We start from the raw sequence: 56888 nt of genomic DNA, 5'->3' as shown, positions 1-56888 counted from the left end.
CGTTGTACACCAAATACCCCATGTACCGATGATTCCACCTCTGCAGTCATTGCGGCAGGGCGAATGCGGATCGGGGATGGCTTGTCAAGGCATCCCCGGTACGCACCGGTCGTGCCTAAGGTGCGACTCACGATGGCACCACGAAACCCGGGCGGCCGGAGCAGCTCCGGTCGCGCACGACCCGAGAGTTCATTCCCCGGCGGGGAGAGCGTCGATCCGCTCCGTTCTGTCCTGAAGTTCGGAAACCGTCGGGTCATCCTCGATGTCGGGCCCGTACTCTTCGACGGGCTCGCTGACGAGTTGGCTGGACGGTCCGATCAGAACCTCGATCTTGTCGACCTCCCCGCTGGTGAGTCGCCCTGGCACATACACGGCGTCGGCAAGCCTCCGCGACGCGAGAGCGCGAGCGTAGTCGAGGAGCGCCGCGGCGATGCTGTCGCCGGTGTAGAAGACAGTTCCTGCATAGACGATTCGGCGCATGGGTACAGCCTTCATGCCCAGGCGCGCAGGATCGAGGCCTTGACATGAGCGAAACGTCCTGGCCGTCGCACGGTTACGTCTATGGCGTGGACGTTCCGCGGTTCCGCGACTCGAACGGCGACGGCATAGGCGACCTGCCTGGCGTGCTCGAGCGTCTCGACTACATCGCCGACCTCGGCGTCTCGTGGATCTGGCTCCTCCCCTTCTATCCGAGCGAGCGGCGGGACAACGGATACGACGTGGACGATCACGTCGGCGTCGACGAGCGCTTCGGCACGGTCGACGACTTCGAGGCCCTGGCGCGGGAGTGTCACCGCCGCGGCATCTCGGTGCTGGCCGACCTGGTCATCCATCACACGTCTGACCGGCATCGCTGGTTTCAGGAAGGCCGACAGGATCGCTCATCGCGCTACGGCAATTACTACGTGTGGGCGGATGAGCCGGTCGACGTGCCGAACGACGTGAACGTGTTCCCGGGCGAGGAGAACGACGTCTGGACCTATGACGCGTCGGCGCGCGGCTGGTACCACCACCAGTTCTACGAGTTCCAGCCGGACCTGAACCTCGCCAACCCCGAGGTGTTCGAGGAAATCGTTCGGATCGGCACGACGTGGCTGGAGCGCGGCGTGGACGGCTTCCGGCTGGACGCTGCCATCCCGGCTGTCACGAGAAAGCCCACCCTCGGCACCGAGGTCGATGACCGGGTGTTCTTCCGGCGACTGCGCACCCGCCTCGCGGAGACGCGGAGCGACGTGGTGCTGGTCGGCGAGGCCGACCTACCGCCGGACGCCATCGCTCCCCTCGTGCACGGCGGGCAGATGGATGCCGTGCTCGACTTCGCGCTCAACAACAACGTGTTCCTCGCGCTCACCCGCGAGAACCCGGACGCCATCTGCCTCGCCCTCGACAGCCTCGACACCGCCGTGCCCGTGCCGGCGCGAGTGAACTTCATGCGCAACGCGGACGAGCTCGACCTGCAACAGCTCACCGACGACGAACGCCGCGAGGTCTTCGCCTCGTTCGCGCCCGACCCGGAGATGCTGCTCTACGGCCGTGGTCTGCGGCGCGGCTGGACACCGATGATGGGCAATCCGCAGCGGTTCCGCATGACGCTCAGCCTGCTTGCAGCACTGCCCGGCGTACCGCTCCTCCTGCAGGGACAGGAACTCGGCATCGGCGACGACCTCTCGGTGGAGGGCCGTGGCGCCGGCAGACCGACCATGCAGTGGTCGGACGCCCCGGCCGGCGGGTTCAGCGACCGGCCGGATGCGCCGTTCGTGTTGCCCGCGCAGCGCTCCGGCCCATACGACTTCGCCCATGTCAACGTCGAGCAGCAGCAGGCGGACGACCGGTCGCACCTGGCGCTCGCGCGCACTCTGGCGAGACTGCGCACGGATGCCTGCCTCGGCATCCGTCAGGCCCGCCGCGTCCCCCTGCCGGGCGCGCCGCAGGTGCTGGCGCTGCGTACCTGGGACAAGGCCTCGCCCGGCGACACCATCACGCTGCACAACCTCGGGGCCATGCCGCAGCCGATCCGGCTCGACCTGCGAACGACCACGCTGCTGGGCGAAGAGTGGCACGGTGATGCACTCGGCGCGTACGGATTCGCCTGGTTGCAATGCCTGGAGGAGGGTGCCGATTCGACGGATGCTGTGCCCGGCGCATCGATGCCGGCCTGATCTCGTCCGCCAGGACGGGCGAGAGGGCGAGCATCTCATCGGTTCTCCACACGACGTGCTTCGATGACCATGTTCTGAAGCGAGGGCCCACCTTGCGGGCGTTGCAGACAGGTGATCACGACCAGCCGGTCGGGAGTGTTGTCCCAGATCGCGGATGCGTAGGCGATGTCGGGTTTGCGAATGGCGGTGGTCCCGGTCACCCGGTAGGCAACTCCGTCGACTTCGATGGTTGCTCCCAGGGCGATCCTCGCCGTCTGCCGTTGGACGTCGATGAGGTAGTTGCCCGGGCCGACGCCGCCGTTACGCAGCGAATGCATCACGACGAAGACGGTCCCCTTCGCAGCGTCTTGGAGCGAGACTCCTTCGTTCCGTATCCAGTAGGCGGAAGTGAACCCGGGTGGTTCGATAAGCCCGCCGACCGCGTTGAGGGCGCCGAGCGGAACGTTCAGACCCACGGACGGGGCTATGAAGCGCCCAGGGCGCTGATGTCAAGTCAAGGAGAGCCCCCGGGTTGCAGGAAAGCGTTTGCACCGACTATCACGCCGAATCTCACCCCTTTGCCACCCACTCGGGGGTCACATCGTTCGCCGAGCCAGCCACAGCGCATCCTCCCGGTTGTGCACCCCGAGCTTGCGATACAGCCCGCGGAGGTGGCTCTTCACCGTGTTCGGCGACACGTGCAGCTTTCGGGCGAGCTCGGGGATGGAGACATTGTCGGCGAGCCCCTCGAGTACCTCGCGCTCACGACGGGTGAGACGGGGTCGGGGATGCGGCGTGAATCTGACCGGGATACCCGCGATGGGCCTGTTCAGAAGGGGCGCGATTGCAGCGCGCAATGCCGGCGATGCCTGAGTCACGCTTGCTAGCGCGCCCGTGGCGTTCACGGCCGAGGCGGTGAGTTCGACGACCCGGTCATCCACCGTGCCCGATGCAGCGAGTTCTGCCTCGGCATACACGATGGCCTTTTCAGCTTGGTGGGCCGAAGGCATCCCGGCCGCAGACTCGTCGTCCTCGATCAGCGACAGAGCACCCGCAGGGTTCCCCTGCATCCATTCCTGCCGGGCGAGCGCCACTCGGGTGCCGGGCCAGCTCGATGAAAGGCCGGGCGTGTTCAGCACGCGATGAGCTCGTCGGAGGTCACCCATCGACTGCTGGAGCGTGGCGAGGTCCGCTCGGAGGACGGTGCCGGCCAGTGCTCGCGGATCGCTGCGCGCTCGTTCACTCGCCAGTGCATGCCCGATCTCCTGGATCGCCGTCAGCTGGGTCCCGCTCACCACCGCGTCGATGGCGCGCACATGGATGGGCACCCACCACCAGGTGCCCGAGGCCGACAGGGCGAGTCGGCTCAGCGCGATCTCCGCGTTCCCGGTCTGCGAGCCCACGAGCACGAGCGCGAGCGCAAGGATGCCCGCCTCCTGGTAATGGAACCGGATCGTTCCGGGCGTGTGCGGCTCGACGCTCAAACCGAGGAGCAGCTCACGCGCTTGGCGGTACTGCTCCGACAGTGCGTAGGCGAACGCCAGGTGCTCCCGCGCGTATCGTGCCCATGGATGCTCGAAGCGCACGGTCGCCCACCGCAGCGCCTCAGCATAGATCGCCGTCGCCTGCTCCAGTTCTCCGACCAGGAGCTTCGCCGTGCCGCAGCGCAGCAACACAGAGGGAAGGACATCCGGAAAACCCTCCATGTCGTCTGCCGAGTCGATGAGCCGCAGCGCCTCATCCGTCATGGCCGCGGCCTCCCTGTACCGCCCGGCGGCCAGAAGCGCGCGCATGCCTGGCTGCTGAAGACCGAGCAGATCGCGCACCGCTGGATGCTCCTGGGAGCCCACCCAGTCGCCGAACTCCTGCAGCACGGCACCATCGATCAGCATCACGGGGCGTCGTGCCGCCTCGGCGATCGCGCGAGACATCACGTTGCGCGGATGCCGCTGGTACCACTCCGCGGGCGCGGCTGCGAACACCTCCTCGAGCAGGTCCGGATGTTCGAACAGATAGAAGAAGAAGTCCTCGTCGAGAACGTGGTCCACCTCGTCCCAGTCGCCTGAGGTGACCGCCCCCGCCAACCGATACTCGTCCACCAATACCTCACCAAAGTCGTCGCCTTCTCCCCGCAGCGCACTGGATGCGCGTCAGCAAGACGCGTCAGAACGCCAGATGCCGAACGGGAAGCCCAACAGGTCTCGTCTTCTGCCCTCAGGCACGGGCATCCCACGGATGCCACGGCGCGGCGAAGACGAATCGGGTCGGCTCAGTCGGGAGGAGAGTCGGTATCGAACGTCGGGGTTGAGGCAAGCCGGTCGTCGGCGGCAGGCAGCACAGAGAGCACTGCGTGTTCGACGATGGGAACGTCATCGGGCGAGGTGCTGACGGCGGCTCCGCTCGAGGAGCCGCTCCCCGGGGCGGACTCCTGGCCAGGTGCGGAATCGTGGGATGGACCGTTCGGGCCTGGGCTGTGTTCCGAAGGCTCCGAAGGAGCAGCGGGAACCGATGACGATCTGGCCGGCGAGTTCGACTCTCCGGCGACACGGGAGACGTTCCGGGGCTCGGACGCCGTGCTCGGTACGAATTCCTGAGCCAACGGCGGAACGGATCCGGCAGCCAGTGAGGAGACAGAGGAGGAGCGGGAATCCGGGGTGGTAGCGGGGCCGGTGCCGGTGGCGCCGGTCGAGGTGCCTGGCGGCGTAGCGCCGTCGCCGTCACCGGGCGGTTGTGAACCGATGATGGTTCCTGTGATCGTCCCGACATCGCCGAGTGTGTCGTCGAGCAGCCCGGACACCGGTGCCGTGACGCTCGAGACGGATCCCAGCGTCGTGCTCAGCGTGGGACCCACGATGGGGAGATTCCCAGCGAGCTCGTCGACGGCGCCGGTCACCGGGTTCAGGATCGACGAGACGGAGACGGACTGCGTGACGGTCGTCACCGCCCCGGTCACCGGAGCAACGGCGTGCTGCACCGGGCTCGGGAGGGCTTGGGCGATCGGATCCACTATCGATGAGACCGTCGACGTGGCTGTTGTGGTGAGGCCGGAGACCGGAGCGGTGACCGTTCCGAGCAACGAGCCGACCGACCCGAGAAGTCCCGTGCCGGAATTCGAGCTCGACTGCGCATCCGACGATGTTCCGGATTCCTCTGCGGAGGCCGACATCGATCCGAACGCCAGCCCGAGGAGCATGAGACCGCCGGCGACTCCGAGCGCACTCAGCAGCAGACGCATGAGATGCCTCGGCACTGCCGCGGAGCGATCCATCGTTGTAGTCCCCCGGAGAACTGGGCGTTCCCGACACGCCCGCACCGACTCTAGCGGTGCGGCCCGCTCAGCGCGACGCCTCCTCCTCGACGTCATCGGCTAGCGCGTCCAACGCCTCAGGTCGCAGCTCGATGTGCTCGGCCCTCAGCCGCTCGTCGAGCACCTCGGCGGTATCACCTGGAACGCGCCCGTGCTCGATGTCTTCGATGACGTCCTGGGCGATCCGTTCCACGGCCGCCATTGTGTCGTTCTCCGCGCCGTTGTCAGCGACGTCGCGTGCGAAATCAGCCATGATCAGCCCTTTCCATAGGTCTCGTCCTCGACGGGAACAGTACCCGCCCGCCTGAACGCGAGCGGGAAGACCAGTAGCCACACGGCCATCGCCGCGGCGACCAGCACGCCTGCGATCACGCCGGCGAGAAGCGACGCCACCACATCGAACAGGAAGAACACCACGCCGGAGGTGAGCGCGGCGACGAGGATGAGCGCGAGCACGAGCATCCGATTGCCCTGCGTCACCAGCCACTCCTTGCGCTTGCGCCGGAACAGCGCGCGGTGCAGCGCGACCGGCAGCAGCCCTACGGCCGTCGTGGCCGCGGCGAGCACGATGAGGCAGAGGTAGATGACCTTCTGGTAGCCGCCGAGGTGCTGGAACCCGTACTGGAACGCGACTGTCAGAAGGAACCCGGAGAGGATCTGCGTGCCGGTCTGCGTCACACGCAACTCCTGCACGAGCTCCTGCCAGTTGCGGTCGGCGCGCTCGTCCCGCGTCTCGTCGCGTCCACCACGGCGGCCTTCGAAGGTCGCGGATTCCATGGGTCATCCTCCCGCGAGGGTGTACCAGATGCCGTAGGCGCCGCCGACGCACATCACGACGGTGGCGATCCATCCGATCGTCTGCGACAACCATCTGTTGCGGTATTTGCCCATGATGCGCCGATCGCGCCCGATCAGCATCATGATCACGAGAAATGGTCCGGCAGCGATGCCGTTGACCAGCGCCGAGAGCACCAGAAGCTGGATCGGGTTGCTCACGAAGATGGCGAGCACCGTGCCGGCGACGATGCCGACCGCGAGCAGAAGGTAGAAGATGGGCGCCTTCTTCGGGCTCTTGTCGAGGCCCCAATTCTTGTCGAGCAGGGCGGCGAGGCCTGCGGATCCGGATGCCGCGAGCACCGGCACCGCGAGGATGCCCGAGCCGATGAATCCGATGGCGAACAGGGCACCGGCCCAGGTACCGGCTATGGGCTCCAACGCCTTCGCCGCCGCGGCTGCGCTCGTCACCGTCTTGTGATGGGCGCCGAGCGTGGCCGCGGTGGCGGCGATGATCGCGAACATGATCAGCACGCTGAACACCATGCCGGTGAACACGTCGACGCGGCCGCTGCGCAGCCTTCGCTTGGCGCCCTTCTTCGTGCGGTCATCGAGCCTGGGCGCGCGGTCTCCTTCGAGCTTCTCGTCGCGCCCCTCTTCGATGCGCTGTGCTGTCTGCCAGAAGAACATGTAGGGACTGATCGTGGTGCCGAACACGGCCACCGCCAGTCCCAGGTACGCCGGCGTGAAGTGGAACTGCCCGCCGATCAACCCCACGAGAACATCGCCCCACTTCACGTGCGCGACGAAGAGCACGCCGACGTAGACCAGCAGTGCCAGGCATAGCCACTTGAAGATGCGGCCGATCCACTCGAACGACCCGGCTATCAGCGCGACGGCAATGCCCACGCCGGCGATCGCCGACCAGAGCGGGGCCGGTCCGGCATGGATCATCTCCATGCCTTGCCCGATCGCCATCAGGTCGGCGGAGAGGTTGAGGCAGTTCGCGACGATCAGCGCGACGACGAGGACGATCACCGCGACGCGCCAGCCCTTGTCGAACTTGCGCCGGATCAGCTTGCCGAAGCTGTCGCCGGTGGCCAGCGCGGTGCGGTCGCAGATCTCCTGCACGGCCATCATGAGCGGCAGCGTGACCGGCACCGTCCACAGCAGGCCGTTGCCGTACGTGGCCCCGGCCTGCGCGTACGTCGCTATGCCGGAGGGGTCGTCGTCGGCCGCGCCCGTGACGAGGCCGGGTCCGAGCACGCGAAGGAACCGGATGACCGGGTTCTTCTTCGCGTCGCCGCGGGCATCCTTCTCATCGTGATGCTGTTCGTCGTCCGCGGCGGGGTGCGCCTTCGAGTCCACATCCATCGCCGCACCCTTCGGCCATCGCATGTGCACGGTGGCGAGCAAAAGCATCCTTCGCGCCGGCTCTCGGCAACTAGGCCTTGCGCGGCACACCCGTCGTGAAGTAGCTCAGCGCGTCGTGAAGCACGCGAGCATCGCGTCGGCGACCTCGCCGGCAGTCAGGCGACTCGTGTCGATCACGTGAGCCCGCTGCGGGCGAAGGTCGATCGACTCGCTCTCTGCGACGGCCGCGGCGATCGAGTCATCCAGTGCTGGTCCGCTGAGTCCTCGGCGGTGGTTTCCCTGTAGCGGCGGGCCCTCACCACGTGCTCGCATCCCCATGCGTTCAGCCAATGCCGCGGGCGAGGCATGCAGCCAGAACGTCTTCGCGACGACATCCCGGCCCCAGCTGCGCTCCAGCAGGCGTATCGAGGCCGGGTCTCCGCTCAGCACGACCGTCTGCGCCCCTGCTCCGGCCAGGCAGGATGTCACGGCGACCGCGTTCCGCGCGCTCATCGAGACGTGACCACGGGATCCGCCGTCCCTTCCCAGGAACCCGAGCTGATGGATGTCGAGGTATGCGACCGCAGCGCCCCTCCCGGCAAGTCTCGAGAACGTCTGATAGCCGACGGTGGAGATCCCTGCTCCGCCGGGCCCCGCGATCGTGATGACGGTGTTCGGGGCGGTAGGGCTCGGTTCCGCGCCGAGGGGGACGGTCGCAGGCTCCAACCGCGTCAGATGCGCCAGGGCGGCCTCGGCGATCGAGGCGACGACATCCTCGGGCGGCCGACATGTGGTGTCGATCCGCACGTCGGCGAAATCGGGTCGCATCGCGTGGGCGTACGCGACGGCATCCTCCGTGAGCTCGAGAAGCCATCCCCGCTGGCGCACGCGCTCCCGGATGCTGTCCGCGTCGGCCTCCAGGCAGACGGCGAGCACTCGGTCGCGAGGAACACCGGGCAGGAGTGCCGAGAGATGCTCGGCGTCGTCCGCGAGCCCACCGACGACGAGCAACTCCGCGCCGTTGTCGCGGATCCCCGGTCGAGCGCGGGAAGGGAGGATGCGATGAGGCCGGTCTCCGAGGCACCGATACCGCTGGCGAGCCGGAGCTGGTCGGCATCGACGAACGCGGCTGTCACTCCCGCGTCGGCGAGCGCCGCGAGCAGGCGGTATCCGCTGGTCGACTTGCCGACACCCGAAGTCCCCAGGAGCCACACGACGGGGAGAGTGACCGGGCCGACGGCATCCGGCACCACGTTGTCCCCCTGTGCCGCCATGACGACGACTCTAGTGACTGCGAAGGACCGTCAGGATGACGACGTGGAGAGACCGGCCACGAGGTTCACCGTCGTGGCCAGGATGACCGAGCCGAACAGGTACGACAGGAGCATGTGCTTGAGCACGGCTGCGCGGATCTCGCGCGAGTGCAGGTTGGTATCGGAGACCTGGAAGGTCATGCCGACGGTGAACGCGAGATAGGCGAAGTCGACGTAGTGCGGCGGCTGCTTCATGTTGAAGTCGATGCCGCCGTCGGGCTCCGTGTAGTACAGCCGGGCGTAGCGCAGGGTGAACAGCGTATGGATGAGCAGCCACGACAGCCCGACGCTCAAGACTGCGAGCGCCGGTGCAAGCGCCTTCTCGACACCGTTGCCGGAGCTGGCAGCGATGAGGCTGACCCCGATGGCGCCGAGGCTGACCACGCTGGCGATGATCAGCAGCACGTCGATGGCCGGCCGCGTCGGATCCTCGCGCGTCGCGTGCGAACGCGTCTGCTCGTCGTTCAGCTTGCGCACGGCCAGCCACACCCACAGCACATAGGTGATGCAGGCGACGTCCCAGCCGATCACGGGTGCGTCCTCCTGTGCGCCGAGCAACGCCGCGACGCCCCCGGCGACCAGGCCGGCGACTGCCATCACGATGATGCGGTGGTGCGAGCGGTGCTCCAGCCACCGCTTCGAGAACGGCTCCTCATGCGACATGCGACCTCCCGGCATCCGTACCCCGGGTTCGCCTGCGCCGCTTGCGCGCGCCGAACTCGACCGGCAGCGAGAGCGCGAGTCCGGCGAGCACCAGGCCGATGACAGGCCAGAGCAGCGTCAGCGTGCCCGCGAGCACGCCGATGACGAACAGCACGAGGCCAAGGGCGTACAGGCAGGCGGATGCCCAGGTCAGGGCGTCCAGTGTTCGTCTCGATGGTCGTTCCACATGTGGCACCCTGCCCGAGGAGCGCTGAGAAAGGTAGCGCTTGCCGACGGCCGGAGAACATGGCAGGGGTGGCGGTCAAGCGGGCAGAGTGCCGGTGGGTTCGCTCCAGGTGCCGTGCTGCGCGAGCACCTCATACGCGATGCGTTCCAACGCGGAGGGACAGTGAAGCGGGCCCCGCTCGGCGACGTCTTCGGGTGTCGAGCGGAAGACGAACTTCGCCACGCTGCGCAGGGCTGAGTCCGTCGGTTCGGCGGGTGCGACCTCGAAACGCTCGGCGAAGGCGCGCAGATTGCTCTGCTCGGGCAGCGCACGCAGTTGCGGATCGAAGACCCAGCTGGTGCAGACGTAGGTGCCATCCGCCCCGAAGTACTCGCGGGCCAGCCGGAGAGAGTCGTCCACAGATGCCGGGGTGAGCGGTCCGGCCTCGGGAATGTGGATGCCACGACCCCGGGCATCGGCTTGCGTCTCGAACTGCAGACGTGCGAGCGTGACGACGCGCCCGAGGAACACGTCGATCAGCCAACCGTCGTCGACGAGATCGCCGTAGAGCTCGTCCTTGCGCTGGATGTCGGCGAGGGACGTCTCCGCGACCTCGCGCGGGAACCCCCGGGCGGCGAACGCGGCGACTGCATCGTCGTGCAGGTCGTCCATCGCCACCAGCAACGCGGTGCGCGACGTTGGCGGCAGGTGCGGGCGCTCTGCCGGTCCGGACACCGCAACGGATGTCAGCGCCGCCCGGAGCGCATCCTTCATCTCTTCCAGCCCACGGCGAGCGTCCAGAGCTCGGTCACCCGGTTCGGCCTCAGTGCTGCCCACGAGATGCGATCATCCCATGCGCTCGCCGAGGAACTCCGCGATGCGGTGCGCCAGCTCGTCGGGCGGTACCACGCGAAGGGGCCGCCGTGCGTTGCACGACGACCCCTTCGTTGCTAGGTGTTTAGCTCAAGCGGCGCCTGCGGATCAGCGCCAACGCGAGCCCGGCGATGAGCAGCCCGAGGCCACCGAGCGCCCAGCCCACGATGTCGCTACCGGTTCCGGCCAGGGCGGCAGCGCCCCGATCGACCTTGTGCGTCGTGGTGCAGTCCGGGTTCTGATCGGCTGCGGGAACACACGCCGCCGTCTTGTCCGGGCTGGTCACCACGTTCACGAGTGAGTCGTCACCGTCGCCGTTCACGGTCACCGAGTACGTGATCGTGGCGCTCTGGCCCACTGCGAGGTCGCCGGTCCAGGTGAGCGTGTTGCCGTTGCGGTTGACCGTGCCCGTGGTGGCCTTCTGGTTGCCGACCCAGCTCGCGTCGTCGAGAACCTTCGACAGGTCGTCGTTGACGTGTGCCGTCACCGGTGCATCACCGGTCTGGGTCACCACGACCGTGTAGTCGATGCGATCCCCGACCTTGACCGTCTTTCCGGATGCCGGATCCGAGGTCTTCGAGAACGTGTAGCCCCCGTACTTCTGCACGGTCGAGCATCCCGGCGTTCCGTCGGGCGCCGGCACGCAGGCTCCGTCCGGGTTCGGGCTCGTCACCGCATTGCGGATCGTGGTGTCCCCGCCCCCGACGACCTTCACGGAGTACGTGATGGTCACGTGCTGGCCGACCGCGAGGTCGCCGGTCCAGGTCAGCGTGTGACCCGCGAACGCCGCCGTGCCGGAGCTTGCGGCCTGATCGCCGACCCAGCTCGCGTCATCCAGCACGCCGCTCAGGTCGTCGTTCAGCACAGCCCCGGGCACGGGCGCCGCGCCGAACTGCGTCACGTCGACGGTGTACTTGATGGTGTCGCCGACCTTCACGGTTGCCGGGGATGCCGGGTTCGACATCTTCGAGAACGTGAACCCGCCTGCCTTATGGGTGGTGGCGCAGTCCGGGTTGCCGTCGGGCGCCGGCACACAGGTGCCGGCGTCCGAGTTGGTGGTCGCCGCGTTGTCCAGCGATCCGTTCCCGGCTGCGGTGACCTTCACCGAGTAGGTGATCGTGACGGTCTGGCCGACGGCGAGGTCGCCGTTCCAGGTCAGAGTGGTGCCGCTTCGTGTGACCTTGCCGCTGTCAGCGGTCTGATCGCCGTTCCACGTGGCGTCGTCGAGCACGCCGCTCAGATCATCGGTGATGGTCACGTTGTTCTGCGCGGCGGCACCGACCTGCTTCACCTGGATCGTGTACTTCACGGTCTGGCCCACGGTGACATCCGTGCCGGAAGCCGGGTCGGAGGTCTTGGAGTACGTGAATCCGCCCACCTCGTGGTTCGTGGTGCAGGCAGCGAAGTCGTCGCATCCCTGTGAGGTCACCACGTTCACCAGCGACCCGTCGCCCAGGCTCTGCGCGCCCTTCACGGTCACGGTGTAGGTGATGTGCGCCACGCTTCCGACCGGAACCGTGCCCGACCAGGTCAGGGTGTTGCCCGTCACGGTCGCCGATCCGATGTCTGAGCTGACGTCGCTGTTGTAGGTGGCGTCATCCAGAACCTTGGTCAGGTTGTCGCTGAGCGAGGCATCCGCAGGGGTGGTGCCCTCCTGTGTCACGTCGATCGTGTAGGTGATCTTGTCGCCGGGATGCACCTCGGTGCCCGATGCCGGGGACGACGACTTCGCCACGTGGTAGCCCACGACATTGATGCCCGCAGGGTCGCAGTTGATCGTGGGTGCGACCTGCGAGTCCGCAGGCACATCGGCCGAACCGCACGCCGTGTTCACGAACGAGCCGCCTCCGATGGATGCCGGATCGAGCGTCATCGTGTACTCGTGCGACTCCTGCGCTCCCGGCGCCAGCGAGTTGACGTGGAAGTCACCTGCCGTCGGATTCTTGTCGTCGGCGATGTTCACGTTCGTGAGCGTGCCCTGCCCGGTGTTGGTCACCGTGATGCGGTAGTGCACCGTGTCGCCGAAGTGGAAGGTGGGGTAGTCGACGGCGTCGTTAGCGTTGTGCCAATTACCGTTGGCATCCTGCACCTCCTTCACGATGGCCGCCGAGTAGTAGTCGGCCTCGGTCATGAACGCGGAGGTGCGCATGACCAGTCCGGTGTGGCCCGCTCGGCCCTGCGCGACGTTGACGAACTTGTCGCCGCCCTTCGCGCCGTCCGTGGTGATGTGCACGCCGAACTTCTGCGTGTCGCCCGGGTTCAGAGTTCCTCCGATGACACGGATCGCTGTCGCGTTCGGGGTAGGCGTGGTGGTCCAGCCGACCGTGTTGCCGGCGACGCTCCCCGCGGACCCGTTGGAGGCATCCGCCGGGTCGTCGGACAGCGAAGCCGGCTTTGTCGTCGTGTAGTAGACGGTCGCGCCGACCGGAGCGTTCACCGACGCGAGCGTGTAGCTGCCCGAGTACGAGGTGCCGCGGCCGTCGCCGTTGTACGGGAGGATGTCGATCGTGTCGGTGAACGGCTGCGCGATCGGGTCGTAGGAGCGCACCGTGACCGTCCACGAGCCGTTGCCCTTGCCGTCGCCCTTCAGGTTCGGGATGAACGGAGCATCCGCCGTCTTCACCGTGGTGGTGTAGCCGTCGGTCGCGACCGTCACCTGCGCCGCAGCACTCTTGGTGATGCCCCCGTACGTGGCGTCGACGTTGTTGGTGAGCGACGCTCCGGGCGTCACCGTATCGTCGGCGACCGCCTGATACGTGAGCGCGTGGTCGGCGTTCGTCGTGACGCCGTTGAGCGTCCAGCTCAGCACCTGCTGGCCGGAGCCATTCGTGGTGATCGTGGGTTGGGGCGACGCGGATCCGGCAACGTAGGTGACACCGGCCGGCAGCGTGTCGACGAGCTGGTAGCCGTCGACAGTGGCCGGAATGGCGCCCGCTCCGTTCGCCGAGTACGTCAGCGTGTAGGTGGCCGGGTCGCCGGGGGCGATGACGCTGCGGTCGACGGTCTTGGAGATGGCGGGAGTCGCCGTGACGATGTGGAGGATGTCACGGAACCCCGTCGTGCAGGGGTAGCGGGACCCAGCTGTCGGCGTGATGCATCCGGTGGCGTTCCACCAGTTGTTCAACGGGTTGTCGACGATGCCGGAGAAGAAGGACCACACATCCGTACCGGCCGGGACATTCGCGTCGATCTTCTGGTACACCACCGCCGTGATGTGCGGGGAGCTGGATACTGTGTCGAACTGGCCCTGCGTTCCAGTGATGCGCATCGCCTTCACCGTCGTAAGGTCGGTTGGCTGTGTGGTGGTCCAACCGGTCGAGGTGCCGCAGTCGAACGCATTGGGGTTGTAGCTCGCGCTTGCGGGGTCGAGGGTCGGGTCATTGCCCACGTAGTACTCGGTCGTCGTTCCGATACCGGCAGCCTCAGGCTGCGCCCAACTCCATCCGGCGTACGTCACATACTTCGTGTCGAGTGCCGTACACATGCCGACGAGGCGGTCGGCGGGTCGATCGGTATGCAACTGCATGCCACTGTCCATGTACTGCCCGACAGTCGTTCCAGCGGAGACCCTATACGTGTCATCCCAAGTCGTTCCGCCGCTCCCCGTGTAGCCACGGCCCCATCCGGACGAATACAGGCCGGGTGTCGTCCAGGCCTTCGACTCGCTGTTGTTCGACGGGTCGTCCTGTGCGATCTGGCCGCTGGTCGACGTGTATGTAGGGGCATCCGAATTCAGAACAGCAGAACCGGACGAGGCCGTGTTCACTCGCACCCAGATGGATCCCGACGTCAGCGCTACCTGATCGACGGGAAGGCGGTTGCCCGCCGAATCGAGCGTCGGAGGATTCGCGGGCGTGTAGTCGATGCCGGTGATCGTGAGCTGGAAGGCGGTCGCACCAGTTTGCGTGAACGAGCACGTGGTGGGAGCCGGCACCATTTGATCTGCCGGGTGGCTGCCACCAGACCATGGGTGCCCGTCTGCGGCGCCCGGACCAGTGAATGGCGTGCAGCCTCCGTCGATCGAGATCGCGCTGCCTTGAGGGGACGCGATGTTGAGCTTGTACGTGACGGACTGGGGGCCCGCTTCGCTGCCGAGATCCTTGCTGAGCGTCCACTCGTAGTCGACCAGGTACCCTCCGTTGCCGAAGGAGAAGCTCGGTGTGCCCACGCCCCACCGCATGTCCATGCCGAAGGCATTGGTGATGTCGATCGGGCTCAGGGCCGCGGTCTGGCCGCCGATCGCACCGGATGCCGTGATCTGGCTCCCCGTGGCACCCTCAGCCACGATCGGGGCTTGCAGCACCACCGCGGTGCCCTCGATCTGAGTGCCGAGGTTGCAGGTGAGGGTCGTGCCGTCGGCCGAGATGCTGGAGACGGGGGTCACGCCGCTGGTCTTGCACACGCTGGGAAGGGACCCGAAGTGTCCGTTCTGGGTCGTGATGGTCACCGTGACGTTGTCGACCGGATTGTTCGCCGGCGCGGGGGCGTCGTCGTTCACGTTCACCCGCCACACGCCCGTGACGACGTCACCCGACTTCACCGTAGTCGGGGTGCCGTTCTCCCACGACGCCGTGATCTGGTAGACGGGCGCCGCGACGGCGGGAGCCGCGCCGATCAGCGCAGTGCCGAGTGCCAGCGTGCCGGCGACGAGCGCCGCCATCCAGCGCCACGGCGTTCCCATCGTCAATCGCGTCTCGCGAACATGCTTGTTCTGCCGTGCAGACACAGGCGTTCCCCCTCGTGCTACCTGTAGATGACCCGCGACGCACCCGAATCGGCCGAGAGTCCCGGTCAGGTTATCGACGCCCCGTGCGCTCGCTGGACGAATTCACCCTGCTATCACCCCGCCTCGGCCACCGCGCCACCCGAAGGGGGCACAAGGGGGTGAGGTGAGGGGTGAGGTCAGTCGCTCTCCAGACCGGCGTTCCGGCGTCGGAGCCAGGCTGTGGCTGCCGCGAGCAGGCCGAGCACCAGGAGCCCCAGGCCGACGAGTCCAGCCACCCAGACGTCGCTACCGGTGGATGCCAGCCCCAACGCCGGAGCTGCCGGAACGACCTCGGTCACCTTGGCAGTCGATGGGTCGGAGCTGATCGGAGCACCGCCTGGAGTGGTGCCCGTCACGGTCGCCGTGTTGGACAACACGCCGCCAGCTGCCAGGTCTGCGGCGACTACCGTGTAGGTGGCTGTGCAGTCGATCTCCTGCCCCGGCGCGAGCGCGCTTCCGGACGGGCAGGTCACTGCCGACAGCGTGCCGTGCCCCGTGAAGGTGCCTTCGTTCACCTTCGGGTCGCCGATCGTCACGTTCCCGGTATTCGCGATCGCGAACGTGTAGGTGATCACCTGGCCGACGGTCATGGCCTGCTGGCTGCTGGCGGTCTTCACCAGTGCCAATGCCGGGTGCGGATTGGTCGGCAGCACCAGAGGCGGCGTCTCCGCCTTCGGCGGCGTGGCGCCGGCGGGCGGTGTCCCCGTCACGGTCGCGGCGTTGCTGATCGAGCCGGCGTCGATGTCCGCCTGCACCACGGTGTACGTGGCGGTGCAGGTCTCCACCTGGCCGGGCGCGAGCCTGATCGTTCCCGTCGGGCACACGACATTCGAGAGCGCGCCGTGCCCGGTGAAGCCGGTGTCTGCCACCTGCGGATCCGTGATGGTCACGTTCCCGGTGTTCGTCACCGTGAACGTGTACGTGATCTTCTCCCCCGCCGCGGCCGCCGTCACATCAGCGGTCTTCGCGATCGACAGTGCCGGAGACGCCGGAATGTGCACGGTCACCGTGTTCGACGACACCGGGTCAAGCGGGGTGCCGCTGGGCGGAGTGCCGGTGACCTCGGCCGTGTTGGTGAGGGTTCCCGCGTCGACGTCGGCCTGGGTCACGGTGTACGTGGCCGTACAGGTCTCCACCTGGCCAGGCACGAGCGTCGTCTCGGGACACGCGATCGCGGAGAGGTTGTTCCGGTCACCCGAGAAGGCGGCATCCTCGACACCCACGTTCTTCAACGTGACATTGCCGGTGTTCGTCACCACGAAGGAGTACGTGATCACTTGACCGGCGGTGTACGCCTGGCCATCCGACGGGTCCACCGACTTCACGACGATCAAGCCCGGCGCGGGCGCCGTGGTCGGCGTGCGAGTGGAAGACGACTTGGAGGTGACGTGCCCCGTCGAACCGGACGGTGTGCCGCTGACGGTGGCCGTGTTGTCGACCGACCCGCCCTTCACGTCGTCAGCAGTGACGACATACGACGCGTCGGCAGCACAGGTCATCGACGCGCCCGCCGCCAGCGTGGTCGAAGGACACGTCACGGCGCCGGCCTTGGCATCGCTGACGGCGACGCCGTCGATGGGAAGCCGGCCTGTGTTCGTGACGTCGAAGGTGTACGCGATGGTGTCGCCGGCGTCGACGAGGCCATCCCGGTTGACATCCACGGGCACGCCCGCGTGCTTCGCAAGCGACAGCGACGACGGAACAGCCGTATTGGTGATCGTGCAGTCGACCGCATCGCCGATGCCGACGGTGACCGTCGCACTGGGACCGCCTGCACCGGACCGGAGCGCCGGATCGGTCGCACCGTTGCGGGTACACGACCAGCTCTGTGTGTAATCGGAGAGGGTTCCCGCCGTGGCGGTTTCAGCGAACGTGAACGGCGAGCCGCCCGCCGCGATGATGACCGTCGTCGGTCCTGTCGTCGCGGTCGCGCCGCCGTTCGTGTCGGCGGATGCCAGTGTCGATCCATCCGAGCTGGCCACCGAGATCTGGAACGCGTCGGCCGAGGTGTAGTACGGGTTCACGACCGTCTTCGACAGCTGCACGCTCGACACCAGAACACCGAAGGCGACGCCCTCGAGCCCGCCGCCGACCATGGTCTGACTGAACGACGAAGGGGCGGTCGAAGCCAGGATCGCGGTGCCGGTCATCGAGTTCGCACTGGCGCCCGTGCACTTCACCGTCGTCGTGCCCACGCCGGTGAACCCGCCACCGCAGGCGTTCCCGAGGCCGTTGCCGCTGCTGTTCGCTGTCAACGACGTGATCGGGTTCGAGGAGGTCCACGTGATCGACTCACCCGGGTCGGTCGCCTCGGCATCCGCGCCGACCAGCGAATACCCGCGAACGGTCTTGCCGTTGCGGTCGGTGACCACGACGTTCGTCAGGGTCGCCGTCGTCGTGCCGCCGCTGGCCGTCTGATACAGGGCGGGCGCACCGGGGACCCCTGTGTAGTGGCCATTGTTCCCCAGGTACGAGCCGGCCCAGGTGGGCAGGGTCGTCGCCTTCACCGCTGTGCCGGTCACGGTCAGCGTGAACGACATCGTGTAGCCGCCGGGGATGCTCTCCGTCAGTGTCTGCCCCGTCGCCGCCCGGGCCGGGTTGTAGGCGGAAAGATCGATCCAGCACAGTGTGCTCGCGTACGTTCCGGTGCCTGCAGACGCGAAGCCGCACGACGTGGCGGCCTGCGCCGGCGGAGCGTTGACCGCATCGGCGGCAGCGAGGCCGGCGATGACCAGCGCGCTGCTGACCATCGCGACGAGAAGCCGCGAAGTCAGCCGTGCAGAGCGCAGACGAGTCCCAATCCGACGAAAACGCAACCGATCCCCCGAGTCCTCAGATCAACGCCGAGCTCACTCCGCTCAGCGAAGGTGCACACTGCCGGATGACACGCACCAGAGAGGATCCTCACATGGCCGAGGAACCCCTCCTCCCGGTCTCACCCCGACTTCACCCCGTCTACCCGCGGTTAGGGGGCGGTCCGAGGAGCGTTCAGTCGGGCTCTGCGAGCAGGCGGCGATCGAGCGCCACGGCGACGGCATCCTCCCGGTTCGTCACGCCGAGCTTGCGATAGATGCTGCGCAGCTGCGTCTTGACGGTATTGGTCGAGACGAACAGGGCCCCGGCGATTTCCGCCACGGAGCCGGTCGACGTCAGGTTGCTCAGCACGGCACGTTCGCGCTGCGTCAAGATCACCCCGCTCTGCAGATCGGGTAGGAGCGACCGCAGCGGCACTTCCGTCACGAGGTCGCCGAAGCCGGCCTCGGACAGCGCGGCGACGACCCGCTCGAAGTCCTGCACGGGAAGCAGGGCGACGGCCAGGCGCTGGTCTGTGGCCTTCAGCAGGGAACCGAGTCGGTGCACGACGCCGCGGCTCCGGGCGGTGGGCGAGAACCGGAGCAGCACCGCCGCCTCGAGCGCGGCGGCCTCCGCGGCGGTCCGGGACGTCATCCCTTCGCCGACCAGAGACCTCAGGGTCGTCAGGGCCGTGCCGGTGTTCCCCATCGCGAGATCGGCCCTCGCCCTGTCAACGGCGGCCTGGGGATCGTCGGACGAGACGCGGTCGATGAGCGCAGCGGCCGCCTCAGGGTTGCCCAGCGCGAGGTGCAGCAACGTACGGATGCGTGCGAGGGCCTGGCGGGCATCCGTCGAGCGTCCCTCGCGGCCGCGCATCGCGACGAGCGCCTCCAGTTCGGCGAGCGCCCTGGCCGGATCGCCCTCGACGAGACCAGCGATGGCCTCCACCTGGGCGATGGCGATCCAGTGCTCGATGGAGCGGCGGTCGTGCTGCATCGCCGCCAGATGCTCGCGCGCAGTCGGCGCGTCAAGACGCTCGAGTGCGATCACGGCCTCGGCGAGCCGGTAGAACGTTCCCGTGTACATATTGCGCTGCCGGTCGGTCCACGGACCCGTGCGGGCGTAGTCGATGTGCGCCTGCGCCTCCGGAAGGTCGCCGCGCAACGCATGGATGCCCGCGAGCATCGCCAGATTGCCGAAACCCGGTGAGGGCGCGCTGTCGGGAGTGGCGGCGAGGCCCTTGCTGAAAGCATCCATCGCATCGTCGACATCGCCGCCGTAGAAGAGCGACACACCGACCTGCGAGTACACGCGCGTGAGGCTGCGCATGTGCACGGCATCGGTCTCACTGAGGCTGTCGAGCAGCTGCACCGCAGCCCGCGAGGGACCGACTGAGCGACGCGGATGCCCGACCAGCCGGTACGCGACACCCTCCGTGGCACGGATGAGTGCACGGTCCACGGTGTCGAGATCGGGGCGGGCGGCGCGCGCCGCACGCACCGACCACTGGAAGTACCGCAGTGCCCGCACCCGGTGGAAGCCGATGACGTTGTAACAGATGCCGAGCATCATCGTGAGCAACGGCTCGGAGTGCAGTGCCTGCGCGGGAAGGCGTTCGAGCAGCAGCCTGGTGACCTCGCCGTGGTCGGCGGACAGCTCGAACCATCCGGCACGGACTACCGCTGCGGCTTCCCTGCTGTCGCCCTCGTCGACGGCACGCGACAGTGCAGCCACGAAACGGCGGCCGTCATCGTGGCCGGTGTCGCGCTCGTCGTTATCGTCTTGCGCCACGTCGCCGACTCCCCTTTGGTCGTGCTCCGCTCACACACGAACGGATGGCCCGCGCTGGTGTTGAGCGTTCGGGCCGTCTGAAGTGGTGGATTTTGCGCCCAGGTGGCCGGATGGATGACATCCTCGCCTCCTCGCGCGAGATCACGCTACCAGCGCAGCAGCGCCACCGGTTGCGGTTCCGGCCGCTCCGGCATCGGCTCCCCCTCCGACGGCTCGTCGACCTCCTGCACGAGCACGTTCCCGCCGCTGAGCACTGCCGCTCGCGTGAGCCCCTCGGCGATCGAGACCTGCTCGATGACGTTCGCACCGAGTCGCTCGTCCGCGTTGCGTGCGACCCAGGGCTCGGCATCCAATGCTTCGAGCGCGCCGTCGACGCCGAGCTCCCTTGCGTTCAAGACCAACGTGTCGACGCGCGCCTCCTGCAGCGCAGCGACGACAGCGTCGATGCCGCGAGCGCCGCTCGCACCGCTGTCCTCGGCGGCGCGCGCGAGGGCGTCGTCCACCTCGCGCCGCAGGTGTTCGTGCACAGCTGCCGCGATGGCGTCGTCGAGCGCCTCGTCGTCGGACCCGTCCGCTTTCGTGTGCGCATCCACGTCGACGAGAAGCGCACGAGTTGAGGCGCCGAGCTGCTCTTCGAGCAGCTGCCTGGCACGAACATCCCCCGCAATGACGACGAACCTCGGCCGATGCTCGAGAACGATCTGCTCGAGCGCATCGTCCACTTCCGACTGCGTCTGCTTCCAGATCTCCTCGGAGTGCATCTGGTACCGGCGATGAGACCAGCCGCCTGCCTGCACCTTGGGCAGGCTGTCGGTTCGGCCCTGCACCTCTGCCGCCTCATCCGTGCCGGCGCGACCCCACGTCTCTACCCACAGGTGAGCGCCCTCCCTGCCTGCCTCGACGACGACGTAGCGGATGTCCGCGGCCGCGTGCCTGAGGAGCGGCAGCACCGGAGGCACCCGCTGGTATCCGATCTGCTCGGGTCCGAGCCTCTCGCCGACGAACCGTTCAGCGAGTTCGACGGCGCCGTCGCGCACCAGCAGATAGAGGACCGACGGGCTCGGGATGCCGGCATCCGTCGCCACCGTCTCGTCAACCGCCTGCACATCGGGTTCGGGTGCCCCGCGTTTGCATAACTCGTCGAGCAGGGCGTGGCGCCTGCTGTGCTCGGCAGGCGTCGGCTCGTCGCCGTGTCCGTCGACGTACGCGAACGTGTAGCTGCCGTTGCCGGACAGGATTCGTACGAGATCGTTCTGGTCGATCATGTTCCTCCCTCGGAATCCCCTGAGGATGGGCGCCTCAGAGGATGGGCCGGCCCCCGGTGACCGCGACGCGCGCGCCCGAGATGTACGAGGCCTCGTCGCTGGCCAGGAGCACGTACACGGGTGCGAGCTCCGCGGGCTGAGCCGGACGTCCGAGCTGGGTGTTGCCGCCGAACTTCGCCACGTGCTCCGCAGGCATCGTGGACGGGATCAGCGGGGTCCAGACCGGCCCGGGCGCGACGCTGTTCGCACGGATGCCGCGCTCCCCCAGCAGCTGGGCCAGCGACGCGGTCATGTTCGCGATGGCCGCCTTCGTCGCCGCGTACGGCATGAGCGTGGGCGACGGGGCATCCGAGTTCACGGACGACGTTCCGATGATGGATGCGCCGGACGACATGTGCGGAAGCGCCGCCTTCACGAGGTGGAAGTAGGCGCTCAGGTTCGTGGCGATCGTCTTGTCCCACTCGTCGTCGGGGATGTCCTCGACCTTCGTGTACGTGCGCTGCATCGCCGCGTTCGAGACGACCACGTCGACCTTGCCGAACTCCTTCACCGCGGCATCCACGAGACGGCGGCACTCCGCCGGATCGGAGATGTCTCCCCGGAGTGCCACGCACCGCCTGCCCGCTTCAGTGATCCAGTGCTCGGTGTCGCGGGCATCCTCGTCTTCCTCGAGGTAGCCGAAGGCCACGTCGGCGCCTTCACGCGCGAACGCGATCGCGACCGCTTTGCCGATGCCGCTGTCGGCGCCGGTGATCACGGCGGCCTTGCCTTCCAAGCGCCCGCTGCCCCGGTACGACTGCTCGCCGTGGTCGGCCTTGGGCTGCAGCTCCTCCTCTGTGCCCGGCGGGTTCTGCTGCTGCTGCGGCTGGCTCATGCGTATCCGTCCTTCCCACTCTTCGGGTTCGCTCCTGCGATGATCGCCGGATGCCCGCGAGGTGCGGAGGGGTTGACAGGATCTGGGCCGCCTCGAGAATCGGATGCCTCAGCTTTCGTGCCCGGTGGGCGGTTGCGCCTCCTCTTCCGGCTCGAGCAGGAGGAAGAGGCCCGCGTACGGCTCGAGGCTCACGGAGAAGCTGTTGAGGTCGTCCACCCGCCCGATCTCGTCCCCGGTGTTCACGTCGAGCACGGCGCGGCGCGGGGTCAGCACGTCGGAGCGCACGGTGCCCTCGATGGCCTCACCGCTGAAGTTCAGCACGGTCACCTGCTCCCTGGCATCCGACCGAGCCGGATCGCCTTCGTCGAGCCGGTGAACCATCACGAGCATTCCCGGATGCGCGACATCCGGGATGTCGATCTGGCTTGCCACGTCGATTCCGTAGTCGGCTCGAAGCCGGAGGATGCGCTTCAGCCGTGAGGCGAACGAGTTCGGTTCGCCCAGCTGCTTCGCCAGAGAGCCGAACAGAGACCGGCCACGAGGCATGCCGGATGCCGACCGCGTCGCGTCGGGATCGGCATCCGTGAGATCGTGCGCGCCGCGGTGAACCCATCGGGTGTCTCCGCTGGCGATGAGGTCGTGCACCGCCTCCGGCGGCAGCGGCAGCACCCCGAGCAGGTCCCACGCCGAGAGCGCGAAGACGCCGGGCTGCCACGCGTTGAACATGGCGAGAAGCAGCTGCGCACGGCGGATGTTCTCGACGTCGTCTTCGCCGATGTCATCCAGAGTGCGGAATCCCTGCACCGCGGCGATGACGGATGCCGTCGTGCAGGCGATGCCGTTGGTGGTGAACACGAGGTTGTACGGGGCCGCCGGACCGGTGAGCCTCTCCAGCAGGTCGGTGCGGATCGTGTCGGCCAGCTCAGCGCCGGTGAGCTCCGCCCCGCGGAACTCATACACGTCGGCGGGATGCCGCGCCGCCCAGTGCACGAGTTCGTACGTGAGCTCGTCGTGGTTCTGCATGGCGTGCACGAGGCCGGCGGGGTCGACGCCCGCGGCGAGCGCCGTGCGCAGCGTGAGCCGCAGGAACTCCGTGTCGCCGGTCGCGAACGCGTGATGGTACGCGGGCCGGTTGACGAAGTCGTACGAAAGATCCGCGCCGACTCGTCCGGTGTCACGGATGTCTTCGATGCCGAGGTTCAGCTCCTGGAACGTGAACCCTCCGACCTTGCGCACCATGCTCGCGATCAGGTGGTTCGCCGCCTCGGAAAGCGGATGCCCCTCCGACCAGCCCGGCTGCCCCTCGACGCTCTTCTCGACGCCCAGAAACCCGTTGGCATCCAGCCGCAGCCCGCTCGAGCCGAGGTCGCCGAGCGAGTGCAGCGCGTCGCCGATGACGAGGCGCATGCCGGAGAACGTCGGGTCGAGCCAGTTGATCGACGGCTGGCCCTGCTTGAAGTAGTGCAGGTACACCCAGCGCCTGGTGCGTCCGTCGACGCCGACCGTGGGCGCGGTGGCACTCCAGTTCGTCTCCTTGACGCCCGGCGAATAGAAGATGACGCGCTGCAACTGGCCGATGATGTACCCGCTGTCGGCAAGTCGCGCCTCGGTCTCGGGGTCGAGGTTCACGGCGTCGCGCCCCTCGGGAACATCCGGCAGAAGCGACCAGTCCTCCTCTGGGATCTCGACCATGTGGTAGATGCCCGGGTAGTCCTTGTACGCCATCTCGGCCAGCCGGAAGTCCGCGCCCTTGCCCGTGTGTCCGGGAACGATGTCGTCGATCACGCTGCCGCCGTGCCGGTCCGCCACATCGGACAGCTGCCGGAACTCGTCTTCGTGGCCGAAGATGGGGTCGATCTGCGTGCTGATCCGGTCGAAGTGCCCGTCGATGCTCGCTGTCTGCACCCAGCCGGTGATACCTCCCGCCTGCTTGACGGGGCCGGTGTGCACGGCGTTGATGCCGATCGACTCGAACGCCCGCCACAGCTCCTCGCCGGCCAGAGCACCGAGGTACGACTGCCCGGGGCGGGTGATCAGCGAGATCGGATACGCCGTGAACCAGACCGAGGCGGAACGGATGGCGCGCCTGGCGTCTGGTCTCGCATAGGGATTGCGCCACATGCTGGGCTGCCCCGACAGGCCGCGCGAGAGGATGTCCGCGTCACCCAGCATCGACTGCCGCTTCAGCCATTCCACATAGGACGGGTTCGACGCATCGGCCGACCGTGGATCCGAGAACGACCTGCGAATGTTGCTCGCGCGTAGCTGCGCGCGCGGGCGCAGCCTGTGCGGCCTCGCCGGGTAGCGCTCCTCGTCGTAGCTGATCTCCGCCGACTCGCTCGCGGCATCCGCGTGGCGTGCCACATCGTCGGGCACCGTCATTCCGGCCTCCTCGCTCCCGTTTCGTCCTCTCGCACATCCAGCACGACGAGCGAGTGCCCGTCGAGGCGTATACCGTCGGGTGTCCCACCATGCGTACCGTACGAGAGCAGCACCGGGGTGTCGTAGGCTCCCGGCACGATCGCGGCATCCGTCGAGAAGTTGACGGCGACCACGGTGCCGCACCTGCGCAGCACCAGCCATCCAGCATCCGCGTCCACCTCGACGTGGATCGTGGCGAAGCGCGGGTCGGTCAGTTCCGGCCGGGCCCGTCGGAGGCGGACGAGATCGCGGTAGAACGCGAGAAGCCGGGCATGCCTGCCGCCCGTCGCCTCCGTCCAGTCGAGCTTGGACCGTTCGAAGGTCTCCGGATCCTGCGGATCGGGAACGGATGCCTCGTCCCAGCCCATCCGGGCGAACTCGGCCTTGCGCCCGTCTGCGGTCGCCTTCGCGAGTTCCGGTTCGGGGTGGGAGGTGAAGAACTGCCAGGGCGTGGATGCCGCCCACTCCTCGCCCATGAACAGCATCGGCGTGAAGGGCCCGAGCAGCGTGAGCGCCGCCGCGATGGCCAACTGACCGTCGTCGAGCGTCGCGGTCAGGCGGTCGCCCGCCGCCCGATTTCCGATCTGGTCGTGGTCCTGGCTGAACACGACGAGTCGCGCGGTAGGCATGGTGAGGGCGTCGATGGGCCGGCCGTGGTGCCGCTCCCGGAACGACGAGTAGGTGCCGTCGTGGAAGAACCCGCGCGTCAGCGCCTTCGCCAACGCGTTCAGAGACTCGAAGTCGGCGTAGTAGCCCGTGGCCTCCCCGGTCAGCGCGACGTGAAGCGCGTGGTGGAAGTCGTCGCTCCACTGCGCGTCGAGGCCGTAGCCATGCGCTTCACGGGAGGCGCTCAGTCGCGGGTCGTTCAGGTCGGACTCCGCGATGAGCACGAACGGACGGCCCACCTGCGACGACAGCCGGTCGACCTCGACGGCGAGCTCTTCCAGGATGTTGATCGCCCGGGTGTCCACCAGCGCGTGCACGGCATCCAGCCGCAGGCCGTCGACGTGGTAGTCCCGCAGCCACATCAGCGCGTTGTCGACGATGTAGTTGCGCACCTCGTCGGAGTCGGGGCCGTCGAGGTTCAGCGAGCTGCCCCAGGTGTTCGCCCTGTCGTCGCGCAGATAAGGCCCGAACTTCGGCAGATAGTTGCCGCTCGGCCCGAGGTGGTTGTAGACGACATCCTGGATGACGCCGATGCCCGCCCGGTGACACGCATCGACGAACCGCTGGTATGCGGGCGGCCCGCCGTAGGGTTCGTGCACCGCGTACCAGAGCACGCCGTCGTATCCCCAGTTGTGAGTGCCGTTGAACGCGCCCACGGGCAGTAGCTCCACGAAATCGACGCCGAGCTCGCGCAGGTGGTCGAGCTTGCCGATGGCGGCATCCAGGGTGCCCTCGGGCGTGAACGTGCCGAGGTGCAGCTCGTAGATCACGGAGCCGGCCAGCGGACGGCCGCGCCAGTCGGTGTCTCTCCAATCGAAGGCGGAGGTGTCGAACGTCTGGGAGAGTGCGTGCACGCCGGATGGCTGCCTGCGGGACCGCGGATCGGGGTACGGCCCCTCGCCGTCGACCACGAATCCGTAGTCCTGAGGCCTCTGTTCCGCGAGGTCGCCCGCGGGAGTCCACCATCCGTCGCGTCGTGGGTCGCGCCCGAGCGGATGCCGTTGGTCGCCGAGCATGAGATCGACGGTGGTCGCGTGCGGAGCCCACACGTCGAAGGTCATGACGCCTCCTGTCCATCGGGCGCCGTCAGCAGCGCAACGGGATACGTGTCGAGCAGTTCGGCCAGGCGGATGCCTCCGCCTCCGAACCCGCGCCCCGTCAGCACGTCGACCAGCTCGCGACCGGCGGGCTCGATCGTGGTGTCGTACCAGCCGCCTGCTGCCTCCAGGCCATACGGCAGCCGGGTGGCGACGGCGACCGCTCCGCCCCTGTCGAACGCGACGGCGTGGTCGCGCATGCGGCCGAAGGCCTCGACGGGCACATACCGGACGAACCGCTCCGGATGCGCTTGGCGAAGCCGCAATGCGCGAGACACAACGAGCAGCTTCGCCGCGCCCTCTTCGTCGACGGGAGGCAGCCATCCGTCGTCCAGGCGCCGCAGCAGCTCGGAGCGGGGAGCGAAGTCGACTGGCCGGCGGTTGTCCGGATCCACGAGGGACAGCTCCCAGAGTTCGCTGCCCTGATACACGTCGGGAATCCCGGGGGCCGCGAGCTGAAGAAGCTTCGCGCTGAGACCGTTCGAGAAGCCCGCGAGGGCGATCGCAGCAACGGTCTCCTCGATCGCGGCAGCCACCTCGGGAGCGTCGAAGGCCTTGTCGATGGCCGCGTGCATCCGGTCTTCGAATGCCGGGTTCGGCGAGATCCAGTTCGTCGAGTCTCCCGCCTCGCGTGCCGCTTTCTGCGCGTACGCCTGCAGCCGCTGCCTCGACGCAGGCCAGGCCCCGACCACCGCTTGCCAGATCAGATTCTCGAGGGCGGGGTCGCCGAAGCCGGCCTCCCTCCGCAGCCTGGCGAGCGCGTCGGACCAGAGCTCCGGGCGCTCGGCCAGTGCGGTGATCCGCGCCCGCACATCCTCGCCGCGTTTGGTGTCGTGCGTGGTCAGCGTCGTGAGCGAGTGCGGAAGCGCGGCCTGCCTTCTCGCCTGCCGCTGGTGAAACGTGGCGACGTCGATGGCGAACTCGCTCGGGTCGCCGCCGACCTCGTTCAACGAGGTCAGCGTGGTGAAGCGGTAGAACGCGGAGTCCTCTACCCCCTTCGCCATCACCATGCCGGAGGTCTGCTGAAAGCGGATGGCCGCTGGATTCCCCGGGTCGGCGAGCACATCCGCGACCCGGGCGATGGTACCGGCGAGGTCCGGACGCCTCGCAGCGGCCTCCGTTGCCGCAGCACGCAGGCGGCTCTCGCCGAGGGGCAGATAGGAACGGTAGACGGGCATGGCGGCGAGCAGCTCGATGAGCACGCTCGCGAGCGTTCCAGGCTCGGCGATGCCCTGCAGCTCCCGGGCGAGGCGGTTGACCTCGGAGCGCAGGATGCCGTCGGCGACGGCTCGCTTGCTGGCATAGACCATCTCGTGCCAACGGTCGGCGTGCGGGTTTCCATACGCCACCTGCGGAGGCCGCGTGGCCGGCGGTGGCGGTTCCGCTGCCGCTTCCAGACCTGCCTGCCCGCAAGCATCCACCAGCACGCGGTCGAAGTCCTTCAGCGCGTCGTAGCCCGTCGTGCCCTCGGCGGCCCAGTTGCCGGGCAGCTGCTCATCGCCCTCGAGGATCTTCTCCACCCACACCGGGACGCCGCCGGTCAGCGCGGCGAGATCGTCGAGGTAGCCGCGCGGGTCGGCGAGTCCGTCGGGATGATCCACGCGCAGCCCGTCGGCCAGGCCGTCCCGGAACCATCGCGCGATCTCCGCGTGCGACTCGGAGAAGACCTCGGGATCCTCCACCCGGATCGCCGCGAGGGAGTTGACGGCGAAGAAGCGCCGGTAGTTCAGCTCGTCGTCGGCCCGCCGCCAGTTGATCAGCTCGTAGTTCTGCCGCTCGTGCACCTCGCGAGCCGAATCGCCCGGCTCCGCGGTACCCTCGGCGATCGGGTACCGGTTGTCGTAATACAGCAGGGTGTCACCGTCGATGCGCAGCCGATCGAGCTCGTTCTCGCCGTCGCCGAGCACGGGGATGCGTATCTTGCCGGCCGCCGCATCCCAGTCCACGTCGAACGCGGCCGCGAAACGCGACCGGCGGCCGTGGCGCAACAGATCCCACCACCAGGCGTTGAGCCGGGGCGTCGCCACGCCCATGTGGTTCGGCACGATGTCGACGAGGATGCCCATGCCGGCTTCGCGCGCGGCGCGCGACATGCGCGTGAACGCCTCGGCTCCGCCGCGGTCCGGGTCGATGAGCGAGTGGTCGATCACGTCGTAACCGTGCATCGAGCCGGGCTCGGCGCGCAGCAGCGGCGAGAGATAGACCCATCCGACGCCGAGACGAGCCAGGTATCCGCACAGTTCGGCGGCATCGTCGAGTGTGAAGTCGGGGGTGATCTGCAGCCGGTACGTCGAGCTGGGCAGCTGTCGGCTCATGCGCTCACCGTCGAGCGCAGGAGTGCGAAGGTGCGGCCGCCCATGATCAACGAGCCGTCGAGGTCGCCCTCTTCGTGTTCCGGATCGCTCGAGATGACCAGGCGCCATCGCTTGCCCCGGGCATCCGGCAGCGTGAACTCGACGCCGTTGTCCGCGGAGTTCAGAAGCAGGGCGAAGGTGTCGGCGCCTTCGTGAGCGAGCACGAACGTGACCGAGCGCACATCCGGGTTCTCCCAGTCCTCCGGCTCGAAGGTCTCGCCGTCTGAGCGGCGCATCACCACGGTGTCTTGCGCTTCGGTGCCAGGCGCCTGCCGGAACCATGCCGGCCGGAGTGCGGGGTTGTCGCGGCGCAGCCGCAGCAGTTCCGCGGTGAAGGCGAACATGTCGTCGTCGGCGTGCGCCCAGTCGAACCACGACATCTCGTTGTCTTGGCAGTAGGCGTTGTTGTTGCCGTTCTGCGTTCGGCCCAGCTCGTCGCCGCCGAGCAGCATCGGAACGCCGGCAGAGAGCAGCAGCGTCGCCAGGAAGTTCTTCTGCTGCCTGCGGCGCCGGGCGAGCACCTCCGGGTCATCCGTCGGCCCCTCCACCCCGCAGTTCATCGACCTGTTGTCGTCTTCACCGTCGTTGTTGTCTTCGCCGTTCGCCTCGTTGTGCTTGTGGTCGTATGAGGTGAGGTCGACGAGCGTGAAGCCGTCGTGCGCGGTGACGAAGTTCACGCTCGACAGGGGTGAGCGGCGGGATGCCTCGTACACGTCAGGGCTGCCCAGCACCCGCTGCGAGAGCGTGCCGAGCACGTCGTCGCCACTGTTCCAGAAGCTGCGGACGTCATCCCGGAACCTGCCGTTCCACTCCGACCACCTGGCAGGGAAACCGCCGAGCTGATAGCCGTGGGTGTCCCAGGGTTCGGCGATCATCTTCACGCTCGCCAGAACCGGGTCCTGCTCGACGAGCGTGAGGAACGCGCTGTGCAGCTCCGCGGATCCGTCTTGCCTGGTCAGCGTCGTCGCGAGGTCGAAGCGGAAGCCGTCGACGTGCATCTCGGTCACCCAGTAGCGCAGGGAGTCCATAATGAGCCGCAACGCCGCCGGATGCCCGACGTTCAGGCTGTTCCCGGTGCCCGTGGTGTCGAAGTACGAAGCCTCGTCGCCCTCCACCAGCCGGTAATAGGCGGCGTTGTCGATGCCCTTGAACGACAGGGTGGGCCCGAGGTGATTCCCCTCGGCCGTGTGGTTGTAGACGACGTCGAGGATCACCTCGAGGCCGGCCCCATGCAGTGCCTTGACCATCCACTTGAACTCGTCGACCTGCGCCCCGCCGTCGCCTCCGGAGGAATACCCGCCGTGCGGAGCGAGGTACCCGATCGAGTTGTAGCCCCAGTAGTTGCTGAGCCCCTTCTCGAGAAGGTGGCTGTCTTGCACGTACTGGTGCACGGGCAGCAACTCGATGGCGGTCACGCCGAGCTTCGTCAGATGCTCGATCGCGGCAGGATGCCCGAGCCCCGCATACGTGCCGCGCAGCTCCTCCGGCACCTCGGGATGCAGCTTCGTGAATCCCTTCACGTGTGTCTCGTAGATCACTGTCTCCGACAGGGGTGTGCGAGGCGACACGTCATCGGACCAGTCGAAGCGCGGATCGATGACGACGCACCGCGGAACGGAGGACGCGTCGTCCGTCTCATCCGGCAGCGACGGGTCGTCGAGCTTGTGCCCGAACACGCTCGGACCCCAGTCGTAGTGCCCCTCTATGGCGTTCGCGTATGGGTCGAGCAGCAGCTTGCTCGGATTGTGACGAAGTCCGCGAGCGGGATCCCACTCGCCGTGCACGCGCAGTCCGTAGCGGGTTCCGGCCTCCATGCCCTCGATCACGCCGTGGAAGACGTGGCCGGTATGGCCGTGCAGGGCGAAGCGGGTCTCCTCGGCGCCGTCGAAGACGCACACCTCGACGAGCGTGGCGGTTTCGGAGTACACAGCGACATTGGCGCCTCCCGGAACAAGGGAGACGCCGAGCGGATAGGGGCGGGAGCGAGCGGGCGGCACTCGCCCATTCTGCGGCGACACGGCACGGCGGGTCTATGGGTTGTTTCGCTCCCACGCAACCCCTAAGGCCCTTTGAGCCTCGCCGCGACGCGCCGGGCTATGGTCAGGATCATGGGGGCGGATGTCGAACTCGGCGAGGCGGTCTCCGACTGGATCATCCGGCAGCGCTGGTTCGGCGGCAAGGGCGCGGTGCCCCGTCTGCGGCTGCTCGCGTCTCTGGAATGGTCGGCGAACGACGAGCGGCGCATCGTCACGCACCTCGTGCTGGACGAGGATGAACAACGCGGCGCCCTCTACCAGGTCCCCGTTGTCTACCGCGCTGCGGCACACGGCTCTCCCGCCCCGGCCTACATCGGCGAGCTGATCTCATCCGACGGTCGAATCGACTATGCGTACGACGCGACGCACGATCCCGCGTTCACCGGGATGCTCCTGCGACTGGTCGCAGACGAGAACCGGGTCGGCGACGAACGCGTTTCCGCGTACGGCGCGAGAGTGCGCAAGGCCGACGACGAGAACGACCACCGGCCGGCCGAGCTGCGCCTGCTGGGTTCCCGGGTGCTGAGCGGCGAGCAGTCGAACACATCGATCGTCTTCACGGTCGACGACGGCGCCGGGCAACGGCAGCTCATCTGCAAGATCTTCCGGTCGATTCACCACGGCGAGAATCCGGATGTCGTCCTGCAATCGGCGCTGTTCGCCGCCGGTTCTCAGTCCGTTCCCCCGGTCTTCGGCAGCGTGATGGGCGAATGGCCCGACGCCGGACGCGCGTCCGGCCGTGCGCGCGGGCATCTGGCTTTCGCTCAGGAGTTCCTCGCCGGCGCCGGCGACGCCTGGCAGCTCGCTCTCGCTGCAGCGGAGGCGGGAGAAGACTTCACCTCGAACGCCCGCGGGATGGGATCGGCGGTCGCCGAGGTGCACTCGGTGCTCGCATCGGCGCTCCCCACCAAGGAAGCCGGCCGCGACGATATCGCCGCGATCGTCGGGGCCTGGCAGGAAAGGCTCGATTCCGCGGTGCGCGAGTTGCCCGAGCTGGCCACTCTGCGTGAGGCGATCGAGACGCGGTACGCGAGAGCGCGCAGCGCATTGTGGCCGCGGCTGCAGCGCATCCATGGCGACATGCACCTCGGCCAGATCCTCGCCGCGCCGGGAGGCCGGTGGGCGATCATCGACTTCGAGGGCGAGCCGATGCGGCCGCTCTCCACGCGTTCGCTGCCCGACGTGCCCCTGCGCGACGTCGCGGGCATGCTGCGGAGCTTCGACTATGTCGCCGGCTCACGCGAGAACACGGAGGGGGTTCGCGATTGGGCTAAGCGCTGCCGAGACGCCTTCCTCGAGGGCTACAGCGAACGCTCCGGGCGCGAACCACGACGCGACGGCGTGCTGCTCGACGCGTTCGAGCTCGACAAGGCGCTCTACGAGGCGGTCTACGAGGCGCGCAACCGCCCGTCGTGGCTGCCGATCCCGATCGCCGCCATCCGGCGACTGGCCGCTCAGCCGGCTTCGGATTGAGCAGGCTGCGCGGAGCGCCTCACCCTGGAATCGGCCCGAACGGCTCGGACGCGGACTCGGCCGGTCGCGCGAAAGTCAGCGGTTCCTCTCCTGCGCCTGCGGTTCCACTCGGATGACCGCCGCGTGGTCGGGCTGGAACCCGTGCGCGATGCCCCAGAGCACGGCCTGGGTGCGGCTTTCGACGCCGATCCGCCGGTAGCAGCTACGGATATAGGTCTTGATCGAGTTGATCGACAGGTGCGCGCGGTCGGCGATCTCCACGTTCGTGAGCCCCTGCGCGATCAACGCCAGCACCTCTGCCTCCCGCTGTGTCAGACCTTCTTGGCGTCCGGGCCAGTCCCCTGCCGAATGGAGGCTTCGCCCCGGCGCGTCGTAAACCTGCTCCACTCCTTGGTTGATTTCTTCGAGAGCGGCGACCAGTGCTCCTGCGGGCAGGCTCTTGGAGATGTAGCCCTGCGCCCCGTTCGCCAGCGCCGCGGTGACGAGCGCGGGGTCCATGTTCCAGGAGTAGACGACGGCCTTCCCGACCATCGGATTGGCGGCCAGGTCGCGGAGTTTCTCCCGGTCGCCCTGCGGCGCCGCGAAGGTGTCGTAAAGGGCGATGTCGACCGGTGAGTTGACTCGGTGCTCCATGTCGAGCTCCACAACGCTCACGCGCGACTCGTAGGCGCCGAGCATCGAGGCGAGTCCTCGGACCACGACCTCATAGTCGTTGACGATCGCGAGCGTGACAGGCATGCATCCAGCGTAATGATCACAAGTCCACCCCTAGGGGTGGTTTTTGCATCCCCTGCGATCCGTAGCGTGGATCGTGGCGTCCAGACCCGCGCCGAAGAGGAAACCATGATCGACGATGTCCCCGGCGACCCGAAGCACCCCTTGAGAGACCTTTCGATCCGAGAACTCATTCTCGAACTCGCCGCTGTCGAAGAGCTGGCAGCCAGACATGCCGTCACCGCCGACGGTACGTACGCAGCGAGGTTCATCACGCAGAGAGAGCAACAGATCGTCGTCGAGCTGCGCAACCGGGCTGCGTGTCTTCCTTCCTCCGAAGCACACGACGCGACGCCACACACCTGCGAGAAGGCCGGCGAGTGGGAGTCCTGATCTACGGGCCCCAGGAGATCGAGTTCGACGACCGCCTCCTGACCCATCTCGAATTCGTCATCGTGACCAAGTTCCGGCGTCGGGAATCGTTCCTCATGTCCTGGCTCGAGAAGTCGCAGAACAGCACCAGCCGGGAGTCGATGTGGATGCATCCGAGCTCACCCGTCTACTTCAAGTACACCGGTTCCCGGGTGCCTTCGATGAACCGCGAGTGGATCGCTCTGATGCAGGCCGAGGCCAACGGACGACGAGGACTGATCGTGCGCAATGAAGACGGCACGCCGGCGTACACCGGCAAGGTGACGTAGCCGGTTCTACGACTGGGCCGACACGAGCGCGCTCACCTGGCCGAGTGCTTAAGCCCCTGTCACGTGGTCGGCTGGATGACGAGGCAAGTGCTGGAGGCGGTGGCGAGGATGCGACCGTTCTGATCGCGGATGTCCGCCTCGGCGAACGCGACGCCCTTGCCGCGTTTGGTCACCCATCCGTGGGCGATGACCTGGCCCGTGTCGGCGGTGATCGGACGGAGGAACGACACCTTGATCTCCAGGCTGGTGTAACCGACACCGGCCGGGAGAGTGGTGTCCACCGCGCAACCGCACGCGGAGTCCAGCACGGTGGCGAAGAACCCGCCGTGCACCGACCCGATGGGGTTGTAGTGCGACTCGTCCGGCACCGCGGTGATCACCACGTCGCCATCGGCGACCGTCACTATTTCCAGTCCGATGTGGCTGCTGATCGGCGGTGCTGGGATTTCTCCGACCGCGACCGCGCGTAGCCGCTCGAGCCCGGAGCGGGAGAAGATCGCCTGCTTGTCCCTGCCGGGCACCTGGTAGTGGATCGTGCGCGACCGATCCGTGCTCGCGGTGCGCTCGGGGCCGGCACTCGGTATGGTCATGGGCGCCTCATACTCCTGGGGGGTTCGGTGCGGGAAGGATCGCGGCGATCTGGGCGCGAACGGCATCGAGGATCTGCTCGACGCTGCTGCCGATGTGCTCGCTGGAAGCCATGGCGAGGAACAGGATCGCGGAGATCACCCGCGCGAGCGTTGCTGCCTCCCCTGCCTCGAGTCCGAGGTGCTCGGTAAGGATGCTCGCGGTGGCGTCTTCGGTCTGCCCGACGATGGCGAGGGCCCGGGAGTGATGGGGTTCGGCCGGGTCACCGAAGACCATCTCCCGCAGATAGGTGCGGCCGTTCTCGACATGTACGCGGTTACACTCCACGACCGGCGCAACCAACGCAACGACCGCTCCCAACGCGGTGGACTGCTTCGCCGCGGCATCCTGTCCTTGCTCCAGTGCGGTTGCGTAATGCGTGTTCTGCACGAGCAGAAGAAGCTCGCCCTTGGTCTTGGCGTAGAGGAACAGGGTGCCGGTTCCGATGTCCGCCGCGTCGGCGATCTGCTGGGTGGTGACCTCGTCCATCCCATGCTCGGCGAACAGTTCGCTCGCGGCGGCCGTGATGCGCTCGAGCTTGGCCCGCTTGTTCCGCTCGCGTCGCCCGAGCTGCTCGGTCGCCACTGGCATGGATGACCCTCCGGAGGTAAATAGCGATTCGGCTCAGTTTTGAGTGTAGTCGCCTTGACAATATAACTGAGTACACTCATTATTGAGCATATTCGGTTTTCGCAGATTTCGGCGCGTGAACACGATGCGGTTCCTGCGGCGCCGACCGCGACCACCGAGCACATCCATATCCAAGGAGGAGAGATCGTCATGCGAGCATTCGCGTTCGACCGGTACAAGCAGCCGATCCACGAGGCGGACGTGCCCGAGCCCACGACCGGTGAGCGGGATGTGCTGATCCGCGTGGAAGCGGCGGCGCTGAATCATCTGGACGAGCGGATACGCGAGGGCCAGTTCAAGGCGATCCTGCCCTACAAGACCCCCCTCACGCTCGGCCACGATCTCGCCGGGACGGTGATCCGCACCGGCGAGAGGGTCAACGGCTTCAACGTAGGCGACCGGGTCTACGCGCGTCCGCGGGATTTCCGGATCGGCACCTTCGCCGAGCGCATCGCAGTCGACGAGGCCGATGTCGCGTTGGCCCCGGCCTCCGCCAGCATCACTGAGGCCGCATCCCTGCCTCTTGTGGCACTCACGGCGTGGCAGGCCCTTGTCGAAAAGGGGCACGTGACAGCAGGGCAGAAGGTGCTCATCCACGCCGGCGCAGGTGGAGTGGGAACGATCGCGATACAGCTCGCCAAACACCTCGGCGCGATCGTAGCCACCACTGCGTCCGTGAAGAACGCGGACTTCCTTCGTGCACTCGGGGCGGACTTGGTCATCGACTACCGCACCCAAGACTTCCAGGCCGAGCTTTCCGGGTACGACTTCGTGCTCGATCCTCTGGGAGGTGAGAACCTCATCAAGTCCCTGAAGGTGCTGCGGCCCGGCGGCAAAGCGATCGGCATCGCCGGTCCTCCTACGCCGGAGTTCGCGAAAGCGGCAGGCCTGAACCCGGTCCTACGTCTGGCCATCACCGCGCTCAGCCGCAAAGCCCGTGGCCTGGCGAAGAGGCTCGGCGTGAGCTACGAGTTCCTGCTCATGCGCGCCTCGGGAGACCAGCTCCGCCGGATCTCCGCGCTCGTCGACGCCGGCGCCATCCGACCCATCGTCAGCGCCACGTTCCCGTTCGAGCAAACCGCCGACGCCTTGGCGTCTTTGGCCATGAACAGCATCCGCGGGAAGGCCGTCATCACCGGCCCGCAGCGGATCGCCTGATAACCGACCCACGATCCGATTTTCCGTCCACCGCCTTTATCCGCACCTATCGACAAGGAGCAGCACCCATGAACGCCACTGGCAACACCCTTGAACTCGCGACAAGGCCATCAGGAACAATGAGTTCTACCGCCAGCTCAAGGCCATCCAGCGGTACGGCGGCTCCGCGCCGTCAGATCTCTCGGTGATCACGCAGCCCACGCTGATCGCCAACGGCGACAACGACCGCATGGTCCCCTCGATCCTCTCCACAGACCTGCACCGGCGGATCGCGGGCTCCGCGCTCATCATCTACCCGAGCTCCGACCACGGCGGCATCTTCCACTACTGGCAGAAGTTTGCTCCCGTCGCAGCGAAGCTCCTCAGCGACTGAGCACCGATCGATGGCGGCCACCATGCGGCCATGATCGAACTGACGAAGTAAATGAAAGGCCCGAATTCCCGCGTCATTCCGCGGAACTCGGGCCCTGAGCGATCGGCGGAGACGGAGGGATTTGAACCCTCGGTCCCCTTACGGGGACTCCACCTTAGCAGGGTGGTGCACTAGGCCTGACTATGCGACGTCTCCTCGTGCGGCCGCCGCGCGGACACACGACGACCATCATAACGGACCGCGTGGAGCACTCCGCACGTCGCCCGCGCCACAGCCATCGGCATCCGCTACAGCCATCGGCATCCGCCACACGAATGATCTGTAGCGGATGCCGATAGGCGTAGCGCGACGGTCTTTCGCCATGGCGGATGCCCGTTACAACCAGTCGAAGCTTGACCCCCGTTTGGGAGGCAGGCAAGGTGGACCAATGCCCCTCAACCTCGACAACGTGTGGCGCTCGCTCGACGAGCGCGTGGCATCCGGCTGGGCTCCCGGCATCGTCGCCGGCGTGCGCCACCGCGGCCAGACGCAGTTCTACTCGACCGGCACGTATGACTTCGCCGGCGAAACCGGCAGTGTGCCGATGACCGAGAACACGCCGTTCCGCATCGCCTCGCTGACCAAGATCGTCGGCATGGCACTGACGGCGCAGCTGATCGGCGACGGACTGCTCGACCTCGACGACGAGATCGCGGAATGGATGCCCGAGCTCGCCGATCGACGCGTGCTCCGCTCCCCCGACGCGCCGCTCGACGACACTGTGCCCGCCGAGCGGGAGATCACGGTGCGCGACCTGCTGACGTTCACGAGCGGAATGGGCTTGCAGTTCGAGAGCACGCCGTACTCGCGCGAACTGGGCCCGTTCGCGGTAGGACCGCTGCCGCCGCCGTTCGGAGTGGATGAGTACCTCGAGCGCGTCGCGGCGCTTCCTCTGGCGTACCAGCCGGGCGAGCGCTGGATGTACCACACCAGCTCGGATGTGCTGGGCATCCTGCTCTCCCGCGTCAGCGACAAGCCGCTGCACGAACTGCTGCTCGGCGAGATCACCGGCCCGCTCGCGCTCTCGCGCACCGGGTTCTTCACTGAGGAGCGGTTGCCTGGCCAGTACCGGGTGAACGGTGAAGCGTTGGAGGGATTCGCCGAGTACGACCGCGCATTCTCGGCTGAGCCCGCGTTCGAGAGCCTCGGCGGCGGACTCGTGTCGACGGTGCCAGAGTTCGTGAGCATCCTCACCGCCATCGCAGAGGGCCAGATCGTGCCCGCCGAGCTGGTGTCGCAGGCCACCTCCTCGCAACTGGATGCCGGCCAGCAGCTCGGTCTCGCCCAACTCGCCGGACCAGGGGTCGGCTGGGGCTGGTGCACGTCCGTCGAGACCGGCGGGCCGCATCCGTGGTCAGCGCCCGGGCGCTGGGGCTGGACCGGAGGGTCAGGCACCAGTGCGTACGTCGACCCGTCGAGGGACCTCGTCGGCGTGGTCATGTCGCAGCGGTTCATGACCGGACCGCAGGAGGCGTTCGACTACTTCTGGGGCCCGCTGGCGGCATCCGTCGACGGCGACTGACCCGCTCGGGTCGCAGTTTTCGTTGCAAGAGTGCGGCCGGGTCGACGAAAAGTGCGACCTGAACGAGGCGGGGCTGCGGCTGACGCTAGCCTGCACCGTTCGAGCAGGTCTGCGTCGCGGCGGTCTGACCGTGCACGTTGCTGCTGAGCGGCACCGGCGTCGAGCTCGGCGAGGGCGCGGCGGTGGCCGTGCTCTTCTTGCCAGACGACTTGCCGCTCGATGGAGTGCTGCTCGGCGTCGGCTGCTGTGCGGGCTGGCTGGATGACGTCACCGACCCGTCACCGGTGCCCCCGGTGATCTGGATGTACTGGTCGTTGACAATCGCGTCGTTGAGCGTCTGAGCGGCATCCTCATCGGGGATGACGCGGTTCGTATTATCCGGGTCTGCCACCGTCGGGTACTGAACGAACGCGATGTTGCTCCAGTTCAAGCCCTTCAGCGCCATGGCGATCTGGTAGAGAGTGGCCGCGTTCAGGTTGTCGGAGAGGTGCACGTTACTGACGGTGGCCTTCGCGAGGCCCCAGACCTTCACCGGATTCGCCAACGTGCCGTTGCTCATGATCGTGCGCACCAGCGAGGAGAGGAACACCTGCTGGTTGCTGATACGAGCGAGGTCCGAGCCGTCGCCGACGCCGTGCCGGGTGCGCAGGAACTCGGCCGCGTTCTGCCCCTCGAGGGTCACCTCGCCGGCCGGCAGATTGAGGCTGGTATCCGGGTCGTCGATTCCGTTGCCGCCGATGCACACCGGCACCCCGCCGACGGCGTTCGACATCGCGACGACACCCTCGAACGTGATCTCGGCTGCGAACGGGATCTGGATGCCGGTCATCTTCGTCACCGTGTCGGCCACGCACGACATCCCGCCCTCGGACAGGGTCGTGTTGAACTGGGCCTGATCTTGAGCGTCGTTGTTGCCGCACGCCGGGATCGGGATCATGAGATCGCGCGGGTAGCTCACGACGATCGCGTGCGTGTGGTCGGAGGAGAGGTGCAGCAGCATCGTCACGTCGTTGTTGCCGGCGCCCGAGCTGTCGTCGAGCGTGCCCCACGAGTCGCCCTGACCGCTTCGCGTGTCGGAGGCGGCCACCAGGATGTTCACCCCGCCCTTGAGCGCGGCGATGTTCGGGATCGCCTGGGCACCTTCGCCATGCAGATGGAACGACTTCTTCGTGTCGCTCACGAGGTTCGCGGCGGCCACCCCGGCGATGCCGAGCACGCTGACCACCGCGACGACGACGACGGACGCCACGACCTTGCCGAACGTGGCCCACGGGTGCGAGCGCAGACGGCCGTGCCGGGCGATGCCACGCGGACCGCGCGCAGAGCGCGCCGCGGCACGCGTGTGCCCGGTGCCGTCGCGGGTCGCGCGCCGTTCCGCCATGTGGGCCGCCTTTCGTCGGTCGTTCGCTGCTCGGGTGTTCGCTGTGGGTCGTGGATGCCTGTGATCCGTTCCGGGCAGATTGAGTCTGTCATCCCGCTTCGTCCGTCCAGCCAAGCAGGCGTCGACGAAAAGCCCGGTAATGGAGATTAAACGACGTGAGGTATGGGAATGCCGGTAATTCCTGAGGGAAAGGTGAAAGCTCAGCGCGGTGAGAGGTCGCGCAGCCAGTCGAGAGCGACGGGCAGGGCGCGCAGCACGGAGACGTGACCGTCGTTCGGCCGCTGCCAGAACTGGGCGCGAGGCAGGTGCCCGGCCTGCCATTGGCCGTGCGAAGGCGGAACGACACGATCGCGACCGCCCTGCACGACGAGGGTCGGGCATCCGACCGCCGAAAGGTCGAAGCCCCATGGCGTCGTGAAGGCGACGTCGTCGTCGATCTCACCCCACGCCGGGCTCCCGTCGGCAGTCGCCTCGGCCGAAGCGCGATTTGCGTCCGCGCCGAGCGGGCCCCACTCCTCGTCGAGCGCGGCCCAGTCGGTATCGGTGAAGCTCTCCATGTCGAACTCCGCCGTCTCGCCGTGGCGCCGTCGCTCGTCGCGTCCACCGCGGAGGGCCGCCTTCAGCCCGCCGGGCGAGGCCATCCCGCCGAACCAGTCGTACGCATCCGTGTACGGCGCGATGCCGGCGAGCGTGACCACGCCGGCGACGCGTTCGGGGTCGAGCGCCGCGCACGCCAGCGCGTGCGGACCGCCGCCGGATGCTCCCGCCGTGACATACCGCTCGAGCCCGAGCTCGGAGGCGACGGCGACCACGTCCGCGCCGGCGTCCTGCACAGTGCGGCCCGGTGCCGGTTGGGTGAACGAGTAGCCGGCGCGGGCGCACGAGACGACGCGGATGCCCCGCGCGAGAGCCGGATCGGCCACCGGCTCGATGGGCCGCCCGGTCTGCGGAGTCCCGTGGTGCCAGATCAGCGTGAGGCCGGTGTCGCCGCCGTCCGGAGCGCCGGTGTCCCAGAAACGGATGCTGCGTCCGTCGGCCAGTTCGAGGTCTCGTTCGATCGCCGTCGTTCCTCCCACTCGCCCACAGTAACGGCAGTGTCGTCCAGGTAGCTTTAACCCTCGGAAGGGAGACGCCGTGGGCTGGTTCGCACGCTGGCGCAAGCGGCGCATCCTCAAGCCGTACGACGACGCCGCCGTCGAGGTGCAAGAACGGGCGACCGTCGACCAGTCCGTCACCGAAGGTCTGATGATCTCGGAGTACGCGGTGCGGCTGCGCCTCAAGAACGCGATCGCGGTGGACGCCGTCGTGTCACCGCGGGCGTACGACGCGCAGGAGTATCTGCCGCAGGCATCCGCCGCGTTCGAAGAGCTCGCGGCCGAGTCTCAGGATGCCTCGGATCGGCTCACCGATGAGCTCGCCCGCACGATCGGGCGCGTCGGTCGGGCACAGCACGTGCACGACTACCGCCGCGGCGACGAGTCGAACGTGCGTCACCGGCTCATGGTCGCCACCGAGGCGGCGTCGGCCCTGCGGCAGAAGGCCGGCGAAGAGGAGTACCTGCTCGGGCTGATCGAGAAGGCGCGGCAAGATGCCTGGCGCGAGGTGAGCGCATCGCTCGTGGACCACGCGCTGCAGTACACGCCGGATGCGCCGACGCCCCTGGATGAGGTCGACCGCGACGTCGAGCTCGCTTCGCTGCGCGCCGAGTTGGAGGCGCTGACGAGCGAGGCGTGACGGCCTCCCGAGGGTCGCCGACCGTTCAAGTCGCACCGGAGGTGGGGTGCTGGTCGGCTCAGCGCTGGGGCCGCAGGCCGTCCATCAGCAGGTCGAGCATGCGGCCGACGCGTGCGGTGTCTTTCGCGTTGCCGGCCGCGACGAAGAGGCCGACGAGCATCGCGGTAAGGTCACCCGGATCGACATCCGGGCGGATCGTGCCGTCGGCGGCGCCGGCATCCAGAAGCGTTCCCACCGCCGCGGTGATGCGCTCGCGCGTCTCGTTCTTGCGGATAGCGCCAGAGGCGATCGCCGTGCGCAATGCGTCGGCCATGCCCTGTTTGGTGGCGACGAAACGCGTGTAGCGCACCAGCCATAGGCGCAGCGCATCGAACGCGGCGCGGCCCTCGAGAAGCGGCCCCGCGGATGCCACGACCTCGTCGAGCTCACTGCCGTGCAACGCCTCCACCAGCGACTCACGGGTGGGGAAGTTGCGGTACAGCGTTCCGATTCCGACCCCGGCAGCCCGGGCGATGGCCTCGAGCGAGACCGGCGTGACGCCGTCCGCGTCGGCGAACGCATCTCGGGCGGCGTCGAGCAGCAGCGCGCGGTTGCGTGCCGCATCGGCGCGCAACTTCGGCGGCTCGTCGCGCTTCGGTGCGGGCGTGTTCGCGTGCTCGGGCGCGGACGTTTCAACATCGGCAGTAGACAAGCGGAGGCCCCTCCGTTACGCTCTCTGGTAAACGGAGCTTCCTCCGTTTCATCCCACATTATCCGCCGAGCGCGCCTGGCACCAGGAGCGCTGGGCGGCCCTTGAAGCAGGGAGAACCATGAGCGACTCCACATCCGTTCGCGCCTCGCTGGGCGGCACCTACGACCTCGCCGGGCGGCCCGTCGCCCGCATCGGCTACGGCGCCATGCAGCTGGAGCGGCTCGACGCCGACCCGGATGCCGCGGCATCCGTTCTGCAGCACGCCCTCGATGCCGGCGTGAACCACGTCGACACCGCCGACTTCTACGGCCCAGGGTTCGTGAACGAGGTGATTCGAGGCGTCGTCGGCAAGCGCGACGACGTGTTCGTCGCCACCAAGATCGGCGCGGAACGCGACCCGGACGGCCCGTTCCCGTTGCGGCTGGCGCAGCGTCCCGAGCAGCTGCGGGCGAGCATCCGGAACAATCTGCTCACCCTGGACCGCGATCGTCTCGATCTCGTCTACCTGCGCCGCGCCGAGGTCGGCCCCGGGCTGCGCGCCGAGGGCGACCAGGACGTGCCGCTCGACGACCAGCTCGCCGTGCTGATCGAGCTGCGCGACGCCGGCGACATCGCCGCGATCGGTGTGAGCGCCGTGACGACCGACACCTTCCGGCATGCGCTGCCTGCCGGGCTCGCCGCCGTGCAGAACGCCTACAGCCTCGTCGACCGGCAGTTCGACGACATGCTCCGCCTCACCGTGGACGAGGGCATCGCGTGGGTGCCGTACTTCCCGCTCGGCAGCGCGTTCCCCGGCCTGGCGAAGGTGGTCGAGCAGCCTGCCGTGATCGCGGCCGCTGAACGCTTGGGCGCCACACCCTCACAGATCGGTCTGGCGTGGCTGCTGCAGCGCACCCCGAACACACTGCTCATTCCCGGCACGACCAGCACCCGGCACCTCGACGAGAACAACGCTGTAGGCGACATCGTGCTGGATGCCTCGACGATGGCCGAACTGGACGGCCTCGAGGTCGTCGGCGGCGGCGAGATCCGGTGGGGCGGCGAGGAGTAGGACACGCTTCACCGAGGTGTCTCGTCTCTCACAGTCGTGGTACGGGTGAGGAGATTGATGCGATCGCCGATCGCGATGGTGATGTCGGGGTCGGGTTGCCGTAGGCGCGGACCGCGCACGTAGGAGACCGGCAGATGGCCGGGCGGCCAAGGGATGCTGCCGAGCTTCCTGCCGACGGCGGGCGAGGTTCGGGGGATGGTGACCTCGACGAGCTGGTAACCGGTCAGCGGGGTCGCCGGGCCCTCCGGAGCAGAATGGCCGGCACCGCCGACGAACGCGTCGGACGGGGTGACGGTGACATGTTTGCCGAGTTCACGCGTGATCGTCTGGACCGCCGAGTGGTTGGTGATCCAGCCTTGGATCCGCCGGCCATCGTCGGACAGCACGGGAAGACCATCGCGCCCGTACTCGTCGAGCTGCCGAAGCACATCCGTGATCGGCTCGGTCGCGAAAACGGCTTGCGGATCACGAGCGTGGGTGACGGTTCCAGGCAGATCTGCGTCGACGACATCCGCGCTGACATCCTCTGCCGCAGGCGTCGCGTGCCGTGTGCTGACGAGCTCGATCGGGGTCCGCAGCGGACTCATGACCTGTGCCGCAGTGAGGTCGGCGAACGCGCGCCACGGTGCTGCCCGCTCGATGTCTTGCCCGCGGCGCAGCAGCTTGGTGGTGTAGATGGTTCCGTAGCTGAGACCTCGGGAGACCGCCGTGGCGATAGCGACGGCGAGCATCACCGGGAGCGTCAGCGTGAAGTCGCCGGTCATCTCCACGACGCTGGCGAATGAGGTCAGTGGTGCACGCGCCGCCGAGGTGAACACCGCCCCCATCGCCACGACGGCGTAGAGCGCGGGGTTGCCCGCGCTCGGGCCGAAGAGGTGGTCGGCGACGACTCCGAACGCCATGCCGGACGTGACCCCGATGAACAACGAAGGGGCGAAGACCCCGCCGGAGCCACCGATCGCGAGGCTGATACTGGTAGCCAGGATCTTGCCGGCCGCGAGGATCAAGAGGAACCAGAGCGCGTAGTTCCCGGCAACGGCCTCGAACATCACCGGATACCCGACCCCGTACATCTGGGGCACGGCAAGCAGCACGAGCCCCAGCACGAGACCGCCGGCCGCGGGCCGCAGCCATTCCGGACGACCCTTCCAGAGCTTGTCGGCGAGGTCTTCCAGTCCATAGAGCACGGTCTTGAACAGCAGCCCAATCAGCGCGGCGATCACCGCCAGCACCGCGATCAGCAGGTAATTGCGCGGATCATGAAGCACGATGCCGTTCGGGAAACCGGAGAGGAAGTGCTCGTTGCCGAGGAACGGGATGGCGATCGCGTCGGCGACCATGGCGGAGAGCATGACCGCGAACAGAGCATCCACCGACATCTCGCGGAGGATGATCTCCACCCCGAAGAACACGCCGGTGATCGGTGCGTTGAAGGTGGCCGCGATACCGCCTCCGGCACCGCAGGCGACCAGGATCCGCATGCGGTTCTCGGGCATCCGGATCCATTGACCGAGGCTGGATGCCAGCGCCGAGCCGATCTGCACGATGGGCCCCTCCCGGCCCACCGACCCTCCTGTGCCGATCGTGAGGGCCGATGCGAGTGCCTTCACGACAGAGACCTGGGGCCGGATCCGCCCTCCGTTCTCGGCGACGGCGACCATCACCTCTGGCACGCCGTGCCCCCGCGCTTCGCGGGCGAACCGATAGACCAACGGCCCGTAGAGCAGACCGCCGATCACAGGCACCACGACGAGGAACCCCAGGCCCAGCCACGGCAGATGGGAGCTTCCCACCCAGCCGTCCTGCCCGAACTCGGTCTGCCCTGTGAACACCCACGTGAACAACGAGATCAGGTAGCGGAACACCACGGCGCCAAGACCGGCCCCCACGCCAACGATGATCGCGATCACGAACAGCCCTGCGCGCGAGCCCCGCAGGCTTCCGGCGATGCGATCCGTCACACGGGTGAGTCGGCCCGTGAGCCGGACGGCACGAGCGGTCATTCGAGTCCTCGCAACTGTGGATGCATAAAGGCTGCGATCCCCGACCGGGAGCACGCAGCACTTGCAAGATTACAACAGTTGCAAAAGTGAAAGTAAGGCGTCGCACCTCAACGACCCACCGCCTATCGCAGTACGGCGCGTGGGTCAGAGGCCGAGCGGCAGGAGGTCTTCGACCGTCGGCTCGCCGGCGGCAGAGTTGAAGACGTCGAACGCCTCGAAGACCTGCCTTCGCTGGGCGGGCGTGAGTTGGACGAGGATGCGGCGAAAATCCTCCCGGCGGCGCTGCGTGACGTCGTTGACGATGCTCTCCCCCTCGGGCGTGAGAGTGATGATCACCTCGCGCCGGCTTCCCGGGTTCTGCTCGCGTCGCACCCAGCCAGAGGCGACCATCCGGTCAAGCGACCGACTGAACGTGGAGAGGTTGGCTCCGAGCCGCTCGGCGAGGATGCCGGTGCGCTGCGGGCCGAGGGAACTCAGCAGAACGAGCACCCTGAACTGGGGAAGGGTCACCGTCTCCAGGGTGCCGGCGAAAGATCGCGCAATGACACCGAGCATGGCACGTGATGCGGTGAGGACCGCGGATACATCATCGTCTCCGGCGGGTGTCTCAGGCGGGGTCATCGCATCGACATCCTTCCTCGCCCGCAATCGGCGCGAGCCACTCCACTATCCCACCCGGATGCCCGCTCACAGCTTCGCCACTGCTGGGCTTGTATAAGTGCAACTATTGTAAAAGCGCAAGTGGCGATGCTTGGGAGGCTCATCGATGACATCTGCATCCGTCCCGGTTCTGGTCTCCCTCGCGCACGCGACGTTGGCGACCGCCGGCGGCGGTTCGATGAACGGCGGCGGCATGAGCGGCACCGGCTCGATGGGGCCGATGTCGATGAGTGGTCCGATGTGGATGCCCCACCAACCGCTCACGTATCTTCGGCTGTTCGCGTTCCATCCGCAGCCGATCCCGATCTTCCCCGTGATCGGTGTTCTTCTGGCGGTCGCCTATCTCGCAGGAGTCTTCGTCCTGCACAGGAGGGGCGACGGCTGGCCGAAGGGTCGCATCGTCTGGTGGATGCTCGGAGTCTTCACCCTCGAACTGATGACCGCGACGGGGTTCGACGGCTACGGCATGGACTTCTTCAGCATCCACATGCTGCAGCACATGGTGATCGGCATGGTGACGCCGATACTGCTCATGCTGGGCGCACCGGTCACGCTGATGCTTCGCGCGTTGCCCGCCACGGGAGGAAGGCGCAGTCCGCGACATCTCTTGCTCCTCTTCCTGCACTCGCGTTTCGCGACTGTCGTGGCCAGTCCTGTGGTGACCGTCCTGCTCTTCCTGTTCAGCCTGTACGTGCTCTACTTCACGCCACTGATCGACTGGCTGATGGTCACCTGGTGGGGACACAACCTGATGCTCTTTCACTTCCTGGCCATCGGATGCCTGTACTTCTGGGGAATCCTGGGCGTGGACCCATCGCCACGCCGAGGTGGCGGCGTCATGGGAGCGTTCTCCCGCCCGGTGCTGCGGATCGCCGAGCTGAGCGCGACAGTGCCGTTCCACGCGTTCTTCGGCATCGTGTTCATGATGGCGACCACCGTCATGGTGAAGTACTACGCGTCCGCGTTGCCGTGGGCAACCTCGACTCCCCTGTCGGATCAGCAGACCGCCGGCGGCATCGCCTGGGCGTTCACCGAGCTCCCCACGCTGCTGGTACTGGGCGTGCTGTTCCTGCAGTGGCAGCGCAGCGAGGACCGCTCGGCGAAACGACAAGCACGTCGGGTGGAGAAGTTCGGCGACATCGACCTGGACGCCTACAACGCCTCCCTCGCCGCCCTTGCACAGCGAGACGAAGTCTCCACGCAGCATGATGGGGCGCGATGATCGGCGGGGCGCTCATCGCCTACGCGTTCACGATCGGCCTGACCGGGCTGATCAACCCGTGCGGTCTCCCTCTCCTGCCGGCCTATCTGACCGTCTTCCTCGATGACGTAGACCGTCCGTGGCCGGTCCGCCTACTCACGGCACTGCGTTCCGGTGGATGCCTCTCCCTCGGCTTCGTCGTCGTGTTCGGCATCGCCGGCGTCGTGGAATCCTCGCTCGCGTTCGCCGTGACCGACCTCGCGCCCTGGATCATGCTGCTCGTCGGCTCCGCCATCCTCGTGCTCGGCGTGCTCTCGATGATCGGCAAGGCGCCGGGTTGGCACCTTCCGGCGCTCTCGTTCCGTTCCGGCACGGGCACCGTCACGATGATCGGGTTCGGCGCCGCCTATGCCATCGGGTCCCTCAGCTGCTCGTTGCCGATCTTCGTCGCCGCGGTCGGCTCATCTCTCTCCACCGCCACGCCCGTGCAGAGCGTTGCCGTGTTCGTGGCATACGCGCTGGGCATGGGCCTGTTCGCTACTGCCGCATCCCTGATCTGTGCATTCAGCGGGCCAGCGACGCTGCGTGCGCTGCATCCCGTGGCGCGAGTGCTTCCCCGGATTGCTGGAGGAATCTGCATCATTGTCGGCCTCTACCTCATCGCGTACTGGATGCATGTGCTCGGCGCGCCTGACCTGATCGCGCCGGTCATCGGCGGCGTCGATCAGGTGCAGTCGACTGTCGTGTCCTGGCTGGACACCTGGTGGATGGCCAGCGCGGTCCTCTGCACGGCGCTCGTGGTCGGCGCCATGATCGCCCTGGCGACGGCGAGTAGGCATCCTGGACAGCACCAACGCAGCCCCCATCGTGCGGAGGCAGAAGGGAACCGTCGATGACGCCCGGCGACACGAGCCGCCCGCCCGAGCGTTCTGCTCCGGCTCAACGAACGAACACACGCTGGCTTCTCGTGACCGCGGCCGTCACGCTCGTCGTCCTCCTCGCCGGCGTGTTCACGGTCGCCATGTTCGCCCCAGGGGCGGCCGACGGCTCCAAGCAGAACGACTACCAGGGCAGGCCGGGCATCAACAAGCCGACCGCTGACCTGCTCTCCATGGATACGCTCACGAGCGATGGAACCGTCCGCGCCCCTGAGTTCGACCTCACCAATGAAGACGGCAGTCCACTGACGCTCGCGCGATTCAAGGGAGACGTCATTGTTCTGACCTTCAACGACGACCAGTGCGCCGACCTTTGCGCCCTGTTCGCACAGGACGTGATCGCGGCCGACAACGACCTCGGCGCGAACGCCCGCAAACACATCGCGTTCGTCTCGATCAACGCCAACCCGTACTATCCATCGACCGCGGCGGTGCAGACGTGGACGAACCAGCATGGCCTCGGCCACCTTGGCAATTGGTACTTCGGCACCGGAACACCAAAGCAGCTTGCGGCCACAGCCCACGCGTACGGGGTGAACATCCAGCTCGATCCGGCAACGAAGTCGGTCGCGCACGGCACCGAGATCTTCATCATCAAGCCGAACGGCACCGATGCCGATATCGCCGACTTCGGCACGCAGGACGCCGACACCGCCCCCTTCTCCCACGGACTCGCCGTTCTCGCCAACGACGCCCTCCCCAGCTCCGAGCAAACGCATGTGGCAGGGAAGGATCTCCCGGCCGCGCTTCCCGGAGGCACCGAGATCGGCGACACTCCGGCGCCCGTCAGCGGTCCCGTGCTCGGACCTGCCGGCGGCAACGCCGCATCGACTGAGACTGGGACGACGTCAAGCGCGTCCGACCATGGTGAGTACACCGTGCTGGACTTCTGGTCGAGCACCTGCACCGCCTGCGCCAGCCAACTCGATGCCGCCGAGGCAGAGCACGCCGCGCTCGGGAACACGGTGGACTTCCTGGGGGTCGATGTCGACGACAACCCGACGGAGGGAAGGGCCGCGATCGCTCGGCACCATCTGACCTTCCCCGTGCTCTCGGATGCCAAAGGTACTCAGGCCGCACGTTTCGAGGCATCCGATCTGCCCTACACGGCGATCCTCTCGCCGGCAGGAAAGGTGCTGGTGCGTCACCCCGGCACCTTCACACAAGAAGAGCTCGATTATGTGCTGCGCACCGTCGACGACAAGCTGCCCATGCCCACCGACTGACCCCTGGCCCCCGGATGCCCCGGCGGCACGTCAGCGCTTCGAGGGTCGGCGCCCTCCAATCCGCAGGTAGACCAGGCGGGCGATCACCGTCAGCCCGATCGAGAAGACGGGCCCGATGAGAGCGAGGGTGAGCGCGAAGAGGATCTGCCCCGCGAAGGGCGTGTCACCTGTGTTCGCGGCGTAGAGGAACGCCGCCACGAGCAGGTATCCGTAGATGGCGGATGCCAGCAGCGCGGTCCGGAGGTTGCCGGCGACGACTCCGATGGCGATCGCGACGATCGCCCACGGGATCAGGTTCCAAGCGGAGCCGCCGAACAGGATCCGGCCGCTGAGTGCCCCGAGCGCGACACCGACGACGCCGCTGAGGACGACGGTGAGAGCGCGAGTCATGCCGCGGCTGCAGACACCGGTCGGATGGTGAGGAGGAACCGGACGAGGAACACGATGCCGAAGATCAGCGCCACCACTCCGTCGGTGTAGAGCACGCCCTGTCCCCAAGCGATACGGGAGATGCCGTCGGCGGCGCCGGCAGCGAGGAGGGCGATACCGGCACCGAGGAATGCGGTCGCCCCGATGGCGGCGACGACGCTGCGCGGGAGTCGAGCTGCGGGGCTGGCCGGGCGCCGTCGAGCCAGCCGCATCGCTCCGAGGATGACTCCCGCGACGATCAATCCGATGATCGCAGCGGCGAGGACGAAGAGGAACGAGTCGTCGGAGCTCTCCATCGCGGCGGCTACGTGACAGTTGGTCGCACCGGGCTGAACGGCGAGCCAGTGCGCACACTGGGCCGCCGTGAACCGGTAGCCGGCAGGCGCACCATAGACCCACTGCGTGGACGTCACGAGCGCCAGGCCGCGCGCCAAGAGTGCGGCCACGCCGATGGCAGCGAAGCCGTACACGCCCAGCTGAGCCGCCGCGCGAACGAACGCGGCCAGCAGCTCAGCCGGACGGCGGCGATTCGACGCCGACGCGATCATCGGAGCATCGCCGAAAGCAGCAATCGCCGCGGACTGCGCGGCGTCGGCATCCATGCCGCCCCGCATGAACGAGTCGGCTGAGTCGCGGAGGTGCGTCTCTGCTTCGCTGAGCATCCGGCGACGCTCTGCCGCCGTTCCCTCGAGACGATCGAGCATGTCGTCGAGGTAGCCGTCGATACGGTCGCTGGTCATGAAGGATCTCCCACCACTCGGTTCATGCCACTGGCGAATCGACACCAATCGGCCGCCTGCTGATCACGGGCATCGCGCCCGGCCCTGCTGAGCTCGTAGACGCGGCGTCGTCGGCCGGCGACGACCTGCCAGGAGCTGGTGACGAGGCCGCGCGACTCGAGACCGTGCAGCGCCGGGTAGACCGTGCCCTCGGCCAGGACGAACTCGCCGTCGCTGCGGTCCCGGATGCTCGCCACGAGTTCGTACCCGTGCGCCGGTCCCGCGGCGAGCGCGGCGAGCAGCAGGAGGTCGAGGTTCCCCTTGATCCGATCGTGCGCCATAAGTAGGTATCCTAGGCATCCGGATTCTAGGTATCAAGTGCTGCGGGAGATCTCTACACATCAAGGAGCGTCATGGCCGACGATCACAACGCGTCACTCACCGTCTTCATCACGGCAGCCCTCAGCAGATGAGCGAGGATCCATCGGCCTCTCGACGCATCCAACACCGCCGGTCTCCCGCGGAGTGACATGACTCGACGTCGCCGCCTTGCCCCCGAGCGAGAGACATAGCCGCACGGCCACGTCAGACCGCGTCGTCCTCTTCCAAGCGGATCGTCGCCGAGGGGCACAAGGCCTCGGCCTCACGGGCGGCAGCCCATTCCGATCGGGGTGGATGCTCGTCGATGACGCTCACGAACCCGTCGTCCTCTTCTCGGTTCGCGAACACGTTCGGCGCCGTCCGGCTGCAAAAACCGGAGGCGATGCACGTGGTCGGGTTCACGGTGACCTTCATGAGTCCTCCATCGATCATCCACGGTACCGGCACGGTTCGGCGAGAGCGGTCCGCCCAGCCGAGGCACGAACACGGGACAGCACGCGGCGGCCCATTCTCCACGCGTGCCAGCATCGTGCAATGCCTGCCGTGAAGCATCCGCGCGCCCTTGGATCGACGCATGGATCTCGGCATCGAAGGCAAGAAGGCGCTGGTCACCGGCGGCGACTCGGGGATCGGATGGCACACCGCCCGCGCACTCCTCCGCGAGGGCGCGACGGTCGTCATCACCGACCTCGAACAGGCGAAGCTCGACGATGCGGTAGAACGCCTCGGTGCGCCACCCGGAACCGTGCACGCATTCGCCGCGGACATCACCGACCTGGATGACCTCGCCCGCCTGCACGAACTCACGGCGCAGGCGGTCGGACCGGTCGACATCCTGGTGCAGTCCGCCGGCATCACCGGTGCCCAGGGTGCTTTCGACAAGATCGACGACGCGGGCTGGACGAACACGATCGAGACCGACCTGCTCGGGCCCGTGCGCGTCGCGCGGGAGTTCCTGCCCGACCTGCGCCGCGGCTGGGGCCGGCTGGTGTTCATCTCGTCGGAGGACGGCGTGCAGCCGTACGCGAACGAGCTCCCCTACTGCGCCGCGAAAGCAGGCATCCTCGCACTGTCGAAGGGACTGTCGCGCGCTTACGCCGAGGACGGACTCCTCGTGAACGCGGTCTCGCCGGCGTTCATCCACACGCCGATGACCGACGCGATGATGCGCAAACGCGCGGAGCAGCTGGGCACGAGCGTGGACGGCGCGATCCGGTCGTTCCTCGACGACGAGCGGCCGTTCCTCGAGCTGAAGCGGCGCGGCCAGCCGGACGAGGTGGCATCCGTCATCGTCTTCCTCTGCTCGGATGCCGCGTCGTTCGTCGTCGGATCGAACTACCGGGTCGACGGCGGCTCGGTTGCGACCATCTGAGGCCGTGCAGACGGCGACACGACCAGTCACACGACCACGAAGGAGCATCATGCAGATCGGATACAAGCTGTCGAGCGAGGCGTTCGGCCCTCAGGAGCTCGTGCGCCAGGCGTTGCGCGCCGAGGAGGCGGGCTTCGATTTCGTGGAGATCAGTGACCACTACCACCCGTGGGTGGAAGAGCAAGGGCACTCGCCGTTCACGTGGGTCGTGCTCGGCGCCATCGCGGCGCGCACGACGACGCTGGGTCTCGCGACGGGCGTGACGTGTCCGACCTTCCGTTACCACCCCGCGATCATCGCGCAGGCCGCCGCGACGCTGGCGGTGCTCTCCGACGGACGCTTCACGCTGGGCGTCGGAGCCGGCGAACGGCTGAACGAGCACGTGATCGGAGCGTTCCCCGGCGTGCACGAACGGCACGACCGGCTGCGTGAGGCGGTCGAGATCATCTCGATGCTGTGGCACCCCGGCTACCACAGCTATGACGGGCTGTACTACACGGTCGACGACGCCCGGGTGTTCGACCTGCCCGAGACCCCGCCGGTGATCGCTGTCGCGGCGAGTGGCAGCATGTCCGCTGCGCTCGCGGGGGAGCTGGGAGGCGGGCTGTTCGCGGTGGAGCCCAAGTCATCCATCGTCGAGGGCTTCAGGTCGGCCGGTGGCACCGGCCCGAGGTTCGCCGAGGCGCCGCTGGCGTGGGCGCCCACCGAGCAAGAGGCCGCGGAGGCCGCTCACGAGACGAACAGGTGGGCGCTCGGTGGGTGGAAGGTGATGAGCGAGCTCCCGAACCCGGTGAACTTCGAGGCGGCATCCAGAACCGTACGCGTCGAGGATGTTCGCGAGCAGTTCGCGTGCGGACCGGACGTGGAGAGGCACCTGGCCGTGATCCGGCCGTTCGTCGACGCGGGTTTCGACCACGTGGTGCTGCAGAATGCGGGGCCGGATCCGGACGGTTTCATGGACTTCTTCGTCGCCGAGCTGGAGCCCCGGCTGCGAGGCGGAGGGTAGACGGACCGCTCACTGCACGCGCGCGATGATCAGCAGCAGCCACACGATCGTCCAGACCGGGATCGCGGCGAAGAAGCACGCCATGACGACGAGTCGAGGCGGCTGCGGGAGGAACACGCGCACCAGCACCATCGCCCCATAGAGCACAGCCACAACGATCGCACCGAGCACCGCGAGGGGCACGCTGTTGCGAAGCTGCAGCAGCAGCACGAAGACGCAGATTGCGGCCATGATGGCGCCGACGACGAGCCACACCCGCCCCGTCGAACTGCGCAACGCCGGCTGGTTGCGCACCAGTGTCGGGTCGCGACGGTCGTCCGGTCGTCTGGCCATTCTCCGATGGTCGACGGGACCGAAGGGTGCCTGAAGGGGTTGACACCCACCTGCGCCCGACCGGTGCCGGCGGCGGACGTCGCGCGTCCGCGCACTGCTACTCCTCCTTCTCCTTCTTCGCAACGGGTTCATCCCTGAGCGGAGCGGTGATTGCTTCGAAGTGTCGTTTGGATCGCCCGCCGCCGACAGCGAAACCGCCCCGGTGCGTTCAGCACCGTGAGAGAACGGTGCGCCAGCACCACGAAGCGAAGCGAGGAGAACCATGCCGCCGCAACACCTCAGCCGCAGCGTTCGCCGCGACCTCCGTCAGGCATCCGAGCGGGCTCGCCGCGTGCGCCGCAGCGAGCGATTCCGCAGCATCCGCTGTCAGGATGCGGACAGCATCCACTTGGGTCGCCGCGAACTCGTCGTGAGCCACCTTCAGCTCGCCGACGCGATCGCGCACCGCTATGCGGGACGCCGCCAAGATGCCGACGATCTCCGCCAGGTCGCCTACCTCGGTCTCGTGAAGGCCGCCGAGCGCTTCGATCCGGAGCGATCGGACGACTTCGCCTCGTTCGCCGTGCCCACCATCGCCGGCGAGATCAAGCGGCACTTCCGCGACAACTGCTGGTTCGTGCGGCCACCGCGGTCGCTGCAGGAGCTGAGGAGCACCGTGGAGCACGAGGTGCCGCGGATGGCGCAGCAGCTCGGGCGAGACCCGAGTCGCGATGAGATCGCCGAGCATGTCGGCCAGCCTGCTGACCGCATCGAGGAGGCGATGGGCTGCAGCCGCGCGATGCATCCGATGTCGCTGGATGCGCCGGTCTCCACCGCAGACGAGCGCACTCCGTTCGGCGACACGCTCGATTCCGGCGACCACGCGCTCGAGCGGGCGGAACGCGTGCAGTCGCTTCGGCTGGCGTGCCGGGAGCTGCCGCCACGCGAGCGCCTGATCATCTACCGCCGCTTCTACGAGGAGCGCACCCAGTCCGAGATCGCGCAGGAGATCGGCGTGACCCAGATGCAGGTGTCACGCCTGCTCACCTCGACGCTCGCCCGCCTCCGGTCGCTGCTCGGCAGCGGGGAATGGTTCGCCGCGTGACGTCGTCTGCGGGTTACGCGAGCCGCTGCGCGGCCTCGAGCACGTCGTCGGCCGTCACCGCGAGAAGCGCCGGGTCGGGCTCCGACGCGAACGTCTCGCCGCGCCGCGCCGAGGCATCCGTGAGCGCGATGTGCGGTCCGGGTGGGGGCCCCCACTCCTCTACCGGTGCGGGCCCGAAGATCACGACTGAGGGAGTGCCGTAGGCGGATGCCAGATGCGCGGCGCCCGTGTCTGCACTGATCACGAGGCGGGCGGCGGCGATCAGCGCGGCCAGTTCGTCGAGTGCGAGGCGTCCGGCGAGCATCGCCTCGGCGGGGAGCCCGGATGCCCGCACGACGGCTCTGGCGCGCTCGCGGTCCGCCTCTCCCCCGGTGATCACCACGGTGTCCCCTTCCGCGGCTCGTGCTCGCGCGACGACAGCGAAACGATCGACCGGCCATTGCCGCGAGCCGTAGAACGCCCCGACGTGGATGACCACCGCGTCAGACGCCAGCGGCGGCGCAGACGGGGTGAGGATGCCTACGTCGGTGTCACGGGCATCCACTCCGAACGCGTTCACCAGGCGCACCCATCGTGTGCGCTCGTGGATGCCATCGAGCCACTCCGGCTCGCGCGGGTCCTGTCGGATCACACCTTTCATTCCGTCGCCGGGCGCGTGCTGGATCAGCTCGCGCGCGTTGAGCGCTGCGATCAGTCCGCGGCTCTCCGGCCCGTTGCCGTGCAGGTTGGCCGCGATGTCGACCAGACCCGGCTCGATGGCGAGGGGGTCGTCGAGCCCCTTCGTGGGAAGCAGCGCGCGGATGCCCGGCACCAGCCGCGCGATCGGCACCAGCCACGCGGGCCCCGCGAACACGACCGCGTGGTCGTCGAACGTGCGAGCGAGACCCTTCAACGCAGGGGCTGCCACGAGGAGGTCGCCGAGCTTGAGGGCACGCAGGGCCAGCAGCAAGGGCCGGTCGTCGATCGGGGCGAACACCTCGAGCGCGGCGGGCGGAGAGCTGGGCGGCATCCTCAAGGAATCTCACGAATCGGCTGCGTGTGGCCACCCCTTGCGTGGCGCTACGAACTCGACCAACCGCTCCAGCGGTCGACGCGGATCACGATCACCGGTCCGCCTGGACGGCGGTCGTGATACTGCTCGTACCGCTCGACGAGCGCATCGAGCGGATGCTCTGTCTCTTCGGCATCGGCGAGGACGCTCGCGTGCCCGTCGACGCGCACCCACCACAGGTCGTCCCAGTCATCGCTGTAGTGGTCCGCGAGCAACGCGACCCGCGGATGCCTCGCGATGTTGTCCAGACGCAGCAGCGCGCGCGTGGTCTTCGGTTTGTGATCCACCGCCGTGAAGACGAGGTCGCCCTCTACCGCGAACGTGACGGGAACGATGTGCGGACTTCCGTCGGCGCGGACTGTCGCGAGCCGGGCAACGGGGGCCGATGCCAGCCGCTCACGGGCATCCGTCTCGCTGAGCTTCATTCCGGCACCGCTCCGCGTCTCATGGTGACGATTGTCCTCGGGCTGCCGTCAGGCGAGGAAGACCACGGCACACAGGAAGCAGCGGGCGAGCCCCCGGATCGCCGTGCGGAGGTCGATGATCGATTCCCAGCGGTGCTGCAACCTGCGGGCATCCGTCGGCACGTCGCCGGCAAACGCTGCGGCGCCCAGCGTGGTGCGGCTGACGGTCAGTCGAGCCGCTCGTCCTCTGCGTGCGCGCCGTAGTAGGCGGACTGCCGGCGCATGAGTTCGCTCATCGGAACGTCGCGGCCGACACCGTAAACGGTTCGACCGAAGTCGAGCTCGCGCTGGATCGCCCAGATCTCGTCGTGCTTCTCGGGCGGCAGGATCTCGGCCGGATCGCCCACCGCCACCCACCCGATCGGGACTACGGCGCCGGCGGGCACGACAGTGTTCACGTGCACGACACCGTTGATCCGCACCTCTGCGCCGGCGCCGATACGGCTGCCCGGGAACAACGATGCACCCGTCGCGATGAACGCTTCGTCGTCCACGACGCTGCCGTTCACATGGCTGTGCGGGCCGATCAGCACGGAGGATCCGATGTGCACCGGATGCCCGGCCCGACCGCGGACGAGCGCGTGCTCCATCACGACGCAGTTCTCGCCGATGGTCACCTCACCGTCTTCCGCGGTGACGACAGCGCCATGCAGGATGCGCACACCCGCAGCGATTCGAACGTCACCCACGATCACGGCAGACGGAGCGATATAGGCGGAGTCATCGATCGATGGCGACGCGCCGCGGTGACGAAAGAGCATGCGAGGACTCCGATCTTCGCCCTCACGATAAGCCGGGCCCGCTGGCCGTTAGAAGGGTGGTGGGTCGCTGTCGTATCCGGTGGGTGTGCGGACGCGGATGCCGCCGTCGGGTTTCGGGTCCAACCGGATCCCGGTCACCGTCTTCAACCGGTGCAGGCGGGGTTTGAGCGGTGCCAGGTTCGTCACGTTGGTGGGTCCGCCGTGTTGTCGTTCGATCACGTGGTCGATCTCGGCACCAGTGGTAACCCCGACCGGGAGGTAGGGGGCGGCGTCTTCGTCCAGTCCGTACTTCAAGGTGAGCCAGGTCCGCTGATCCGGTGTTGGCCGGTACCGTTTCGTGTCCAGGTTCAGCTGTGCCGGCCGGATCGGGTCCGCCAGCACTTTCCGGAATGAGGGTGCGTCCCGTAACGCTTTCGCTGCGGCACTGGGCGGGATCGGACCGTAGCCCAGGAGCTCGGCGAACCGGCCGTCCGCATCG

At 67.6% G+C, this 56888-nt stretch carries 52 protein-coding genes, 1 tRNA gene and 1 pseudogene (1 of these 54 running past the window's edge); 15 read left to right on the top strand and 39 right to left on the bottom strand.

Translation table 11 applies throughout. The annotated features are described in order from the left end of the window. A protein-coding gene (locus tag ACYVII_RS14040) for a DUF7882 family protein (protein ID WP_460536111.1) crosses the window boundary here: on the bottom strand, positions 1 to 22 show its 5' end (the start). 386 nt of this gene lie to the left of the window's left edge; 22 of the gene's 408 nt are visible here — the first part of the coding sequence; its start codon is at positions 20 to 22; its stop codon lies off the left edge, out of view. Positions 23 to 189: 167 nt separating this feature from the next. Continuing rightward, entirely contained in the window at positions 190 to 480 is a 291-nt protein-coding gene (locus ACYVII_RS14035; protein WP_460536108.1) for a hypothetical protein, read from the bottom strand. Positions 481 to 524: 44 nt separating this feature from the next. Here ACYVII_RS14035 and ACYVII_RS14030 point away from each other — a divergent pair, with 44 nt between their 5' ends. Continuing rightward, a complete protein-coding gene (locus ACYVII_RS14030; RefSeq protein WP_460536106.1) occupies positions 525 to 2159 on the top strand; it encodes an alpha-amylase family protein in 1635 nt (544 codons plus the stop codon). 35 nt (positions 2160 to 2194) lie between these two features. Here the strand turns inward: ACYVII_RS14030 and ACYVII_RS14025 are convergent, their stop codons facing one another. The 19 genes from ACYVII_RS14025 to glgX all read right to left on the bottom strand — a co-directional run bounded on the left by ACYVII_RS14025 (position 2195) and on the right by glgX (position 30649). After that, a complete protein-coding gene (locus ACYVII_RS14025; protein WP_460536104.1) occupies positions 2195 to 2614 on the bottom strand; it encodes a class F sortase in 420 nt (139 codons plus the stop codon). A gap of 120 nt (positions 2615 to 2734) precedes the next feature. Further along, positions 2735 to 4237 (bottom strand): LuxR C-terminal-related transcriptional regulator, encoded by a 1503-nt coding sequence (locus ACYVII_RS14020; protein ID WP_460536101.1) that lies wholly within the window; start codon positions 4235 to 4237, stop codon positions 2735 to 2737. 170 nt (positions 4238 to 4407) lie between these two features. Further along, complete coding sequence (locus ACYVII_RS14015; protein ID WP_460536100.1) at positions 4408 to 5406, bottom strand: hypothetical protein; 999 nt, start codon at positions 5404 to 5406, stop codon at positions 4408 to 4410. 67 nt (positions 5407 to 5473) lie between these two features. Further along, complete coding sequence (locus ACYVII_RS14010; RefSeq protein ID WP_460536098.1) at positions 5474 to 5698, bottom strand: hypothetical protein; 225 nt, start codon at positions 5696 to 5698, stop codon at positions 5474 to 5476. Between the two features lie 2 nt (positions 5699 to 5700). Further along, the gene (locus ACYVII_RS14005) at positions 5701 to 6222 is read right to left on the bottom strand and encodes a DUF6328 family protein (RefSeq protein ID WP_460536096.1); all 522 of its coding nucleotides are present in this window, start codon (positions 6220 to 6222) and stop codon (positions 5701 to 5703) included. A 3-nt stretch (positions 6223 to 6225) separates the two neighbouring features. Beyond that, entirely contained in the window at positions 6226 to 7593 is a 1368-nt protein-coding gene (locus ACYVII_RS14000; RefSeq protein WP_460536094.1) for an NRAMP family divalent metal transporter, read from the bottom strand. Positions 7594 to 7698: 105 nt separating this feature from the next. Further along, positions 7699 to 8583, bottom strand: coding sequence for a hypothetical protein (locus tag ACYVII_RS13995; RefSeq protein WP_460536091.1), 885 nt, complete (start codon positions 8581 to 8583; stop codon positions 7699 to 7701). Positions 8584 to 8876: 293 nt separating this feature from the next. Then, entirely contained in the window at positions 8877 to 9548 is a 672-nt protein-coding gene (locus ACYVII_RS13990) for a DUF1345 domain-containing protein (protein ID WP_460536089.1), read from the bottom strand. Beyond that, the gene (locus tag ACYVII_RS13985) at positions 9538 to 9774 is read right to left on the bottom strand and encodes a hypothetical protein (protein WP_460536088.1); all 237 of its coding nucleotides are present in this window, start codon (positions 9772 to 9774) and stop codon (positions 9538 to 9540) included. Before ACYVII_RS13985 ends, ACYVII_RS13990 begins: the two co-directional genes overlap by 11 nt. Before the next feature lie 75 nt (positions 9775 to 9849). Further along, entirely contained in the window at positions 9850 to 10590 is a 741-nt protein-coding gene (locus tag ACYVII_RS13980) for a hypothetical protein (RefSeq protein ID WP_460536086.1), read from the bottom strand. A 121-nt stretch (positions 10591 to 10711) separates the two neighbouring features. After that, entirely contained in the window at positions 10712 to 15352 is a 4641-nt protein-coding gene (locus ACYVII_RS13975; protein WP_460536084.1) for a DUF7927 domain-containing protein, read from the bottom strand. A 176-nt stretch (positions 15353 to 15528) separates the two neighbouring features. Beyond that, a complete protein-coding gene (locus tag ACYVII_RS13970; RefSeq protein ID WP_460536082.1) occupies positions 15529 to 18141 on the bottom strand; it encodes a DUF7507 domain-containing protein in 2613 nt (870 codons plus the stop codon). Positions 18142 to 18379: 238 nt separating this feature from the next. After that, positions 18380 to 19975, bottom strand: a complete 1596-nt coding sequence (locus tag ACYVII_RS13965; protein WP_460536080.1) for a LuxR C-terminal-related transcriptional regulator — start codon at positions 19973 to 19975, stop codon at positions 18380 to 18382. Between the two features lie 146 nt (positions 19976 to 20121). Continuing rightward, the gene (locus ACYVII_RS13960) at positions 20122 to 21240 is read right to left on the bottom strand and encodes a baeRF2 domain-containing protein (RefSeq protein WP_460536078.1); all 1119 of its coding nucleotides are present in this window, start codon (positions 21238 to 21240) and stop codon (positions 20122 to 20124) included. Positions 21241 to 21274: 34 nt separating this feature from the next. Further along, positions 21275 to 22114, bottom strand: a complete 840-nt coding sequence (locus ACYVII_RS13955; protein WP_460536076.1) for a Rossmann-fold NAD(P)-binding domain-containing protein — start codon at positions 22112 to 22114, stop codon at positions 21275 to 21277. A 108-nt stretch (positions 22115 to 22222) separates the two neighbouring features. Then, entirely contained in the window at positions 22223 to 24496 is a 2274-nt protein-coding gene (gene treS / locus ACYVII_RS13950; protein ID WP_460536074.1) for a maltose alpha-D-glucosyltransferase, read from the bottom strand. Then, the gene (gene treZ / locus ACYVII_RS13945) at positions 24493 to 26262 is read right to left on the bottom strand and encodes a malto-oligosyltrehalose trehalohydrolase (RefSeq protein WP_460536072.1); all 1770 of its coding nucleotides are present in this window, start codon (positions 26260 to 26262) and stop codon (positions 24493 to 24495) included. Before treZ ends, treS begins: the two co-directional genes overlap by 4 nt. Beyond that, positions 26259 to 28613, bottom strand: coding sequence for a malto-oligosyltrehalose synthase (gene treY / locus ACYVII_RS13940; RefSeq protein WP_460536070.1), 2355 nt, complete (start codon positions 28611 to 28613; stop codon positions 26259 to 26261). Before treY ends, treZ begins: the two co-directional genes overlap by 4 nt. Further along, on the bottom strand, positions 28610 to 30649 hold the full coding sequence (glgX, locus tag ACYVII_RS13935; RefSeq protein ID WP_460536068.1) for a glycogen debranching protein: 2040 nt from the start codon (positions 30647 to 30649) through the stop codon (positions 28610 to 28612). Before glgX ends, treY begins: the two co-directional genes overlap by 4 nt. A 111-nt stretch (positions 30650 to 30760) precedes the next feature. On the opposite strand from glgX, the gene ACYVII_RS13930 reads away from it, so the two are divergent. Next, a complete protein-coding gene (locus ACYVII_RS13930) occupies positions 30761 to 32161 on the top strand; it encodes a maltokinase N-terminal cap-like domain-containing protein (protein ID WP_460536066.1) in 1401 nt (466 codons plus the stop codon). Between the two features lie 75 nt (positions 32162 to 32236). Here ACYVII_RS13930 and ACYVII_RS13925 read toward each other — a convergent pair whose 3' ends face one another. Continuing rightward, entirely contained in the window at positions 32237 to 32899 is a 663-nt protein-coding gene (locus ACYVII_RS13925; RefSeq protein ID WP_460536064.1) for a helix-turn-helix transcriptional regulator, read from the bottom strand. 105 nt (positions 32900 to 33004) lie between these two features. Between ACYVII_RS13925 and ACYVII_RS13920 the strand changes: the two genes are divergently transcribed. Both ACYVII_RS13920 and ACYVII_RS13915 read left to right on the top strand, forming a co-directional pair. Then, positions 33005 to 33268, top strand: a complete 264-nt coding sequence (locus ACYVII_RS13920) for a hypothetical protein (RefSeq protein ID WP_460536062.1) — start codon at positions 33005 to 33007, stop codon at positions 33266 to 33268. Continuing rightward, entirely contained in the window at positions 33256 to 33576 is a 321-nt protein-coding gene (locus tag ACYVII_RS13915; protein ID WP_460536060.1) for a DUF7882 family protein, read from the top strand. Before ACYVII_RS13920 ends, ACYVII_RS13915 begins: the two co-directional genes overlap by 13 nt. A 59-nt stretch (positions 33577 to 33635) precedes the next feature. Here ACYVII_RS13915 and ACYVII_RS13910 read toward each other — a convergent pair whose 3' ends face one another. Continuing rightward, positions 33636 to 34166: a PaaI family thioesterase gene (locus ACYVII_RS13910; RefSeq protein WP_460536057.1), complete on the bottom strand. Its 531-nt coding sequence runs from the start codon at positions 34164 to 34166 to the stop codon at positions 33636 to 33638. A gap of 7 nt (positions 34167 to 34173) precedes the next feature. Then, the gene (locus ACYVII_RS13905; RefSeq protein WP_460536055.1) at positions 34174 to 34794 is read right to left on the bottom strand and encodes a TetR/AcrR family transcriptional regulator; all 621 of its coding nucleotides are present in this window, start codon (positions 34792 to 34794) and stop codon (positions 34174 to 34176) included. A gap of 189 nt (positions 34795 to 34983) precedes the next feature. Between ACYVII_RS13905 and ACYVII_RS13900 the strand changes: the two genes are divergently transcribed. Both ACYVII_RS13900 and ACYVII_RS13895 read left to right on the top strand, forming a co-directional pair. Continuing rightward, entirely contained in the window at positions 34984 to 35991 is a 1008-nt protein-coding gene (locus ACYVII_RS13900) for an NADP-dependent oxidoreductase (protein WP_460536052.1), read from the top strand. Positions 35992 to 36088: 97 nt separating this feature from the next. Then, a pseudogene (locus ACYVII_RS13895) lies at positions 36089 to 36364 on the top strand (alpha/beta fold hydrolase); the annotation flags it as partial. A gap of 106 nt (positions 36365 to 36470) precedes the next feature. On the opposite strand, the gene ACYVII_RS13890 reads toward ACYVII_RS13895, so the two are convergent. Beyond that, a tRNA-Ser gene (locus ACYVII_RS13890) sits at positions 36471 to 36559 on the bottom strand. A 232-nt stretch (positions 36560 to 36791) separates the two neighbouring features. On the opposite strand from ACYVII_RS13890, the gene ACYVII_RS13885 reads away from it, so the two are divergent. Beyond that, entirely contained in the window at positions 36792 to 37925 is a 1134-nt protein-coding gene (locus ACYVII_RS13885) for a serine hydrolase domain-containing protein (RefSeq protein WP_460536050.1), read from the top strand. A gap of 85 nt (positions 37926 to 38010) precedes the next feature. Here the strand turns inward: ACYVII_RS13885 and ACYVII_RS13880 are convergent, their stop codons facing one another. Together ACYVII_RS13880 and ACYVII_RS13875 are read right to left on the bottom strand one after the other, a co-directional pair. Further along, positions 38011 to 39306, bottom strand: coding sequence for an LCP family protein (locus tag ACYVII_RS13880; protein WP_460536047.1), 1296 nt, complete (start codon positions 39304 to 39306; stop codon positions 38011 to 38013). Between the two features lie 200 nt (positions 39307 to 39506). After that, on the bottom strand, positions 39507 to 40382 hold the full coding sequence (locus ACYVII_RS13875; RefSeq protein WP_460536045.1) for an alpha/beta fold hydrolase: 876 nt from the start codon (positions 40380 to 40382) through the stop codon (positions 39507 to 39509). Between the two features lie 58 nt (positions 40383 to 40440). On the opposite strand from ACYVII_RS13875, the gene ACYVII_RS13870 reads away from it, so the two are divergent. After that, a complete protein-coding gene (locus ACYVII_RS13870; RefSeq protein WP_460536043.1) occupies positions 40441 to 41040 on the top strand; it encodes a hypothetical protein in 600 nt (199 codons plus the stop codon). A gap of 58 nt (positions 41041 to 41098) precedes the next feature. Here ACYVII_RS13870 and ACYVII_RS13865 read toward each other — a convergent pair whose 3' ends face one another. Further along, entirely contained in the window at positions 41099 to 41731 is a 633-nt protein-coding gene (locus ACYVII_RS13865; RefSeq protein WP_460536041.1) for a TetR/AcrR family transcriptional regulator, read from the bottom strand. A 118-nt stretch (positions 41732 to 41849) separates the two neighbouring features. On the opposite strand from ACYVII_RS13865, the gene ACYVII_RS13860 reads away from it, so the two are divergent. Beyond that, the gene (locus ACYVII_RS13860; protein WP_460536040.1) at positions 41850 to 42782 is read left to right on the top strand and encodes an aldo/keto reductase; all 933 of its coding nucleotides are present in this window, start codon (positions 41850 to 41852) and stop codon (positions 42780 to 42782) included. 8 nt (positions 42783 to 42790) lie between these two features. Here the strand turns inward: ACYVII_RS13860 and ACYVII_RS13855 are convergent, their stop codons facing one another. After that, the gene (locus ACYVII_RS13855; protein ID WP_460536038.1) at positions 42791 to 44785 is read right to left on the bottom strand and encodes a chloride channel protein; all 1995 of its coding nucleotides are present in this window, start codon (positions 44783 to 44785) and stop codon (positions 42791 to 42793) included. A 144-nt stretch (positions 44786 to 44929) separates the two neighbouring features. Further along, positions 44930 to 45295, bottom strand: coding sequence for a MarR family winged helix-turn-helix transcriptional regulator (locus ACYVII_RS13850; RefSeq protein WP_460536036.1), 366 nt, complete (start codon positions 45293 to 45295; stop codon positions 44930 to 44932). A 256-nt stretch (positions 45296 to 45551) separates the two neighbouring features. On the opposite strand from ACYVII_RS13850, the gene ACYVII_RS13845 reads away from it, so the two are divergent. From ACYVII_RS13845 to ACYVII_RS13835, 3 genes are all read left to right on the top strand, one after another. Next, positions 45552 to 46667 carry a cytochrome c oxidase assembly protein gene (locus ACYVII_RS13845; protein WP_460536034.1) on the top strand — a complete coding sequence of 372 codons (1116 nt, stop codon included), beginning with the start codon at positions 45552 to 45554 and terminating at the stop codon, positions 46665 to 46667. Beyond that, a complete protein-coding gene (locus ACYVII_RS13840) occupies positions 46664 to 47542 on the top strand; it encodes a cytochrome c biogenesis CcdA family protein (protein ID WP_460536032.1) in 879 nt (292 codons plus the stop codon). Before ACYVII_RS13845 ends, ACYVII_RS13840 begins: the two co-directional genes overlap by 4 nt. A 71-nt stretch (positions 47543 to 47613) precedes the next feature. Then, complete coding sequence (locus tag ACYVII_RS13835; RefSeq protein WP_460536030.1) at positions 47614 to 48810, top strand: redoxin domain-containing protein; 1197 nt, start codon at positions 47614 to 47616, stop codon at positions 48808 to 48810. Positions 48811 to 48840: 30 nt separating this feature from the next. On the opposite strand, the gene ACYVII_RS13830 is transcribed toward ACYVII_RS13835, so the two are convergent. From ACYVII_RS13830 to ACYVII_RS13815, 4 genes are all read right to left on the bottom strand, one after another. Further along, positions 48841 to 49200: a hypothetical protein gene (locus tag ACYVII_RS13830; protein WP_460536028.1), complete on the bottom strand. Its 360-nt coding sequence runs from the start codon at positions 49198 to 49200 to the stop codon at positions 48841 to 48843. Beyond that, complete coding sequence (locus ACYVII_RS13825) at positions 49197 to 49979, bottom strand: permease prefix domain 1-containing protein (RefSeq protein ID WP_460536025.1); 783 nt, start codon at positions 49977 to 49979, stop codon at positions 49197 to 49199. Before ACYVII_RS13825 ends, ACYVII_RS13830 begins: the two co-directional genes overlap by 4 nt. Then, complete coding sequence (locus tag ACYVII_RS13820) at positions 49976 to 50299, bottom strand: PadR family transcriptional regulator (protein WP_460536023.1); 324 nt, start codon at positions 50297 to 50299, stop codon at positions 49976 to 49978. Before ACYVII_RS13820 ends, ACYVII_RS13825 begins: the two co-directional genes overlap by 4 nt. A 244-nt stretch (positions 50300 to 50543) precedes the next feature. Continuing rightward, on the bottom strand, positions 50544 to 50753 hold the full coding sequence (locus ACYVII_RS13815; RefSeq protein WP_460536021.1) for a ferredoxin: 210 nt from the start codon (positions 50751 to 50753) through the stop codon (positions 50544 to 50546). Between the two features lie 160 nt (positions 50754 to 50913). Between ACYVII_RS13815 and ACYVII_RS13810 the strand changes: the two genes are divergently transcribed. Next, positions 50914 to 51711 carry an SDR family NAD(P)-dependent oxidoreductase gene (locus ACYVII_RS13810; protein WP_460536019.1) on the top strand — a complete coding sequence of 266 codons (798 nt, stop codon included), beginning with the start codon at positions 50914 to 50916 and terminating at the stop codon, positions 51709 to 51711. A gap of 49 nt (positions 51712 to 51760) precedes the next feature. Next, positions 51761 to 52717: an LLM class oxidoreductase gene (locus ACYVII_RS13805; RefSeq protein WP_460536017.1), complete on the top strand. Its 957-nt coding sequence runs from the start codon at positions 51761 to 51763 to the stop codon at positions 52715 to 52717. Between the two features lie 9 nt (positions 52718 to 52726). Here the strand turns inward: ACYVII_RS13805 and ACYVII_RS13800 are convergent, their stop codons facing one another. Continuing rightward, positions 52727 to 53050, bottom strand: a complete 324-nt coding sequence (locus tag ACYVII_RS13800) for a hypothetical protein (RefSeq protein WP_460536015.1) — start codon at positions 53048 to 53050, stop codon at positions 52727 to 52729. A gap of 262 nt (positions 53051 to 53312) precedes the next feature. Between ACYVII_RS13800 and ACYVII_RS13795 the strand changes: the two genes are divergently transcribed. After that, on the top strand, positions 53313 to 54134 hold the full coding sequence (locus ACYVII_RS13795; protein ID WP_460536013.1) for a sigma-70 family RNA polymerase sigma factor: 822 nt from the start codon (positions 53313 to 53315) through the stop codon (positions 54132 to 54134). A 13-nt stretch (positions 54135 to 54147) separates the two neighbouring features. Here the strand turns inward: ACYVII_RS13795 and ACYVII_RS13790 are convergent, their stop codons facing one another. The 4 genes from ACYVII_RS13790 to ACYVII_RS13775 form a co-directional block, all read right to left on the bottom strand. Next, positions 54148 to 55143, bottom strand: coding sequence for a glycosyltransferase family 9 protein (locus tag ACYVII_RS13790; RefSeq protein WP_460536011.1), 996 nt, complete (start codon positions 55141 to 55143; stop codon positions 54148 to 54150). 50 nt (positions 55144 to 55193) lie between these two features. After that, positions 55194 to 55610 (bottom strand): PNPOx family protein, encoded by a 417-nt coding sequence (locus ACYVII_RS13785; RefSeq protein WP_460536009.1) that lies wholly within the window; start codon positions 55608 to 55610, stop codon positions 55194 to 55196. Positions 55611 to 55816: 206 nt separating this feature from the next. Continuing rightward, on the bottom strand, positions 55817 to 56410 hold the full coding sequence (locus ACYVII_RS13780; RefSeq protein ID WP_460536007.1) for a gamma carbonic anhydrase family protein: 594 nt from the start codon (positions 56408 to 56410) through the stop codon (positions 55817 to 55819). Positions 56411 to 56458: 48 nt separating this feature from the next. Next, positions 56459 to 56888, bottom strand: a 430-nt coding sequence (locus ACYVII_RS13775; RefSeq protein ID WP_460536005.1) for an HNH endonuclease signature motif containing protein, incomplete at its 5' end; no start/stop codon positions are given.

This window comes from Humibacter ginsengiterrae, assembly GCF_054780115.1.
Note: the sequence above shows the minus strand (reverse complement) of the source record. Positions and strands in the feature narration are given on the sequence as shown.

What these genes read in the sequence shown, in the direction of transcription:
- ACYVII_RS14035 (WP_460536108.1), bottom strand. Translation starts at nt 480, where the DNA reads ATGCGCCGAATCGTCTATGCAGGAACTGTCTTCTACACCGGCGACAGC.
- ACYVII_RS13805 (WP_460536017.1), top strand. Translation starts at nt 51,761, where the DNA reads ATGCAGATCGGATACAAGCTGTCGAGCGAGGCGTTCGGCCCTCAGGAG.
- ACYVII_RS13810 (WP_460536019.1), top strand. Translation starts at nt 50,914, where the DNA reads ATGGATCTCGGCATCGAAGGCAAGAAGGCGCTGGTCACCGGCGGCGAC.
- treZ (WP_460536072.1), bottom strand. Translation starts at nt 26,262, where the DNA reads ATGACCTTCGACGTGTGGGCTCCGCACGCGACCACCGTCGATCTCATG.
- ACYVII_RS13840 (WP_460536032.1), top strand. Translation starts at nt 46,664, where the DNA reads ATGATCGGCGGGGCGCTCATCGCCTACGCGTTCACGATCGGCCTGACC.
- ACYVII_RS13970 (WP_460536082.1), bottom strand. Translation starts at nt 18,141, where the DNA reads ATGGTCAGCAGCGCGCTGGTCATCGCCGGCCTCGCTGCCGCCGATGCG.
- ACYVII_RS13885 (WP_460536050.1), top strand. Translation starts at nt 36,792, where the DNA reads ATGCCCCTCAACCTCGACAACGTGTGGCGCTCGCTCGACGAGCGCGTG.
- ACYVII_RS14030 (WP_460536106.1), top strand. Translation starts at nt 525, where the DNA reads ATGAGCGAAACGTCCTGGCCGTCGCACGGTTACGTCTATGGCGTGGAC.
- ACYVII_RS13955 (WP_460536076.1), bottom strand. Translation starts at nt 22,114, where the DNA reads ATGAGCCAGCCGCAGCAGCAGCAGAACCCGCCGGGCACAGAGGAGGAG.
- ACYVII_RS14010 (WP_460536098.1), bottom strand. Translation starts at nt 5,698, where the DNA reads ATGGCTGATTTCGCACGCGACGTCGCTGACAACGGCGCGGAGAACGAC.
- ACYVII_RS13990 (WP_460536089.1), bottom strand. Translation starts at nt 9,548, where the DNA reads ATGTCGCATGAGGAGCCGTTCTCGAAGCGGTGGCTGGAGCACCGCTCG.
- ACYVII_RS14000 (WP_460536094.1), bottom strand. Translation starts at nt 7,593, where the DNA reads ATGGATGTGGACTCGAAGGCGCACCCCGCCGCGGACGACGAACAGCAT.
- ACYVII_RS13925 (WP_460536064.1), bottom strand. Translation starts at nt 32,899, where the DNA reads ATGCCTGTCACGCTCGCGATCGTCAACGACTATGAGGTCGTGGTCCGA.
- ACYVII_RS13920 (WP_460536062.1), top strand. Translation starts at nt 33,005, where the DNA reads ATGATCGACGATGTCCCCGGCGACCCGAAGCACCCCTTGAGAGACCTT.
- treY (WP_460536070.1), bottom strand. Translation starts at nt 28,613, where the DNA reads ATGAGCCGACAGCTGCCCAGCTCGACGTACCGGCTGCAGATCACCCCC.
- ACYVII_RS13780 (WP_460536007.1), bottom strand. Translation starts at nt 56,410, where the DNA reads ATGCTCTTTCGTCACCGCGGCGCGTCGCCATCGATCGATGACTCCGCC.
- ACYVII_RS13800 (WP_460536015.1), bottom strand. Translation starts at nt 53,050, where the DNA reads ATGGCCAGACGACCGGACGACCGTCGCGACCCGACACTGGTGCGCAAC.
- ACYVII_RS13830 (WP_460536028.1), bottom strand. Translation starts at nt 49,200, where the DNA reads ATGACTCGCGCTCTCACCGTCGTCCTCAGCGGCGTCGTCGGTGTCGCG.
- ACYVII_RS13815 (WP_460536021.1), bottom strand. Translation starts at nt 50,753, where the DNA reads ATGAAGGTCACCGTGAACCCGACCACGTGCATCGCCTCCGGTTTTTGC.
- ACYVII_RS13790 (WP_460536011.1), bottom strand. Translation starts at nt 55,143, where the DNA reads ATGCCGCCCAGCTCTCCGCCCGCCGCGCTCGAGGTGTTCGCCCCGATC.
- ACYVII_RS13845 (WP_460536034.1), top strand. Translation starts at nt 45,552, where the DNA reads ATGACATCTGCATCCGTCCCGGTTCTGGTCTCCCTCGCGCACGCGACG.
- ACYVII_RS13795 (WP_460536013.1), top strand. Translation starts at nt 53,313, where the DNA reads ATGCCGCCGCAACACCTCAGCCGCAGCGTTCGCCGCGACCTCCGTCAG.
- treS (WP_460536074.1), bottom strand. Translation starts at nt 24,496, where the DNA reads ATGACGGTGCCCGACGATGTGGCACGCCACGCGGATGCCGCGAGCGAG.
- ACYVII_RS13825 (WP_460536025.1), bottom strand. Translation starts at nt 49,979, where the DNA reads ATGACCAGCGACCGTATCGACGGCTACCTCGACGACATGCTCGATCGT.
- ACYVII_RS14015 (WP_460536100.1), bottom strand. Translation starts at nt 5,406, where the DNA reads ATGGATCGCTCCGCGGCAGTGCCGAGGCATCTCATGCGTCTGCTGCTG.
- ACYVII_RS13820 (WP_460536023.1), bottom strand. Translation starts at nt 50,299, where the DNA reads ATGGCGCACGATCGGATCAAGGGGAACCTCGACCTCCTGCTGCTCGCC.
- ACYVII_RS13785 (WP_460536009.1), bottom strand. Translation starts at nt 55,610, where the DNA reads ATGAAGCTCAGCGAGACGGATGCCCGTGAGCGGCTGGCATCGGCCCCC.
- ACYVII_RS13910 (WP_460536057.1), bottom strand. Translation starts at nt 34,166, where the DNA reads ATGACCATACCGAGTGCCGGCCCCGAGCGCACCGCGAGCACGGATCGG.
- ACYVII_RS13860 (WP_460536040.1), top strand. Translation starts at nt 41,850, where the DNA reads ATGAGCGACTCCACATCCGTTCGCGCCTCGCTGGGCGGCACCTACGAC.
- ACYVII_RS13855 (WP_460536038.1), bottom strand. Translation starts at nt 44,785, where the DNA reads ATGACCGCTCGTGCCGTCCGGCTCACGGGCCGACTCACCCGTGTGACG.
- ACYVII_RS14005 (WP_460536096.1), bottom strand. Translation starts at nt 6,222, where the DNA reads ATGGAATCCGCGACCTTCGAAGGCCGCCGTGGTGGACGCGACGAGACG.
- ACYVII_RS13900 (WP_460536052.1), top strand. Translation starts at nt 34,984, where the DNA reads ATGCGAGCATTCGCGTTCGACCGGTACAAGCAGCCGATCCACGAGGCG.
- ACYVII_RS13960 (WP_460536078.1), bottom strand. Translation starts at nt 21,240, where the DNA reads ATGATCGACCAGAACGATCTCGTACGAATCCTGTCCGGCAACGGCAGC.
- ACYVII_RS13905 (WP_460536055.1), bottom strand. Translation starts at nt 34,794, where the DNA reads ATGCCAGTGGCGACCGAGCAGCTCGGGCGACGCGAGCGGAACAAGCGG.
- ACYVII_RS13880 (WP_460536047.1), bottom strand. Translation starts at nt 39,306, where the DNA reads ATGGCGGAACGGCGCGCGACCCGCGACGGCACCGGGCACACGCGTGCC.
- ACYVII_RS13930 (WP_460536066.1), top strand. Translation starts at nt 30,761, where the DNA reads ATGGGGGCGGATGTCGAACTCGGCGAGGCGGTCTCCGACTGGATCATC.